Source organism: Amphritea atlantica (assembly GCA_024397875.1).
GTDB classification, from domain to species: domain Bacteria; phylum Pseudomonadota; class Gammaproteobacteria; order Pseudomonadales; family Balneatricaceae; genus Amphritea; species Amphritea atlantica_B.
In genome coordinates this window covers 2,443,506-2,501,176 of sequence record CP073344.1, presented here as the reverse complement: position 1 = coordinate 2,501,176, position 57,671 = coordinate 2,443,506, and the positions used below count along the sequence as shown (strand labels likewise).

47 protein-coding genes (1 of these 47 only partly in view) are annotated in these 57,671 nt (G+C 50.8%); 32 read left to right on the top strand and 15 right to left on the bottom strand.

The genetic code is table 11. From position 1 onward, the window contains the following. Together KDX31_11560 and KDX31_11555 are read right to left on the bottom strand one after the other, a co-directional pair. On the bottom strand, positions 1-20 hold the 5' portion of the coding sequence (locus tag KDX31_11560; protein ID UTW01997.1) for an NYN domain-containing protein. 454 nt of this gene lie to the left of the window's left edge; 20 of the gene's 474 nt are visible here — the first part of the coding sequence; the start codon lies at positions 18-20; its stop codon lies off the left edge, out of view. A gap of 84 nt (positions 21-104) precedes the next feature. Continuing rightward, the gene (locus tag KDX31_11555; GenBank protein UTW01996.1) at positions 105-1,022 is read right to left on the bottom strand and encodes a LysR family transcriptional regulator; all 918 of its coding nucleotides are present in this window, start codon (positions 1,020-1,022) and stop codon (positions 105-107) included. Between the two features lie 104 nt (positions 1,023-1,126). Here KDX31_11555 and KDX31_11550 point away from each other — a divergent pair, with 104 nt between their 5' ends. The 5 genes from KDX31_11550 to KDX31_11530 all read left to right on the top strand — a co-directional run bounded on the left by KDX31_11550 (position 1,127) and on the right by KDX31_11530 (position 6,748). Then, complete coding sequence (locus KDX31_11550) at positions 1,127-2,464, top strand: aspartate aminotransferase family protein (protein UTW01995.1); 1,338 nt, start codon at positions 1,127-1,129, stop codon at positions 2,462-2,464. An 86-nt stretch (positions 2,465-2,550) separates the two neighbouring features. Beyond that, positions 2,551-4,041, top strand: coding sequence for a CoA-acylating methylmalonate-semialdehyde dehydrogenase (locus KDX31_11545; protein ID UTW01994.1), 1,491 nt, complete (start codon positions 2,551-2,553; stop codon positions 4,039-4,041). Between the two features lie 667 nt (positions 4,042-4,708). After that, the gene (locus KDX31_11540) at positions 4,709-5,575 is read left to right on the top strand and encodes a DNA ligase (protein ID UTW01993.1); all 867 of its coding nucleotides are present in this window, start codon (positions 4,709-4,711) and stop codon (positions 5,573-5,575) included. Between the two features lie 43 nt (positions 5,576-5,618). Continuing rightward, on the top strand, positions 5,619-5,978 hold the full coding sequence (locus tag KDX31_11535; protein ID UTW01992.1) for a hypothetical protein: 360 nt from the start codon (positions 5,619-5,621) through the stop codon (positions 5,976-5,978). 287 nt (positions 5,979-6,265) lie between these two features. Then, entirely contained in the window at positions 6,266-6,748 is a 483-nt protein-coding gene (locus KDX31_11530) for a cyclic nucleotide-binding domain-containing protein (protein ID UTW01991.1), read from the top strand. Positions 6,749-6,762: 14 nt separating this feature from the next. Here KDX31_11530 and KDX31_11525 read toward each other — a convergent pair whose 3' ends face one another. The 4 genes from KDX31_11525 to KDX31_11510 all read right to left on the bottom strand — a co-directional run bounded on the left by KDX31_11525 (position 6,763) and on the right by KDX31_11510 (position 11,899). Next, positions 6,763-7,722, bottom strand: a complete 960-nt coding sequence (locus KDX31_11525; GenBank protein UTW01990.1) for a DMT family transporter — start codon at positions 7,720-7,722, stop codon at positions 6,763-6,765. Between the two features lie 89 nt (positions 7,723-7,811). After that, positions 7,812-9,320, bottom strand: a complete 1,509-nt coding sequence (locus KDX31_11520) for a sodium:proton antiporter (GenBank protein ID UTW01989.1) — start codon at positions 9,318-9,320, stop codon at positions 7,812-7,814. A gap of 159 nt (positions 9,321-9,479) precedes the next feature. Then, positions 9,480-10,763 carry an FAD-binding oxidoreductase gene (locus KDX31_11515; protein UTW01988.1) on the bottom strand — a complete coding sequence of 428 codons (1,284 nt, stop codon included), beginning with the start codon at positions 10,761-10,763 and terminating at the stop codon, positions 9,480-9,482. Between the two features lie 197 nt (positions 10,764-10,960). Then, positions 10,961-11,899, bottom strand: a complete 939-nt coding sequence (locus tag KDX31_11510) for a LysR family transcriptional regulator (GenBank protein ID UTW01987.1) — start codon at positions 11,897-11,899, stop codon at positions 10,961-10,963. A 201-nt stretch (positions 11,900-12,100) separates the two neighbouring features. On the opposite strand from KDX31_11510, the gene dctP reads away from it, so the two are divergent. The 4 genes from dctP to KDX31_11490 are packed head-to-tail and all read left to right on the top strand — an operon-like array spanning position 12,101 to position 15,480. Further along, positions 12,101-13,117 (top strand): TRAP transporter substrate-binding protein DctP, encoded by a 1,017-nt coding sequence (gene dctP / locus KDX31_11505; protein ID UTW01986.1) that lies wholly within the window; start codon positions 12,101-12,103, stop codon positions 13,115-13,117. Between the two features lie 60 nt (positions 13,118-13,177). Further along, positions 13,178-13,717 carry a TRAP transporter small permease gene (locus KDX31_11500; protein UTW01985.1) on the top strand — a complete coding sequence of 180 codons (540 nt, stop codon included), beginning with the start codon at positions 13,178-13,180 and terminating at the stop codon, positions 13,715-13,717. Next, positions 13,707-15,029 (top strand): TRAP transporter large permease subunit, encoded by a 1,323-nt coding sequence (locus KDX31_11495; protein UTW01984.1) that lies wholly within the window; start codon positions 13,707-13,709, stop codon positions 15,027-15,029. Before KDX31_11500 ends, KDX31_11495 begins: the two co-directional genes overlap by 11 nt. Positions 15,030-15,039: 10 nt before the next feature. Continuing rightward, positions 15,040-15,480 carry a universal stress protein gene (locus KDX31_11490; GenBank protein ID UTW01983.1) on the top strand — a complete coding sequence of 147 codons (441 nt, stop codon included), beginning with the start codon at positions 15,040-15,042 and terminating at the stop codon, positions 15,478-15,480. Here the strand turns inward: KDX31_11490 and KDX31_11485 are convergent. Beyond that, on the bottom strand, positions 15,469-16,389 hold the full coding sequence (locus KDX31_11485; GenBank protein ID UTW01982.1) for a LysR family transcriptional regulator: 921 nt from the start codon (positions 16,387-16,389) through the stop codon (positions 15,469-15,471). The genes KDX31_11490 and KDX31_11485 overlap by 12 nt on opposite strands. Positions 16,390-16,560: 171 nt before the next feature. Here KDX31_11485 and KDX31_11480 point away from each other — a divergent pair, with 171 nt between their 5' ends. The 4 genes from KDX31_11480 to KDX31_11465 all read left to right on the top strand — a co-directional run bounded on the left by KDX31_11480 (position 16,561) and on the right by KDX31_11465 (position 23,079). Next, positions 16,561-18,027, top strand: a complete 1,467-nt coding sequence (locus tag KDX31_11480) for an NAD-dependent succinate-semialdehyde dehydrogenase (GenBank protein UTW01981.1) — start codon at positions 16,561-16,563, stop codon at positions 18,025-18,027. A gap of 23 nt (positions 18,028-18,050) precedes the next feature. Next, positions 18,051-19,403: an aminotransferase class III-fold pyridoxal phosphate-dependent enzyme gene (locus KDX31_11475; GenBank protein ID UTW01980.1), complete on the top strand. Its 1,353-nt coding sequence runs from the start codon at positions 18,051-18,053 to the stop codon at positions 19,401-19,403. An 883-nt stretch (positions 19,404-20,286) separates the two neighbouring features. After that, complete coding sequence (locus KDX31_11470) at positions 20,287-21,012, top strand: DUF3422 domain-containing protein (GenBank protein UTW01979.1); 726 nt, start codon at positions 20,287-20,289, stop codon at positions 21,010-21,012. Positions 21,013-21,150: 138 nt separating this feature from the next. Beyond that, a complete protein-coding gene (locus KDX31_11465; GenBank protein UTW01978.1) occupies positions 21,151-23,079 on the top strand; it encodes a RecQ family ATP-dependent DNA helicase in 1,929 nt (642 codons plus the stop codon). On the opposite strand, the gene KDX31_11460 is transcribed toward KDX31_11465, so the two are convergent. From KDX31_11460 to KDX31_11450, 3 genes are all read right to left on the bottom strand, one after another. Next, complete coding sequence (locus KDX31_11460; GenBank protein ID UTW05379.1) at positions 23,076-23,291, bottom strand: DUF1289 domain-containing protein; 216 nt, start codon at positions 23,289-23,291, stop codon at positions 23,076-23,078. The genes KDX31_11465 and KDX31_11460 overlap by 4 nt on opposite strands. A gap of 101 nt (positions 23,292-23,392) precedes the next feature. Beyond that, positions 23,393-24,154 (bottom strand): 3',5'-cyclic-nucleotide phosphodiesterase, encoded by a 762-nt coding sequence (locus tag KDX31_11455; protein ID UTW01977.1) that lies wholly within the window; start codon positions 24,152-24,154, stop codon positions 23,393-23,395. Between the two features lie 258 nt (positions 24,155-24,412). Continuing rightward, a complete protein-coding gene (locus KDX31_11450) occupies positions 24,413-26,005 on the bottom strand; it encodes an HD domain-containing protein (protein ID UTW01976.1) in 1,593 nt (530 codons plus the stop codon). Between the two features lie 210 nt (positions 26,006-26,215). Between KDX31_11450 and KDX31_11445 the strand changes: the two genes are divergently transcribed. The 3 genes from KDX31_11445 (at position 26,216) to KDX31_11435 (ending at position 28,305) form a co-directional block, all read left to right on the top strand. Further along, a complete protein-coding gene (locus KDX31_11445; protein ID UTW01975.1) occupies positions 26,216-26,722 on the top strand; it encodes a YbaK/EbsC family protein in 507 nt (168 codons plus the stop codon). A gap of 91 nt (positions 26,723-26,813) precedes the next feature. Next, entirely contained in the window at positions 26,814-27,458 is a 645-nt protein-coding gene (locus tag KDX31_11440; protein UTW01974.1) for a cupin domain-containing protein, read from the top strand. Position 27,459: 1 nt separating this feature from the next. Next, positions 27,460-28,305 carry a hypothetical protein gene (locus KDX31_11435; GenBank protein ID UTW01973.1) on the top strand — a complete coding sequence of 282 codons (846 nt, stop codon included), beginning with the start codon at positions 27,460-27,462 and terminating at the stop codon, positions 28,303-28,305. Between the two features lie 18 nt (positions 28,306-28,323). On the opposite strand, the gene KDX31_11430 is transcribed toward KDX31_11435, so the two are convergent. Continuing rightward, entirely contained in the window at positions 28,324-29,127 is an 804-nt protein-coding gene (locus tag KDX31_11430; GenBank protein UTW01972.1) for a helix-turn-helix domain-containing protein, read from the bottom strand. Positions 29,128-29,253: 126 nt separating this feature from the next. Between KDX31_11430 and KDX31_11425 the strand changes: the two genes are divergently transcribed. The 7 genes from KDX31_11425 to KDX31_11395 all read left to right on the top strand — a co-directional run bounded on the left by KDX31_11425 (position 29,254) and on the right by KDX31_11395 (position 39,441). Further along, positions 29,254-30,216 carry an ornithine cyclodeaminase family protein gene (locus tag KDX31_11425; protein ID UTW01971.1) on the top strand — a complete coding sequence of 321 codons (963 nt, stop codon included), beginning with the start codon at positions 29,254-29,256 and terminating at the stop codon, positions 30,214-30,216. Positions 30,217-30,258: 42 nt separating this feature from the next. After that, positions 30,259-31,536, top strand: coding sequence for an FAD-binding oxidoreductase (locus KDX31_11420; GenBank protein UTW01970.1), 1,278 nt, complete (start codon positions 30,259-30,261; stop codon positions 31,534-31,536). Between the two features lie 341 nt (positions 31,537-31,877). Further along, the gene (locus KDX31_11415) at positions 31,878-34,067 is read left to right on the top strand and encodes an EAL domain-containing protein (protein UTW01969.1); all 2,190 of its coding nucleotides are present in this window, start codon (positions 31,878-31,880) and stop codon (positions 34,065-34,067) included. 210 nt (positions 34,068-34,277) lie between these two features. Beyond that, positions 34,278-35,021 (top strand): TetR/AcrR family transcriptional regulator, encoded by a 744-nt coding sequence (locus KDX31_11410; protein UTW01968.1) that lies wholly within the window; start codon positions 34,278-34,280, stop codon positions 35,019-35,021. 94 nt (positions 35,022-35,115) lie between these two features. Continuing rightward, entirely contained in the window at positions 35,116-37,437 is a 2,322-nt protein-coding gene (locus tag KDX31_11405) for an MMPL family transporter (GenBank protein ID UTW01967.1), read from the top strand. Further along, positions 37,434-38,222, top strand: coding sequence for an outer membrane lipoprotein-sorting protein (locus KDX31_11400; GenBank protein ID UTW01966.1), 789 nt, complete (start codon positions 37,434-37,436; stop codon positions 38,220-38,222). Before KDX31_11405 ends, KDX31_11400 begins: the two co-directional genes overlap by 4 nt. A 1-nt stretch (position 38,223) precedes the next feature. Continuing rightward, entirely contained in the window at positions 38,224-39,441 is a 1,218-nt protein-coding gene (locus tag KDX31_11395; protein ID UTW01965.1) for a hypothetical protein, read from the top strand. Here the strand turns inward: KDX31_11395 and KDX31_11390 are convergent. Then, positions 39,438-40,379, bottom strand: coding sequence for a hypothetical protein (locus tag KDX31_11390; GenBank protein ID UTW01964.1), 942 nt, complete (start codon positions 40,377-40,379; stop codon positions 39,438-39,440). The two genes, KDX31_11395 and KDX31_11390, sit on opposite strands and share 4 nt — an antisense overlap. Before the next feature lie 90 nt (positions 40,380-40,469). On the opposite strand from KDX31_11390, the gene KDX31_11385 reads away from it, so the two are divergent. Together KDX31_11385 and KDX31_11380 are read left to right on the top strand one after the other, a co-directional pair. Beyond that, complete coding sequence (locus KDX31_11385; GenBank protein ID UTW01963.1) at positions 40,470-40,931, top strand: flavodoxin family protein; 462 nt, start codon at positions 40,470-40,472, stop codon at positions 40,929-40,931. Positions 40,932-41,036: 105 nt separating this feature from the next. Further along, on the top strand, positions 41,037-41,273 hold the full coding sequence (locus tag KDX31_11380; GenBank protein ID UTW01962.1) for a hypothetical protein: 237 nt from the start codon (positions 41,037-41,039) through the stop codon (positions 41,271-41,273). Positions 41,274-41,376: 103 nt separating this feature from the next. On the opposite strand, the gene KDX31_11375 is transcribed toward KDX31_11380, so the two are convergent. Both KDX31_11375 and KDX31_11370 read right to left on the bottom strand, forming a co-directional pair. Beyond that, positions 41,377-42,258: a DMT family transporter gene (locus tag KDX31_11375; protein UTW01961.1), complete on the bottom strand. Its 882-nt coding sequence runs from the start codon at positions 42,256-42,258 to the stop codon at positions 41,377-41,379. Between the two features lie 19 nt (positions 42,259-42,277). Beyond that, positions 42,278-42,739 (bottom strand): Lrp/AsnC ligand binding domain-containing protein, encoded by a 462-nt coding sequence (locus tag KDX31_11370; protein UTW05378.1) that lies wholly within the window; start codon positions 42,737-42,739, stop codon positions 42,278-42,280. 296 nt (positions 42,740-43,035) lie between these two features. Here KDX31_11370 and KDX31_11365 point away from each other — a divergent pair, with 296 nt between their 5' ends. From KDX31_11365 to putA, 3 genes are all read left to right on the top strand, one after another. Then, on the top strand, positions 43,036-47,832 hold the full coding sequence (locus KDX31_11365) for an NAD-glutamate dehydrogenase (protein ID UTW01960.1): 4,797 nt from the start codon (positions 43,036-43,038) through the stop codon (positions 47,830-47,832). 434 nt (positions 47,833-48,266) lie between these two features. Further along, the gene (putP, locus tag KDX31_11360) at positions 48,267-49,736 is read left to right on the top strand and encodes a sodium/proline symporter PutP (protein ID UTW01959.1); all 1,470 of its coding nucleotides are present in this window, start codon (positions 48,267-48,269) and stop codon (positions 49,734-49,736) included. Positions 49,737-50,049: 313 nt separating this feature from the next. Then, positions 50,050-53,673 (top strand): bifunctional proline dehydrogenase/L-glutamate gamma-semialdehyde dehydrogenase PutA, encoded by a 3,624-nt coding sequence (putA, locus tag KDX31_11355; protein UTW01958.1) that lies wholly within the window; start codon positions 50,050-50,052, stop codon positions 53,671-53,673. 419 nt (positions 53,674-54,092) lie between these two features. Here the strand turns inward: putA and KDX31_11350 are convergent, their stop codons facing one another. After that, positions 54,093-54,791 (bottom strand): TatD family nuclease-associated radical SAM protein, encoded by a 699-nt coding sequence (locus tag KDX31_11350; protein ID UTW05377.1) that lies wholly within the window; start codon positions 54,789-54,791, stop codon positions 54,093-54,095. Between the two features lie 169 nt (positions 54,792-54,960). On the opposite strand from KDX31_11350, the gene KDX31_11345 reads away from it, so the two are divergent. The 4 genes from KDX31_11345 (at position 54,961) to KDX31_11330 (ending at position 57,667) form a co-directional block, all read left to right on the top strand. Next, positions 54,961-55,305 (top strand): metalloregulator ArsR/SmtB family transcription factor, encoded by a 345-nt coding sequence (locus KDX31_11345; GenBank protein UTW01957.1) that lies wholly within the window; start codon positions 54,961-54,963, stop codon positions 55,303-55,305. A 21-nt stretch (positions 55,306-55,326) separates the two neighbouring features. Continuing rightward, positions 55,327-56,316, top strand: coding sequence for a permease (locus KDX31_11340; GenBank protein UTW01956.1), 990 nt, complete (start codon positions 55,327-55,329; stop codon positions 56,314-56,316). A 36-nt stretch (positions 56,317-56,352) separates the two neighbouring features. Next, positions 56,353-56,589, top strand: a complete 237-nt coding sequence (locus tag KDX31_11335) for a thioredoxin family protein (protein ID UTW01955.1) — start codon at positions 56,353-56,355, stop codon at positions 56,587-56,589. A 73-nt stretch (positions 56,590-56,662) separates the two neighbouring features. After that, a complete protein-coding gene (locus KDX31_11330; GenBank protein ID UTW01954.1) occupies positions 56,663-57,667 on the top strand; it encodes an ArsJ-associated glyceraldehyde-3-phosphate dehydrogenase in 1,005 nt (334 codons plus the stop codon). Positions 57,668-57,671: the final 4 nt, after the last annotated feature.

Genomic DNA, 57,671 nt, shown 5'->3' with positions numbered 1-57,671 from the left:
AAAACAGCGATTCGGTTCACGGGTGTTCCTTAAGTTTTTAAATCTTTTTTCAGCAAGCGGCGCTGCCGTATCTGGCCATTAGCAAGTGACGCAGTCACGTCGAGCTACTGCTTTTCTAACTCTTCCATAAATGCATCGCGGATCAGGTTGTTGCGCGCGCCTTTGCGGGTGATGGCTGTGAAGTGGGTGGTGAAACTGCGTTTCTCGGGTTGAATCGCCCTGATTCGTCCCTCGCGAATCCACTGTTTGGCATAGTGAGTGGGCAGAAAACCGATATAGCTGCCACTGAGAATCAGGAAGGCGATCCCTTCACGATCGGTGGAGCTGGCACTGGCTTTGAGCAGCGCCTGTTGCTGTTTGATCTCTGCCGACTGAGGGTAGGCGGGCAGCACAGCATCGTATCCCGATAGCTCGTCATCGCTCAACAGGCTGTTATCTTTTTCAAATAGTGGATGCTCGTTGCTGCAATAGAGAAGGGATTGCTCGTCATAGAGAGGGAAATAGTTCAGGCCCGGCAGGCTGCGTTGTTCTGACACGACGCCAACCAGAAGCTGGCCATCCAGCACACCGGATTCAATATCTTTAGGCGGTATCATACGGATATTGATAGTGACTTCCGGGCCTCTTGCTTTCAGTGCTGCCAGTGCGCGGGTGATGCGCATCTGGGGAACGGTCACCATATTATCGGTGATCCCTATGTTGAGTTCGCCCTTCAGTTCGGTATTGATGGCGTTGATCCGGGCGCGAAAATTCTCCAGTCCTCCCAGCAGTTGCAGGGTTGCGTCATATACCTCTTCGCCCTGTTCCGTCAGTGCAAAACCGGCCCGGCCCCGGTTGCACAGGCGCATGTTTAACAGGCTTTCCAGTTCTGATATGGCTAGACTGATAGCAGGGCGACTGATATTCAGCTCCACTTCGGCGGCAGAGAATCCGCCGCTTTCAACAACGGCTTTGTAGATCCGCAACAGACGGATGTGGGCGTCACCCAGCTGGCGGGGCAGAAGGTTTTCAGATCGGCTCATTATTGAGTAACCTTATGGTTAACTTTAAATTAATATTTGTGAATTTAATAAACTTAGTCGTTGGCGATAATAGAGTCAACAAGATAATAAACTGAGGCTGAATTATGACTGATGATCCGAACCGCTGTGGCCTTACTCAGGAACAGCTTGATGCCCACTGGATGCCGTTTACCGCTAACCGAAGCTTTAAGCAGGACCCGCGGCTGATTGTTGCTGCGGAGGGTAACTACTATACCGCTGCGGATGGCCGGAAAATATTTGACGGTCTGTCCGGTCTGTGGACCTGCGGTGCCGGTCACAGTCGTCCTGAGATCACCGAAGCGGTCAGCAAACAGGTGAAAGAGCTGGATTACTCGCCGGCATTTCAGTTTGGTCATCCGAAATCATTTGAGCTGGCGCACCGTATCACCGAGTTTATGCCAGCAGGACTTAACCGGGTGTTTTTTACCGGTTCCGGTTCTGAATCAGTTGAAACGGCCTTGAAGATTGCCCGCGCTTACTGGCGTAAAAAAGGTCAGGGCGGTAAAACCCGTCTGGTGGGGCGTGCCAAGGGCTATCACGGCGTGAACTTTGGTGGTATCAGCGTAGGTGGGATCAGTCCTAACCGGGCGATCTACGGTCAGGGGATTGATGCGATTCACCTGCCTCACACCATGCTTGAAGAGAATCTGTTCACCCAGGGGATGCCTGAAACCGGCGCCCATCTGGCAAACGATCTGGAGCAGCAGATCATGGTGCACGATGCATCCAATATCGCTGCCGTTATTGTTGAACCGATGGCGGGTTCTACCGGTGTTATTCCGCCACCGATTGGCTATCTGAAACGGCTGCGGGAGATCTGTGATAAACACAATATCCTGCTGATATTTGATGAGGTGATCACCGCCTTTGGTCGTGTTGGATCGAATACCGGTGCAGAGGAGTTCGGTGTCACGCCGGATCTGATGACAGTGGCCAAGCAACTGACCAACGGCGTGATTCCGATGGGTGCTGTGATCGCAAAGCAGGAGATCTACGATACCTTTATGGCCGAGGGTGGCCCGGAATATATGCTGGAACTGCCTCACGGTTATACCTATTCTGCCCATCCGGTTGCCTGTGCTGCGGGTCTGGCATCACTGGATATTCTGACCAATGACAAACTGGTTGAGCGTTCCAAATCGATTGCGCCTCAGTTTCAGGAGATGGTTCATAGTCTCAAGGGTACTCAGTATGTGTCTGATATCCGTAACTACGGTCTGGCCGCCGGTTTCACTATTGAGTCGGCTCCGGGCGAACCTGCACTGCGGCCTTATCAGATCGCGATGAAGTGCTGGGAAAAAGGCTTCTATGTCCGTTACGGCGGCGACACGATTCAGCTGGGTTTGCCGTTTACCACTGAAATATCTGAAATTGACAGCCTGATTAATGCGCTGGGCGATTCGATCAACGAACTGGACTGATCCGTCCGGTTATAACGAATATATAGTCATGGTTTGGCTGTAACAGATTATTGAATTTGACAGAAATTGAATTTAAGAGAAAAGATATGACAACTATTGGTCACCTGATTAATGGCGAGATGAGCTTTGAAGCCGCTCGTACCCAAGATGTATATAACCCGTCTACCGGTGAAGTTTCAAAGCAGGTAGCGCTGGCGAGTGTGACTACGGTTGAGCAGGCGATTAGCGCCGCTGAACAGGCGTTTCCTGCGTGGCGTAATACGCCACCGGCTAAACGTGCACAGGTGATGTACCGGTTTAAAGCGTTGTTGGAAGAGAATGCCGAAAAGATCTGCGCGATGATCGGTGAAGAGCACGGTAAGATCTCTCATGATGCGGCGGGTGAACTGCAACGAGGTATTGAGAATGTTGAGTACGCTTGTGGTGCGCCAGAACTGCTAAAAGGCGAACACAGCCGTAATGTTGGTCCGGGTATCGATTCCTGGAGCGAGTTCCAGCCTCTGGGTGTGGTAGCCGGTATTACCCCATTCAACTTCCCGGCGATGGTGCCACTGTGGATGTACCCGATGGCGATTGTGTGTGGTAACACTTTTGTGCTTAAGCCTTCGGAGCGTGATCCGTCTTCGACGCTCTATATTGCTCAGTTGTTGGAGGAAGCCGGTCTGCCTAAAGGTGTCATCAATGTTGTAAACGGTGATAAAGAAGCGGTTGATACTCTGCTGTCCGATGAGCGTATTAAAGCGGTAAGCTTTGTCGGTTCTACGCCGATTGCGGAATATATCTACAGCACTGCGAATGCCAATGGTAAGCGCTGTCAGGCACTGGGTGGTGCTAAGAACCACGCGATTGTGATGCCGGATGCGGATATGGATAACGCGGTTAATCAGCTGCTGGGGGCTGCCTTTGGTTCTTCCGGTGAGCGTTGCATGGCGTTGTCTGTAGCGGTAGCGGTAGGCGATGAAGCGGCGGATACGCTGGTGGCTAAGATGCGTCATGCGATGGAACCTCTGAAAGTGGGTGCCTTCAGCAATAGCGATAATGATTTCGGTCCGGTAATTACCCGTGCGCACCAGCAGAAGGTAAACGGCTTTATCGATAGTGCCGAAGCCGATGGTGCTGCCGTTGTTGTTGATGGCCGTAATCCGCAGGTTGAAGGCTTTGATGGTGGTTTCTTTGTCGGTGCTACGCTGATCGACAGGGTTACACCGGAGATGGAAAGCTATAAAGAGGAGATCTTTGGCCCGGTATTGCAGGTTGTTCGTGCGAACTCGATGGAAGAGGCGATGCAGCTGATCAATGATCATGAATACGGTAATGGTACCTGTATCTTTACCCGTGACGGTGAAGCGGCACGCTACTTTTCTGACAATATTCAGGTGGGTATGGTGGGTATCAACGTACCACTGCCAGTACCGGTCGCCTATCATAGCTTCGGTGGCTGGAAACGCTCCCTGTTTGGGGATCTGCATGCCTATGGTCCGGATGCTGTGCGCTTCTACACCAAGCGTAAAACAATCACACAACGCTGGCCTTCCAGCGGTGTACGCGAAGGGGTTTCGTTCGCATTCCCTAGTTAAAAATGAAAGAGAGACCAGACCGTCGAACAGGTTTGGCTTGTTAGAACGTCGCTGCGCGAATTGTTCTGGCAGCCAGGCAAAGCGGTCTGACCTCTTGCTCTATATTCATTTATTGCACTCCTTTTGTTTTAAGTGATTAGAGAAACAAGCTTTACTCCTGAGTTTCTTTTATTTGCACTATTTTGCCGGTACCTGTACATACAGGTGCCGGCTTTTTTGGTTCTTCGCGGGTTATGGGGAAGGATATAGGAAATGTTGATCTCTTCATGGTTAGCCCGGTAGGTCTGTCCTCCAGGCAAGAAAAATCTTTGTAAAGCGATCTTTTGTAGGGGATACCCTATCGTTGCAGGACGCAGCGCCAAAAGTAGCTGACGGAACTCTGAATGCCTGACGCTAAAAAGGCAGTAGGAAACGTTTTACCACAGAGTGCACAGAGGACACGGAGAAGCGGTATTTATTAGCTTTTATCTGTGCTCTCCGTGTCCTCTGTGGTGAGTCTGTTTTAGATTTTGAGGGGCAATAGCTCCACTAAAATCTATAACGATGAAATCCTTTCCCGGTACAGCGAGATGAACCTTTTTTTGTCTAAATCAGTCTTTCTGCTAGGGTTAACTCTCAATCTGCTCATAAAATGAAGCAGTAATTATTTTCTCAAGGAGGAGAAATTATGTCTCACCGCTATAGTCTGATCTCATTCAATAGCTTGCTTATACTGATCTGTTTTCTAGCTGCGTCACAAAGCTTTGCTGATCAGCCAAAACTGCAACTGGCAACTATCTATCATTCGGGGTCTGATATCTCAGGCTACTGGGTTAGCGAGAAACTTGATGGCGTACGGGGTTACTGGGATGGCAAGCAGTTGCTCAGCCGTCAGGGTTATCGTATTGATGCGCCTGCATGGTTTGTTGAACCCTTACCTGAACAATCACTGGATGGAGAGTTATGGATAGGCCGCGGGCAGTTTGATACAGTCTCAGCGCTTATCAGAAGCGGTGCTGCTGGTGAAAACAAGGGCCGCGATAGCGATTGGCGTCAGGTGAAGTTTATGCTGTTTGACTTGCCGCAGTTCCCCGGTACATTTAGCCATAGGCTGAAGCGATTGCGACGCATTGCTGATGATATCGATCGGGATTGGGTTCAGGTGGTGCATCAAAGGCGGGTGGTCAGTGAAACCGGGTTAATGGCCTGGTTAGATCAGGTCGTTTCTGGTGGCGGTGAAGGATTGATGTTGCATCATGAAGATGCAATTTATAAGCAGGGGCGTAGTACTGACTTGCTGAAATTAAAAAAGTGGCAGGATGCAGAAGCAACGGTCATCGGGTATCAACCGGGCAGGGGTAAATATGCCGGTATGCTGGGATCATTGCTGGTGGAAACGACTGATGGTATACGCTTCAAATTAGGGAGTGGCTTAAGCGATGCTCAGCGGAAGAATCCGCCTGCAATTGGCAGTCAGGTAACCTATAAATATACCGGAGTCAGTGCCAGAGGCGTGCCTCGGTTTGCCAGCTTTATGCGAGAGCGGAGGCCATGAACGCAGCGCTTTTAAATCTTTATAGCAGAGTTGTGCATGACCTATGAATAGAGTTGAATCATTAAGCGAGATTATCAGTTTTGGCGAATGCAGAGAGCAAGCTTATTCCTGCTTAATGGAGGGTTCTCCTGAACATGCGTATGAGAAGGTCATCGTGACTAAACAGCAGCTTATTGAGGTGTTAAACAGATATGTCGTTGGCGATATCTGTATTGATGACCTTGAAGAGTGGGCAATGTTTGTTGAGTGCCGTGATGATATTGATCACTCTGCGATTGAAGATTATATCTATGCACTCTCTAACCCATCTCTGATGGGAGAGATTGATAAAGATAAGATAGTTCAGATGGCGCAACTACTGATCACTACAGAAAAAGGCGTATCCTTGGCGTTCCCAGGCTGAGTCAGAAGTGTTTAAAGGGATCGGCCTGATGGCCGGATAATTTACCAGTTAATGACACGACTGGCAGGAGAAATATCAAAGGCTGATGTGCACTGCATCAGCCTTTTTTATACCTGTGCAAATGTCACTGCCATAGGCTTATGTGGCAGCGCTAAAGTCCTGATCTTAGGGTCCATGGGATGATCCCGATACATGAGAGTTTTTCACTACTCACTCTTAGGTATCTTATATTTGCATTTTCCATTCTATAATAGCGTTGTCTTATATTGCATCGCGGAATACTAACCATGAACGTTGTATCGTTCGATGAGCTTCAGCAGCAGTTTCCGGAAGGATTCTGCCAGCACCTTTCAATGTTCGGAGCCTTGTCGGAAGAGAGTCTTAACTTTTTACTGCAGCAGGGCGATCTGCTATCGGTTCAGGCGGGTGATCAGCTGTTCCGCACAGGCGATGACTCGGATAAATTTTATGTGATTATTAACGGCTCTGTGCGCTTTCATCAGCTGCGTGAGAACGATGGCGAGAGGGTTCCGTTGCGTCTATATGTGGCGGGAGAGCAGATCGGCTTTGTCGGCATGATCGGGCTGCACGAGCGTCGTGGTGATGCCATCATTGAAACCGCGGGGTATCTGCTGGAGATCAGTTCTGCACTGTTTCATCAGCTGTGTGAACAGTATCCCGAGATGTTTATGATTTTTCTCATCAATATTACCCGGGAGATGAGTCGTGAGATAACGCATCTGGACCAGATGTATGTAGCGAAAAACTGATCTCGCCTTCCTGATCAGTCTGTGACTGAGGTGGTCTGATCCAGTGGTTCAAGCTTGACCTTATTCCTTCGATCTCCCAGTTCCGAGATTAGCATCGCAGTGATAATCAGGCCCGCGCCGATCAGTCCCACTGTGCCCAGTTTTTCGTTCAGAAACAGCCAGGCAGCCAGACAGGCAAACACCGGCTCAGTGGCAAATATCAGTGCTACTTTGTGAGATTCCAGTATCTGTTGGCAAGCGGATTGTGCCCAGTAGGCATAACCGGTCCCCAGAATCCCGGTTATCAGCGCGGCGCTGACGACGATTGGATCAGAGGCCAGCGCTTGCCAGTTTAGCGGTGTAGAACCCGGATGATAGAGGGCCGGATCTGGACTGGTCACTGCGCCAATGGTGCTATACAGCGCAACGGCCAGCAGCTGCAGAATGCTCAGAGGTACCACCGGCAGTGAATTCACAAACCGCCCGGTCAGTAATATATGCACGGCGAAGCCGAATGCACATACCAGTACCAGAGAGTCGCCCCGGTTAAACGCCAGCTTATCACCCACGGTTAGCAGATAAAGACCTGTGGTCGCAATAATGACCCCGGCCCAGACCGCTATTGATGCCCGGGTTCGGAACAGCAGAAAGCCCAGCAGGGGAACCAGAGGAACATTCAGCCCGGTGATAAACCCCGCATTCGAGACCGAGGTGTAATGCATCCCCTCGGTCTGCGTGTAAAAACCGATAAACAACAAGAAACCCAGCAACGCACTGGCGCCCAGCAGAGATCGCCAGCGAACTCCGTGTAGCTGGCTGCGGTTGAGCCAGAGTAGTGGCGTCAAAGATAACGCAGCCAGCAGGAAGCGGACCGCATTAAACGTATGGGTCGGTATCAGCTCTATTGCCAGATCGATCAGAACAAACTCGGATCCCCAAATAAAACTCACCAATAGCAAGAGAATGACAGCAGTCCGTGGAGAGTTAATAGGCATCGACAGTACTTTACCGAAATTTTTGGGAAGAGATGAAAATGGAGGTCAGGCCTCCATTTTCGTTGTGTATGGTTAAGCTGTTGAGTGCATCAGCCGGCCATGAAGCCCAGGACTAACAGCGAGACAAATGCGATTACGGCACCTATCAGAGCATAGGGGATCTGAGTCAGGGCGTGTTGCATCGGCGTGCAGCCGGAGCCTTGTGATGACAATACCGTGGAGTCACTGAAGAAACAGGCGTGGCTACCAAATGCTGAGGCGGACAACAGGGCTCCGACTGTCAGAGGCATCGACATATCCAGGCTGATCGCCATAGGAATAACGATTGGCAGGGAAACCACAAAGACCCCCCAGCTGGAGCCGGTGGCAAATACCACGGCAGCCATTGATGCAAAAACCAGCGCCGGCAACATCTCTTTTGACAGGAACGGGGTCATTGAGTCGATGATATAGGGGGTCATACCCAACTGGTCATTGATCTCTTTAACCATAAAGCCGGCACAGACTACCGCGATAGGGTGCAGCATCACCTTGAAACCGTCCAGCATCGAATCGACCAGTTGACTGAATGACAGCAGGCGCTGCATAAAGTACAGCACCATGGTGAACATTGATGCGACCAATGCCCCCAGCAACAGGTCTATCTCGTAATAAACGCTGGCAGCGACCAGTACCATCATAGGCAGTAAGAAGTTCAACAGGCCGACAATCGGTGGGGTTCTTTTCATTAATGATGTATCGAAGCCGTCCTGCTGGATTCCCTCAGGGATCGGTTGTCCGGCTTGAGCACGCTGCTCAGCTTTCTTCATTTCGCCGAAATCCCCCAGAATTCCGGCGGCAACCAGGAATACAACCAGTAAAGCGACCCAGCCATACACCATATAAGGAATCGATTCGATATACAGCGCCATCCCTTTGCCTTCAGCCGTTGCGCCGTTCTCTTCCAGCAGGGCGGCAAAATACACCGCCCAGGTAGATACCGGCACCAGAATGCAGACCGGGGCAGCCGTAGAGTCCACCAGAAATGCCAGCTTTTCACGGGAGATCTTATAGCGATCAGTGAGGTTTTTCATCGATGCAGAAACAGCCAGAGAGTTCAGGTAGTCATCAATGAACACCATGATGCCCAGCAGGCAGGTGGTGAGCATGGTGCCGCGCTTGGTTTTAATGCGTTTAGCCAGCATTTCGCCAAAGCTCAGGACGCTGCCACCCCGTTCCAGCATATTGATCAGTCCCCCCATCATGCCACATACCAGCACAATCCAGGCGATCGTTTCATCCATGACCACAGACATTGACAGGTCACCCAGGCCGCGGACAACATTGCTGGGATCCAGCAGTAGCAGGCCGGCGATAATACCGGCAAAAATGGATTCCAGAGGTTTCTTGGTGATGACCGCAACGAATAGAATAAGCAGGGCAGGCAGAAGGCTGTAAAAACCATAGGGTTCACCGTCGATGTGCTGTGTCGACAGATAGGTAAAAAATGCCATGATGGAAGCGAAAAAGATCAGCCATTTTTGCGGGCTATGGGTGGTTTTGCTGCGAAGCCTTGCGCTGTTGTTAAGGCCTGCAGTCTGTGCAATATCAGTACTCATTTAGCACCTTTTTTATCGTTATAAATTAAACTATTCAGTCTGCTTAGCCACTTTCGCGATTAACGGGCAGTAAGATAAACTGAATATTGGTTCGTTTAGTGAGCCGTAAGAAGGGCGGCACCACCTCTGGTAGCGCCGTTTAAAAGACCAGACTTATCGTCAGATACCCAGTTTGTCGCGCAGGGTGTAGTACCAGGCACCCATCGCCGTGTAGGGTATTCGGAATGTCCGGCCGCCCGGGAATGGGTATTGTGGCAGTCCGGCGAATACATCAAAACGTTCGGCCTGGCCCTGTATCGCGTCACACAGCACTTTGCCCGCCAGGTGTGAGCTGGTGACACCGTGACCGCTATAGCCTTGTGCGTAGTAGATATTTTTACCTATCCGGCCAAACTGGGGCAGACGCATCAGTGTCAGCAGGAAGTTACCGGTCCAGGCGTAATCGACCTTAACGCCTTTCAGCTGGGGGAATGTTTTTAGCATATTTGGCACGATCAGGGCTTCGATCTTGTCCGGCTCCCGGGCACCATAGGTTACCCCTCCGCCATAGATAAGCCGGCCATCGCCCGAGAGGCGGAAATAGTCCAGCAGGTAGTTACAATCTTCGACACAGTTATCCTGAGGTAACAGTTCTTTCTGTTGCGCCTCGCTCAGGGGCGCCGTGGTGATCACCTGAGTGCCGCAGGGCATTGCTTTCTGTTCCAGTTTAGGAATCAGTCCACCCAGATATGCGTTGCCGGCCACAATAACAAAATCGGCGGTGACCGAGCCTTGTTCGGTATGGATAACGGCTTTGTCACCCTCCTGAACACGGGTGACTGCGGAGTCTTCATAAATAACCCCACCGAGGCTTTCCAGTGCGGCCGCCTCGCCCAGAACCAGGTTCAGTGGGTGAAAATGCCCGCCGCTTTTGTCCAGCAGGCCTCCTGCATATCGATTCGAGCCTACATGGTTTTTAATACTATCGGCAGAGAGCATCTCCAGCTGGGTATGCCCGTGGGCTTCCCACAGTGCTTTTTTGTGTTCCATCTCATGCAGCTGTTTATCGTTACATGCTGCGAAGATGCCGCCATCCTTGAGATCGCATTGAATCTGGTACTGATCAACCAGGCGGCGAATGATTTTGCCTCCTTCAAAGGCCATCTTACCCATCTCAGTGCCAGTGTTGTGACCGTAATGTTTTTCAATAAAGTCGATATCCCGGCTGTAGCTATGGACAATCTGTCCGCCATTACGGCCGGAGGCGCCAAAACCGATTCGGCTGGCTTCTAAAACGACAACCTTGAAACCCTGCTCAGCCAGATGTAGAGCGGATGACATGCCGGTATAGCCTGCGCCGATCACGCAGATATCGGCAGTGATATGCCCCTTCAGTGGTGCGCGAAGCGTTTTATCATTAGCTGACGCAGCATAGTATGACGTGGTGTGCGATGGAACTGCCATAGAAAGACCCTGTATTACGACCCGGCGAGGGTATTGATCATATTGGCCGGGACATACAAAGAGGTCCGCAGCTTTGATTGTCTGGTTACAATAATGGTTTGCAGAGAAGTGGGATATACCTATGAGGATATAGATGGCGGGTATGATTGGACATCTGACAGCGACTGGCGGCCTGCCCGTTAAAAATGCTCCCCCCGTTAGTAGGGCGCTGCTGTTTCGGCGTCTTTATGGATCATCCGGATTGAATGCAGGAACATATCTCTCGCCCGGTTCGGCTGAGCTGATTTTTTTGAGATTACCGCGACCCCCAGACGGAAATGCTTAAGCTTTTGTGCCACCGCCTTTAACAGCCCCTGCTCAACATAGGGGCGGGCCACCTCGGCGGGCAAAAAGCTTATATAACAGCCGGACAGCAGCATCGCAATCCGTGACTCGTAGTGGTATGAAGTGGCTGACAGGTTCATTTGTGCCAGCTGGTGATAGATCTCCTCATGGGGTTTGAGGCCCGCATGAACCAGTTTGTAGCTATTGATGACCTTCTCAGTGATCTGTTCCGCCGGGAGATTAAACAGCGGGTGCTCTTTGCCGCAGTAGACATAGTTTTCGTCTGTAAACAGGTGGATATAGTTGAGCCCTTCAAATTTTCGGTGGTAGGGGATCATGGCGATATCAAGCTGGTTGTTCAGCACCATCTTTTCCATCACTCGCATATGATTAACTTCTACCTGAAGCTCTACATCGGGGGCCTGCTGATAAAAATGATGAAAAATCTCCGGCAGACGGAATCTCGGGTCGGTGCTGAAGGTGTCACTTAGGGCAATTCTCAGTTTGCCGGCAGGGCTGTCCCCCAGATTATTGATGGTACTGCGGAACTGTTCCAGGCGGTTGAGCAGCTGGGTGGTCTGATCAAGGACCACTTTGCCCTCAGGGGTCAGGGAGAATCCTCCCCGTCCCCGTTTGCAGAGCGTTATATTCAGGCGATCCTCGAGTGCGGAAATATGATTGCTGATGGTGGGGCGACTGATATTAAGCTCGGTTTCAGCGGCTGAAAATCCGCCGCATTCTGCAACAGCCTTAAATATTTTCAGCTGTTTTATCTCAATATCGCCCAGCTGGCCAAGTGCAAACTTCGTCATTCCCGCTATCCTTATATGGTTAATTCTGCAGGGGGAGGGGTTTAATAGTTTGTTTTCTTGTGCCTAATGATAGTCTTTACGTAAAGAAAGTTAAACGTTTGAGTGGATTCTTCGGGATTTATAGTTTTCCCGTAATTTGTAAGGATAAAGCTACAGAGAGTTTAATTCGCTATATAAATATTAAAAATACAGGGTAGAGCAATGATCAAAAACCTTAAGAAGAAACTATCCACATCTGCACTGGCGGTGACGCTGGGGCTGAGTACTCTGGCTGCTGATGTTTCCGCAGCAGAGCATAACTGGCGTTTCAGCAACCTCTACGGTCGTGGTACTGCGTTTGGTGAGGTTTACGAGAGTCTGGCGAAGAATATTGAAACCGGCTCAGAAGGTCGTATCAAGGTTCAGGTTCTGTATTCCGGTGAAGGTGTTGGTACCAGCGGTCTGCTGGGCGCGGTTAAATCCGGTCTGGTAACGATGGGGGCTCCTTTCCAGTCAATGCACGCAGGCGAACTGCCCGCTGGTGTGGTTGAGATCGGTCTGCCAGGTGGTACTGATGATCCGGCTGAACTGAACGCATTGTTCCATGAAAAAGGCTGGGACAAAGTACTGACTAAAGCATACGGTTCACAGGGCCTGGTTTGGCTTGAGCCTTACATCCAGCCACCGGTTTACATTCTGACCAAGAAAGAGATCAAGTCTGTTGAAGATTTCAAAGGTCTGAAGATCCGTGCGCCAGGTGCTTACGGTAAGTTCCTGCGTAACCTGGGTGCTTCTCCTGTTTCCCTGTCCTGGAGCGAAATCTACACCTCTCTGGCGACTGGTGTAATTGATGGTTCTATCGGTAGTAACATGATCGACCACCGCGACGGTAACCATGTTGAAGTCGCTAAGTACATGTACAAACTGCCACTGGCCGGTGCTCAGGTTCTGCCAATCGTTGTTAACCGCAATGCGTGGAAGAAACTGCCGGAAGATCTGCAGGCGGTCGTTCGTAAAGCCACTGAACAGCACGCTGCTGATCAGCTGCGTCTGTCTAAAAAGTGGGAATCTGAAGCGGTTGCCGAGATGGAAGCAAAAGGTCTGAAATGGAGCCCGGAGCCGAGCGACGCTGACCGTAAAGCATGGGCTGAAGCCGGTGCGGGTCTGTGGGACGAATATGCTGAATCGGATAAGTACAGCAAAGAGCTGATCGATATCCTGCGCGCAAACAGCAAGTAAGCATTTTGAATAAGCTAAAAGGGGTGCTGTCGTGCCCCTTTTTTTGTTGCAGGTACTTCTATGCTTAAAACAATACTGACAAATATCTGTGTTTCAGTTGATTGGGTGGTGCGTCAGGCAGGCCTGGCCGCAGCGCTGATTATGCCGGTTTTGGCTTTGGTGGTCGCATTTGAGGTGTTCTCACGTTATGTGTTGGGCAAGCCGACCGTCTGGGCGTTTGATCTGTCTCTGTTTATGTTTGGCTATCTTGCCGCTTTGGGTGGCGCCTATGCGCAGCAAAAGCGGGCACATATCAATGTAGACATACTTTATCTCAAGGTCTCTCACCGGACCCGTTGTGTATTCAATCTAATCTCTTTCTCATTGGGTATTTTCTTTTTGGTCATCATTGTGATGATGAGCATCGGGAAATATGAAGAAGCGATTGAGTTTGATTATCGTCGCCAGAGTGAGTGGGCACCACCCATGTTTCACTTCTGGATCATGATGATTATCGCCAGTGGTCTGTTTATTGCCCAGTTGGCCAGAGACATGCTGGCAGAGCTGTACTTTCTACTGACCGGGCATGCACTTATTGAGGAGAACAGTGATGGGAATTGAGCTGTTAACCGTAGTTCTTCTACTCTGTATTTTGGTGTTTTTTGCCCTTGGGGCGCAGGTTGGACTGGCACTGGGCGGTATCGCTATGGTGGTCGGCTACATGACCTGGGGCGATGGAATATTTAATGTTATTCCTACAACGCTGGAATCAACCTACTTCAGTTTTATCCTGTTAGCGATCCCTTTGTATATCTATATGGGGCAGTTGCTGACTAAATCTGGCATCGGTGATGCGATGTTTAATTTCAGTCAGATGCTGATTGGCCGGGTGCGTGGTTCGCTGGCGATCAGTGTGATCGGCGTCTGCTCAATGATCGGTGCCATGGTCGGCATTATCGGCGCGGGCATTATGACCTCTGGTAGTATTGCGCTGCGGCCGATGCTGGAACGGGGTTATAACAAACGCCTGGCACTGGGCGTAATCATGGCAGGTGGTGGACTGGGTATCCTGATTCCGCCGAGTATCCCCATGATCATGTTTGCTGCCTCTACCCAAAACTCCGTAGGCCGGATGTTTCTGGGGGCGATGATGCCGGCACTGCTGACAGTTGTGATGATGATTCTTTACGTAGCCATCAGTTGTTGGTTGTTCCCGGAACGTGCTCCGCGGGATATGGACAACAAAGATATCGTTAAGCTGGAAGGCAAGGAAAAATTCCGTATTGCACGGGATGGTTTGTTCTCCATGCTGCTTATTGTCGCGGTACTGGGCAGTATTATTACCGGTATAGCAACCCCGACTGAATCCGGTGCGATCGGTGTTGTCGGTGCCATTGTCCTGGCGATTATGTTTAAACGTTTCAAGGTGGACATGTTCCTGCAGTCAGGCTTCCAGACCGGTGCTCTGGTGAGTGTGGCGATGTGGATTATCTTTGGTGCATCGGTATTCAGTAACTTCCATCTGCTGATGGGTGTGCAGAGTATGGTCGCTGACTTTACTGGTAAGCTGGATCTGCCACCGATTATGATCATCATCATGTTCCAACTGATCATGCTGCTGCTGGGATTCATTATCGATGAGTTCATTATCGTTTTGATGTGTGCCCCGTTGTTTACGCCTATCGCAGTCTCGCTGGGCTATGATCCGATCTGGTTCGGTGTGTTGATGATTCTGAATATTCTCATCGCAGTTCAGACGCCGCCCTATGGCTTTGCCCTCTTCTATCTGAAAGGGATAGCCCCTGCGGGTATCGGTATGTCCGAGATCTATAAGTCAGTTACCCCATTTATCTTACTTAACCTGACGGTACTGATTCTCTGCATGGTGTTTCCTGAGATTGTGCTCTGGTTGCCGAATTTAGTGATGGGTTAAGGAGTTATCTATGTACAGCAATATTCTTATTCCTCTGGATCTGTCTCATAAGGAACAGGTGGTTGAGCTGGTGCAGATTGCAACAACGTTGGCGGCCGGAACCCCGGCCCGGATCAACCTGTTGTATGTCGACCAGAGTTTTGTACACAGAGCGGGTCATCCGCAGTTTGACAGCACGCTTCATGAAGGGCACCGCAAGGAGGCCCTGAAGGAGATGCAAGGTCTGTTAGTGAATCTGCCTGAAAATACTGTGGTGAATACTGTCTACCGTGATGGGACGGCCCATGATCAGATTCTCGAAACCGCCGAGCAACTGGGGGTGGATGTGATTGTGATGATGGCCCGTAAGCCGGGTATCAGCAGCTATTTTATCGGCTCAAACGCTGAGCGGGTGGTGCGTCACGCCCCCTGTTCAGTGTTTATTGTACGCTGCGATGAGTCAGACAGCTGACTCAGTCAGACACTCGGTAAATAGCTGAATGATGAGTCTTTTTTGCTGCCGGTTACGCCAGAGTGCCTTGAAGGTGTTGGTATAGCCATACTGGTCAGCCAGCAAGGGGCGAAGGTCTTTTTCCAGCCTCCAGTTGCTGACCAGATGACGCGGCAGGAATCCCAGATAGTGGCCACTCAGTATCAGAGTGGCCCGGGCTTCCTGATGATGGGCGATGGCCTGTTTATTCCAGAGCATCATATCAGGGTGAATCTCCCGGCCTGGCATCAGTCTGGGGGACTCGACAAAGCGATACTGGCGTAGCTCAGCCGCGGTTATCTCATCTTTATTAAAGAGTGGGTGGTTCTGGGCGCAATACAGCAGCATCTCTTCTTCGAACAGTTTTATATCGGTGAGTTCCGGGTAGGGCTGACTGGTAACGGTTATACCGATATCGACCTGATTGTTGAGCAGTGCGGTTATGACATCGTCAGAGCTCATGGTGCTGATCTGGATTCTGACCTCCGGGGCTTTCACTGAGAAGCGACTGAGTGCCTGCAGAATCGATGAGTTGTGAGCGCCGAGCATATGCTCGGCAAAACCCAGATGCAGGCTGCCCAGAATACGATTATGGCTTTGGTTGATAGTGTTTTTGAACTGATCGAGTGCGCTGAGCAGCTCCAGGGTGGCGTTATAGACCGTCTGCCCTTGTTCAGTGAGGGAGAATCCAGCCCGGCCGCGCTCGCACAAGCGCATATCCAGCCGCTTTTCCAAGTCTGAGATGTAATTGGAAATGGTCGAGTTGGCAAGGTTGAGGTGGATTTCCGCCGGGGTGAATCCGCCACACTCGACAACCGCTTTAAAAACTTTCAGCAGGCGAAGATCCATATCGGCCAGCTGACCGGAGATAGCAGATTTTCTGCGTCCCATAGAATGTACCTAATTGTATGTATTTATAGGGTGTATTTATAAAAAAGCATTTTTATATTTGTATATGTAAAAGTATATATTTATAAATAATTATATAAGCAAAAGATTTGGCGATCTATAAATAACTCTATAGTGCGGTTGAATCTCACGACTGCAGGCTGGAGATCAAGAATGACAATACAACTTAAAGATTCATCGTTATTTAAAACTCAGGCTTATATTGATGGCCTTTGGGTTGATGGTGATAACGGTGAAACGTTTGCTGTGACTGACCCTGCTACCGGTCAGCATCTGGCAGATGTTGCCAGTGTCGGCGCGGCCGAAACCCGCCGGGCTATCGAAGCGGCTGAACGGGCCATGGCTGAGTGGAAAGCACTGCCGGCGAAGAGTCGCAGTGAGATACTGGAAAAATGGTATCAGCTGATCATTGATAATACCGAAGATCTGGCTGTCATCATGACTGCGGAGCAGGGCAAGCCCCTGGCCGAGTCACGTGGTGAAGTGGCTTACGGTGCATCCTTTATCAAATGGTTTGCCGAAGAAGGCAAGCGGGTGTATGGCGATATTATTCCTACCCCACAAACGGACCGTCGCGGTGTGGTGGTTAAACAGCCGGTGGGTGTGGTCGCGGCAATCACTCCGTGGAACTTTCCCAATGCGATGATTACCCGTAAGGCCGGTCCTGCGTTAGCCGTGGGTTGCGCCATTGTCCTGAAGCCTGCGGCTGAAACCCCGCTGTCTGCTCTGGCGCTGGTGGAACTGGCTAACCGTGCCGGTTTACCTGCCGGGCTATTCAGTGTGGTTCCGGGGCTTGATGCACCGGCTATCGGCGGCGAGATGACCTCTAACCCGACGGTAAAGAAGGTTACTTTCACCGGATCTACCCCGGTCGGAAAACTGCTGATGAAGCAGTGTGCGGATACCGTTAAGCGTACCTCCATGGAACTGGGCGGCAATGCGCCGGTGATTATTTTTGATGATGCGGATCTGGATCTGGCGATTGCCGGTGCTTTGACAGCCAAATACCGCAACTCAGGGCAGACCTGTATCTGCGCGAACCGTCTGCTGGTTCAGGAAGGGATCTACGATGCCTTTGTGGAAAAATTTGCGGCCGCGGTCAGTGAGTTCCGTATCGGCAACGGTTTTGATGCCGACACCACCCATGGTCCCGTGATTACCGAAAAAGCGGCTAAAGAGATCGATGCCAAGGTACAGAATGCTGTCGCCGAGGGTGCCACCGTTGTCATCGGCGGTAAGCCGGGTGAGCAGGGCGGATGTTTTTACCAGCCGACGGTTCTCACCAATGTAAACGCTTCAATGCGGGTGTTCCGCGAAGAGATCTTTGGTCCCGTTGCGCCGGTGTTTAAGTTCAGCACTGAAGCAGAAGCGGTACAGATGGCTAATGATACCGAGTTCGGTCTGGCCGCCTATGTTTATACCGAGAATATGGGCCGCAGCTGGCGGGTATCGGAAGCGATTGATTACGGTATGGTCGGTGTTAATGAAACGGCGATCAGCTCAGAAGTGATTCCGTTTGGTGGTGTAAAAGAGTCGGGTCAGGGTCGCGAAGGCTCTAAATATGGTTTGGATGACTACCTGGAAACAAAGTATATCTGTTTTGGTGCATTGCAGCGTTGAGCTGTGAGCCCTGGAGAAGCGTTATGAGTAATATTATCTACCCAACAACTAACCTTAAAGCGACAGAAACCCTGACGATTGAGCGGGGCGATGGAGCCTATGTTTACGATAATGAGGGTAACCAGTACCTGGAAGGCCTCGCCGGACTGTGGTGTACTTCGCTGGGTTATAACAATCGTGAGCTGATCGATACGGCTGCAGAGCAGATGGGTAAGCTGTCTTACTCCCACATGTTTGGCGGTAAGACTCACCAGGTGGGTATGGATCTGGCCGATAAACTGACCGCGATGGTGCCGGTTGAGAATGCCAAAGTGTTCTTCGGCAATTCCGGTAGTGATGCAAACGACAGCCATGTGAAGATGTTGCGTTATTACTTTAATGCGATAGGTAAGCCGGAAAAATTCAAGATTATCGCCCGTGAACGTTCTTACCACGGGGTGACAGTTGCGTCTGCCTGTCTGACCGGTCTGCCACCTAATCATACCAATTTCGATCTGCCGTTCGATGCCCTGGGTATCTTGCGTACCGATGCGCCGCATTATTTCCGTGGTGCACTGCCGGGTGAATCTGAGGCACAGTTTGTTGACCGTATCGTCAACAATCTGGAACAACTGATACTGAAAGAGGGTGCCGATACCATCGCAGCCTTTATCGCGGAACCGATTACCGGTGCCAGCGGTGTCATCGTGCCGCCAGCGGGTTACTACGAGAAAGTTCAGGCGGTACTGAATAAGTATGACATCCTGTTCTGGGCGGATGAAGTGATCACCGGCTTTGGCCGTACCGGTAATGATTTCGGTTGCACCACTATGGGTATCGAGAAGCCGGCGATGATGACGCTGGCGAAGCAGTTGTCATCCGCCTATATGCCGATCAGTGCTGCAGTTATCCGTGGTGATATGTACGAAGCGATGATTGAGCCAAGTACAAAGGTCGGCGTATTTGGACATGGTTATACCTATTCGGGTCATCCGGTTGCTGCTGCAGTGTCGCTGAAGACGCTGGAAATTTATGAGCGGGATAACATCTTTGGCCATGCGGCTAAGGTGGGTGAGTATATGCAGAAGCGTCTCGGTGAATTCCGGGATCATCCGCTGGTGGGCGAGGTGCGTGGTGCCGGTATGATCGGTGCAGTTGAGATGGTGTCCGATAAAAACACCGGTGCCGGTTTTGATGGCGGTGCTGTTGGTACCTTTGCCATGCAGGCTTGCCAGAACCACGGCATGATCACCCGGGCTGTGGCCGGTAACTCACTGGCGTTCTGTCCGCCACTGATTGTGACCGAAGCACAGATCGACGAGATGGTTGAAAAACTGGCTAAAGCGCTGGATGACACGCTGGACTTTGTAACCCGTGAAGGCCTGATAGCCGCCTGAGCTCTGTAGAATCATGATTCTGTAAATCAGAGTTCTGTAGAAATTTAGTACTGTAAAAATTCTTCTTGCACGATCGGGCTGGTTTGGAACTGGCTGGCCCGGTGACCCTCCACAGTTCCATTGCAGCCGGTATGCCTTGTTGGCTTGTCGTGTTGCTTCTTGGGTAAGCACTGGTCCTTTTGGATCTTTTTTTGGGGGGACTTATGTCCCCCTTTTTTTATCTATGATGGACGGTAATAATCAATTAAGGAGCTGATATGGCTTTCGATACCTCTTTTGAAAGAGCGCATCACCCGTCTGAACGGGTTACCGGACACTACACTCAGTTGAGCAAGCACCGCTTGTTTCATGAAAACTACAATGACCTTCATACCCGGCCTTTTCCGGTAGCAGATACCCCCTTGCGGGTGTCGCATCTGTCTATATTGCACGGAGATTTCGGTTCATACGAAATGGAATATCGGCACCTGTCGGCCTTGTGTCAGCGTTACACTATTAATCCGCCGCAACCGGAGGATACCTGCTTCTATCAGAGTTTTGGTGAATTTGAGGTGCGTTGGGAGCGGCATACGGAGTTCAGTACTTACAGCTTTACCATTTACGGTGAGGACAGCCAGCCCTTTGAGCATCCACCTATCTCACTGATTCCTCTGGACTGGTTACAGGGGCTTCCCGGTGAGCTGATCTCAGCTCTGCATATTGAGGTTCTGGATAATCAGGACGGTGCACAAATACCGGACCGGGAGCAGTTGCGGCAATACTTTGAAGGGCAGCGACTGATCGGTTCGGAGCTGCGTGAAGGCGCGGCGACTATCTGGAGTTCACTGCGGCTGCACAATGACAGCTTCAACCGCATTCTTTTGTTGAATAACGGCCTCAATAAGTGTCAGACCGGCCGGGTGTTACGGGCGCTGCTGGAACTCGAAGCATACCGCAATATGATGCTGCTGGCTTTCCCCGAGGCGCAGCAGGTGAGTGCTCAGGTCAGTCGGATGGAAGCACAACTGGCACGTCTGGTTCGGCAGATCAGTGGTCGCGGATTCCTGAAGAGGAGCAGCGACAGCTCACCGAACTGTCTGACCTGGCTGCAGCGATTGCCGAGCTGATTACTCATTCCCGCTATCGTTTCGATGCCGGTACGGCCTATTATCAGATGGTGCAGAGTCGTCTGGATGAGCTGGAAGAGCAGGAAATTGATGGTTTGCAAACCCTGTCGGCTTTTGTTGATCGCCGCTTATCACCGGCGCTACGTACTGTTGAAGCGGCTAAGCGGCGACTGGATGATCTTGCCAGCCGGGTCGATCGTGCCAGTGATTTTCTGCGAACCCGGATCGATATGTCTATTGAAGCCCAGAATCAGGCGCTGCTGAAATCTATGGACCGGCGGGCGCAGATGCAATTCAGCCTGCAGCAGACCGTTGAAGGATTGTCTGTCGTGGTCATTACCTACTATGTATTGTCTTTGCTGCATTTTCTGCTGGATGCTGCGGATACCTTTAATCTGGGACTCAGCACAGAAAGAACGATTGCGCTGATGTTGCCGCTGGTGCTGTTTTCAGTCTGGATACTGAGTCGCAGACTACACCGGCGGATAGGGCGACTGAAGTAGCGCAATGCAGTTTGCAGTGGGTTATCGTGTCACGGGTGGCGACGCAGCAGGGGCGTCACCGGTATACTGCACTTATCTGAACGATAAGTGCGTATTCTCGTAAGCACTGGACCTACGCACTTGAAATAAGGACTGGAAATGGTAACCGACCTGCAGACCCCGCTTAAACACTTTTTTGGCTTTGATCAGTTCCGGCCTGGTCAGGAGCAGACAGTCGGTCAGTTATTGCAAGGCCACTCCTCTTTAGCGATCTTTCCCACCGGCTCGGGTAAATCACTTTGTTATCAGTTAAGCGCAACCCAGCTTCCTCATCTGACTCTGGTGGTCTCACCCCTGTTGGCGTTGATGAAAGATCAGCTGGAGTTCCTGGCCAGTAAGGGGATTGCTGCTGCCAGTATTGATTCAACCCTGACCCCGGAACAGAATCGTCAGGTGATGAGTGATGTGCGTAACGGCACGACAAAAATTCTGATGGTTTCGGTGGAGCGTTTTAAGAATGAACGTTTCCGGCAGTTTATCCAGTCGGTACCGGTGTCGATGCTGGTCGTGGATGAGGCTCACTGTATCTCTGAATGGGGGCATAACTTCCGCCCTGATTATCTCAAACTTCCGGCTTATCGGGCATCGCTGAATATCCCGCTGGTGTTGCTGTTAACCGCCACGGCGACCAGAAAGGTCAAGCTGGATATGGCACAGAAATTTGGTATTGATGAGCAGCATATAGTCCAGACCGGCTTTTACCGTGCTAATCTGGATCTTACTGTGCTACCGGTAAGCACTGCTGAAAAGCGCCATCGACTGGCGCAGCTGATTGCTGAGCAGAAGGGGCCTGGGATCGTCTACGTTACTCTGCAGCACAGTGCCGAGGAGGTTGCCGGTTTTCTGCTGCAACAGGGGGTGAATGCATCGGCGTATCATGCTGGTTTTGAGGACCAGAAGCGGCAACAGATTCAGACCGGTTTTATGGCGGGTCGGATCGATGTGGTGGTCGCGACCATCGCCTTTGGCATGGGGATCGATAAGAGTAATATCCGCTTTGTTATCCACTATGATCTGCCCAAGTCAATTGAAAACTACAGTCAGGAGATTGGCCGGGCCGGACGTGACGGACAACCATCGAACTGTATCACTCTGGCTAACCTGGATGGCCTGAATACCGTTGAGAATTTTGTCTATGGGGATACCCCTGAACTTAGCGGCATAGCGTTTGTCCTCGATAATATCCGTAATGAGTGTCAGAACGGCCAGTGGGAATTACAGCTGAATGCTTTATCCACCGCCAGTAATATTCGCCAGCTGCCGATGAAAACCCTGCTGGTTCAGCTGGAGTTGTTGGGGGTGATACAGCCTCTCTATGCTTACTTTGCCGACTTTAAGTTTAAGTTGTTACAACCGGAAAAGGAGATTCTGGATCGTTTTGCCGGAGAGCGAAGAGATTTTCTTGCGGCGGTACTTGCCAACACGCAGTTTAAGCGGATCTGGGGGACTCTGGCGTTCGAGAGTCTTTATTCGAGCTACAATTGTGACCGCAAGCGAGTGGTTTCTGCACTGGACTATCTGTCGGAGCAACGGCTGATTGAGCTGGAAACCAAAAAAGTAACGGACGTATTTCAGGTCGATCAGGCGATGCTGGCGGACTCAGCCCTGAGCCAGAAGCTGTATGATTATTTTATCGATAAAGAGCACAAAGAGATTGCCCGGATCGCCGCGTTGGTGAGTTTCTTTGAACTGGACAGCTGTCTCAGCCGCAATCTGGCGCTCTATTTTGATGATCACCAAAGTGCAGAAAATTGCGGTCACTGTTCGGTCTGTCGGGGGCAGCCGGCGGTGCTTGAATATTCAGAATCGCCCCGCTGGCCGTCTGATGAGCAACTTATCAGCGATCTGACAGGGTTGCGTCAGCATCTGTCGGTTCCGGTCACCCCAGACACTCAGTGCCGCTTCCTGGCGGGTATAAGTGTGCCGTTATTCAGTCGAAATAAAGTGCGTCAGTTGAGTGGCTTCGGCAGTTGTGAAAATCTGAGATATGCCGAGTTACGCCAGAAGGTCGAAGCGTTATCGGCTTAGTGTCCCTTGGCCTGTTGCGCTTGTTTTCTGGCCTGACACACGACTAATACGGCGTCTCTTTCGCTCTCGGTTAAGGCGTGCCAGGCCAGGATTTCTTCAAGGCTCCTGTGGCACCCCATACAGATATCCTCGTTGTCCAGGCAGCAGTTGCGCACACAAGGTGAGTTTGTGTCGCGGGGACGTGCTGAGAGAGTACGCTTGTTTGTGTTCAGCTCAGGGCTCCTGATACCGGTTTACACGGTGTGGTTAAGTAAGCGGCAGAATGAATATAAAGATAGCATAGACAGTGTTATAGCCTTTGCGGATCCCGGCTTTAACTGAGTGTGATGACTTCACCCTGCTGAAGGCGATCAATCTGCCGGTGGGGCAATAACCGCAAGCACTGTTGCATGATGGCATCTTCAACTCCCGGTTTAAGATGAGTAATGGCTATACGCGGATTTGCTTCCAGCTGAGTCAGTTGCTGAGTTAACAGTGAAGGGGTGAGGTGGCCACTTACCCGGGCTAATGCGTCGGACTCATCGGTAAAAGAGACATCGATAATCAGCAGGTCAGGTTTTCTCTGATTCAGCAGTGGCCAGAGTTGATCATTGGTGCCTGTGTCCCCGGTAAAGACAAAAATGTTGAGCCCATCACTGATCAGATAACCTACGGTTGGCGTAGGATGTTCAGCCGGCATGACTTCAATTGTTTTGTTCTGGAGCTTCAGAATGTCTCCGACATCAACCGGGTGCAGGTTGATAATGGGTTTAGCTTCAGGAAGTCGGGTGTAGTCAGGCCAGATGGTCCAGTTGAAAATATGCTGCTCAAGCGCGGTAATCACCGCCGGGTGAGCGTAAATATTGATGGGATCCCGGTGCTGATCGAAGATGGTTGCCAGCATCAGCGGCAAGCCGATAATGTGATCCAGATGGCCGTGGGTAATCACTACATCACGAATGTTCAGTAATCGCTCGATAGTCAGCAGTTCAACACCCGTCCCGGCATCCAGCAGAAGGCTATCATCTATCAGAAACGTCGTCGTCTTCAGGCCCGGACCGATACCGCCGCTACATCCCAGAATCTCAATTTTCACTTCTATCTCCGATGGCGCTGACGTAAATGACTAATACCGGTGCACTTAAGCGTACTTTTATAACACAGTGGTTTGTTGACATATAGTCGGGCCTAACGCTTTACCCAGATAAGCGCTTTACTCACATTCGACAGAAGTCTTTGATTGAGCAGCATCCGTATCGGCAGCAGATCTTGGCGTTTCAACAGAGCGCTCCCGGAAAACCAGTAGGGCTCAGTGGTCAGTCATCCTCATAAATAGGCATCGTCTGGAGCTGTTCTAAACAAGCCCCGGAAGGGTTTCCAGATCAACATCATCAATCTGGCGGGGCGTCATATGTTGTCTGGCGTATTGAAGATAGGCGCCGCTTTCGACAAACACTGTAAACAGGTTTGCGTCGAGATGGTTGTCTTCAACCTTACGTCCGATAATGTTCATCGCCTGGGATAACAGCATCCCTTTTTTATAGGGCCGGTCCGCCGAGGTGAGTGCTTCGAAGATATCAGCAATGCACATGATTCTGGCGCGTAGCGATATCTTATCGCCAGTCAGGCTTCTGGGATAACCACTTCCGTCAAGGTGCTCATGATGATTACAGGCAATCTCAGGTACCTGAGCTAATGGTTTGGGGTAGGGAAGTGATTCCAGCATATCGATAGTCACTTTGATATGGTCACGCATGACCTGAATCTCACTGGGTAGCAACGTGCCTTTGCGGATACAGAGGTTTTCTGTGTCGTCTTCGGTGAGTAGTTGTCGCAGGTTGCCATCGCAGTCTGTCCAGCTTATTTCAGCGATCTGTCTGATCCGCTCAACATCCTCATCAGCCATAAATTCTGAACCGGTGTTACTCTGTTTCAGGAAGGCGATATCGTCATCGAGTGTGCGGCACTGCGATACCATCTGTAACTCAGCCTGTTTTGCCTCGTCTGCTGACAGCCCCGGTAGCGAACGATAGTGATTGAGCTGCAGTTGCAGTTTATATTCACGGGTGCGGGATTCCAGCAGTTCAATACGATCAAACATCGAATGAAGCTTAGTGGCTTTGTCGATAATGTGTTCGGGCGTGGTTATTTTGCCGCAATCGTGAAGCCAGGCGGCAATGCGCAGTTCATACATCTCCTGTTCGTTAAACTGAGTATCTGCATATTTGTGGTTGCCACTTTGGTTGACCGCTTCAGCCAGTAACATTGCGATTTCAGGGACCTGTTCACAATGTTTACCGGTCACCGGCGATTTATGGTCAATTGCGCGCCCCATCATTTTAATAAAGGATTCAAAAAGCTCCCGCTGGGCATCGATCAGGCGTCGTTTTGTCAATACAGTCGCGGCAAGAGACGCCAGTGACTCAACCAGATGTTGCTGGTATTCAGGAAAGGTAATGACCTGATTATTTTTGTCTAACGCGTTAATTAACTGAAGAACACCGATAACTTCGCCTTCGTGGTCCTGCAGTGGCACACAGAGAAATGATTTGGAGTAATAGCCTAGTTGCTTATCAAATTTTCGGGTACCCGAAAAATCATACTGATCTGAGCAATAGGCATCTGGAATATTGATTGTTTTCTGTTGCACAAAAGCCTGAGCTGCGACGAGTTTCGATGCCTGTTTCTGGGCGTTATAGATCTTTACAGCGGGCATATTCCGTGGTTTTTGGTGGATATCCAGAGAACGGTTATGGAGAATGCTGAAGTGCAGCTCGTTAGCGTTTTCCCCGTCGACGGTGTAGAGGGTTCCACCATCGGCATTGGTCAGGTTCATACAGCCAATAATGATGCGATCCAGCAACTTGACGTGATCTTTCTCAGTGGTCAGCGCACTTGTCAGGTCTGCAAGTTGACTGATGATTTCGTGCGTTTCGGAATGCAGCATATGTTTAACCAGCAATGGCCGTTGAATTGAGTTAAATGTGACCCTGCCCGAAGTCACTGTCAAGACGCATAAGCTCGAAAGGTTACCAATGGGGGCAGATAGTCTTTTTGGTGTAAATACGGTTTTTATCCACTCTTAAGGTGAGGTTATCTGCGTCATCCACACCTATACTGAGTTAAGACAACGACAGCAATAAGAGGAGGTAAGGTTATGGCTGTGGCAATGACGCTTGACTCGTATCTCAGTAATAAAGCGTGTCATTACGATGTGGTAGAGCATCCTTTTTCGGCATCTGCGGTACAATCCGGGATGAGTGCTTCGCTGCCGCTTGCGCAAGTTGCTAAGGCGGTGGTGGTTAACCATCATAATCATTATCTGCTGGTCGCAATCCCGGCGATGAACCGGCTGATGTTACCTCAGGTTGAAAGTATGGTGGGCAGCCATCTGAGTCTGACGCATGAAAAGGAGCTTGATGCGCTGTTCGGGGACTGTGATAAAGGGGCTATCCCTGCGATCGGGCAGGCTTATGGTCTGGATGTTATCTGGGATGATGCACTGCAAGAGGAGGATGATATCTATCTGGAGGGGGGAGATCACCGCCATCTGATCCACCTGAAGCGCGAGCAGTTTCTACAACTGATGCAGAATAATCCTCACGGAGAGATCAGCTGTGCACCGGATGAGTTGTACGATATGAGCCATATCCGGCAGATCTGATCAGTCAGAGACCGGCCGGAAAACTGATTCTGTTAGAGTGAATCCCATCGTCCGGGTATACTGATCTGCTTTGCAGATTGCCGGAGTCGCTATGCTGAATATGGATTTTACTCAGCCCGTGAGTATTGATAGCCAAACACTAAGCTGGGTTGCCAGTCCGATGCCGGGTGTCTGGCGCAAACCCCTGGCCCGGGAGGATGCGGAACAGGGGCATGCGACCAGTATCGTTCGTTATGATCCGGGCGCGTCCTTCTCATCCCATGGCCACCCTGCAGGTGAAGAAATTCTGGTGCTTGACGGCGTGTTTTCCGACCAGAGTGGCGACTATTCTGCCGGCACCTATTTTCGCAACCCGGAAGGCTTCAGCCACGCACCTTTTAGTCATGAAGGCTGCACAATTCTGGTGAAACTGCATCAGTTTCAGCCGGATGACCAGGCGCATCTGACACTTCAGACCGAAGCAGCATCATGGTCAGGGCCGGACAGTTCACTGCAGCGGCTGGATCTGCATCAGCATAACGATGAGCAGGTATTTATGCTGCGCAGTGAAACCGGAGCAGAACTGGATCTGAGCCACGCCAGAAAGGGACTGGAGTTGTTTGTCATTGCCGGACAGCTGTTTGAAAATCATCATGCCTTTCAGCAGGGTTGCTGGATCCGTCGACCCCACGCCGACGGCTGCTATCGTTTAGGCGCTGATACGCGGGTGTGGATCAAGATTAATCATTTGCTCTGAGATGCGTATTATTTTCAGCCGTAAAGGCTTCGATTCCTCTTCGGGGGGCTGTCCCAGTCCGGTGTTGCCGGATGGCCGTTTACTTTCGCTGCCCATTCCCGATGTCAGATCAAAGATCCGTTACCGGGATCTGCAGATTGAGGGCATCAATCCCGGCCGTCTGGTGTCGCAGCTGACCCGGTCTAAAGTTAACAGCAGTAGCGGTGCCCATCTTGATCCTGATCTTCTGAACGGCCATTTGCCAAGGCTTGCCGGCTGGCGTCCGTTGTTGGGACAAACCGGATCGGCTCAGGGGCATCTGAGTAAGCAGGGTATTCAGCCCGGAGACCTGTTTCTCTTTTTTGGTCTGTTCCGCGAGGCAGAAATTTATCAACGTCGCTGGCGCTTTATTCCGGGAACCGCTGCCCGTCATCTGCTGTGGGGGTGGCTACAGATCGACGAGATTGTGCATGTTGATAGTCTGACTCCGGGAGAGCAGCCCTGGCTGAACTATCATCCCCATCTGCACGGCGAACCCGATAGCAATAATACTCTCTATCTGGCACGTCAGTCGCTGTCTCTGCCGGGACTGAATCATATCGCCGGAAGTGGAGTATTTGAGCAGTTTGATCCACGCTTGCAACTGACGCAGCCGGGTTCAGATAAACCCAGTGTGTGGCAGTTGCCGAGCTGGTTTTATCCGGCTGATCGTCAACCGCTGAGTTATCATCACAGAGCCGAACGCTGGCAAATCAATCCGTCTCACTGTCTGTTACAGGCGGTTGCCCGGGGGCAGGAATTTGTATTGCAGGCCGATCACTATCCGCAATCCGCAGAATGGGTTGCTCAGTTATTGATGCCATCCTGACGTTTACCCGCCGCATTATCAGCGCTTCATTTTGCGGGCGTTGCCGGGGGTGATACTGAAATAGCGTTTGAACGCCCGGGAGAAACTTGAGACATCAGAAAAACCCAGTTCATCTGCCAGGACTCCCTGTGGTATATCGCTGTTTTGCAGCAGAAAGCGGGCCCGCTGCATACGTCGGGACATGATGTATTGTTGGGGTGTCTGGCAAAATTCTTTCTGGCAGAGGTAATAAAAATGGCTCTCGCTCAGGTTCAGGATGTTAGCCAGTTCCAGATTGCCCGGTGGACAGGATAAGCGCTGATCAATATAGCTGTTCAGTGTGCTGCGGTTGAGCCGGCAAGATCTGCTGTCGATCTCCGGCGTCGCTGAGTATTGCTGGCATAGCTGGGTGATAAACAGCGTAATAAGCTGGCAGTTGATCTGATAGCGGCTTTGCTGACTGATCTGCTGATCACTCAAGGCCAACTGGCTGGCAGCAAAGTCCAGCATCGGTAACATCTGTGGGGAAAGGGTGATGAATTCCGGTTGTTGCAGTATGGTTTCTTTAAAGGAGATATTACAGCTTTGCTCCAGCGCCTGGATAAAAGGATCAAAGGGGGCCAGGTCAATTACCAGCAGCTCACTTGCTTCACTCAGACCGCTGAACAGGTGGGTCTCACCATCGGGTGCAATCGCCAGTGTGCCAGAGGAGATCTCTCCGCTTTCCCGCGAGAACTCGCACTCCATCCTGCCATTCAGTCCAATCAGAATCTGAGCGAAGTCATGCAGGTGCTCACCGCTTTGACGGGCGATCAGATTGCGACGGGCCTGGCTCTGTTTCATAGATGGGTTTTCCGGGTTAAATAGACATGCTCCAGAGTCTGAGTCAAAAACTCAGTAGCCTGAGTTAACTTCTGGGCCTTACTTCCGACTAAGATTACTTAAAACCGGAAAATAAGAGAAGCCGTTATGCAACTGAACGCTAATCAGGTCCGTGAAGCACTGCCATGGGACCGACTGATCGAAGCACTTAATACGATTTTTACTAAAGATGTTTGCGCGCCTGTTCGTCATCATCATAGCATTAATGTGCCCAATGAACCTCAGGCGACCCTGCTGCTGATGCCCGCGTGGCTGGAAGGCGAGTATCTGGGGGTTAAGCTGGTGAATGTCTTCCCGGGTAATAATCGCCATGGATTGCCGGGCCTTAACAGCAACTATATCCTTTCCTCCGGTCAAACCGGGGAACCGCTGGCTCAGCTGGATGCTAACGAGCTGACTGCGCGGCGGACTGCGGCGGCATCGGCGATGGCGTCCGGTTTTCTCTCCCGTGCAGATGCCTCAGATCTGCTGATGGTCGGTGCCGGACGCATGGCAAGATACCTGATACCGGCGCATATGAGCGTCAGACCGATCCGTAAAGTCACTGTATGGAATCGTAATGAAGCTGAAGCAATCGCGCTGGCAGATGAACTGAAAGCTCAGGGTGTTGATGCTCAAGCGTGTCCTCCCGATCAGCTGGAGTCCGCCGCGAATAGGGCCGATATCATCAGCTGTGCAACCCTCTCCACCACGCCGCTGATTAAGGGCGAGTGGATGAAGCACGGAGCACATCTTGATCTGGTCGGCAGTTTTACCCCCACTATGCGTGAAACGGATAACGACGCCATGCAGAACTGCTCAGTGTTTGTGGATGTGCGTGCCGGAGCCCTGAGTGAAACCGGAGACCTGATCATCCCGATCAGCGAGGGCGCGATCACCGAGGAAAGTATTATCGCCGAGTTTACTGAGCTGTGTAGTGGTCGTCATAAAGGTCGTGCCGGGTTGGAAGATCCACAACAGGCTATCACGCTGTTTAAATCGGTAGGTGATGCACGCGAAGACCTGGCTGCCGCGATACTGGCGTATCAGCTGAGCGTTCAGAATCAATAAGTGATTTCGGTTTAATACCCACCGGGTGTAAGGGGGAAGCGGATGGCGGTTTCAGAGGTGGTCCGGGAGGTTGAATCCAGCAAGGTAACGGTTGCCGTGATCGGCGCAGGTGTCGTCGGGCTGTGCTGTGCCCTGGAAGCTCAGCGGAAGGGGCACCGGGTGGTCCTGTTTGATCGTGATGAAGCGGGACTGGGGGCCTCATTTGGTAATGCTGGCTATCTGGCAACTGAACTGATCGAGCCGCTTTCAAATCCGAAAACCCTGCGCTCGGCACTGTCACTGTGGCTGAATCCGAAAGGTCCGCTATTTCTGCCGCGGCAATATTTTTCACGCATAGCCCCCTGGCTGCTTAGGTTTGTTTGTTCATCGGCTCCTGAAAAACTGCGGCGCAGTCGCACCGGACTGCTTCAGTTAAACCGGGAATCGATTGCGGCATGGCGCCGCTGTCTGGAGGATATTGGCGCCTCTGAGCAGATTATAAAGTCCGGTTATCTGCTGGTATGGGAATCGGCTGATAAAATCGATGCGGCCCGTCAGCATCAGGTCTGGTTGCGTGAAAACAGTATTGAAACTGAGCTGGTTCAGGGAGCGCGACTGGCGGAACTGGAGCCTGAACTGGCTAATACTGTGAATCATGCGCTGTTTTTCCCGGATGCCTGTCGTGTCAGGGAGCCTTACCTGCTGTGCAAACGGCTGTTTGCGACATTCACCGATCGCGGGGGAGAATTTATTCGGCAGAGGGTTACGCAGACCCGACCGTCAGGTCACAGGGTTACTGTCTCAACCGAGTTGCAGGATTACAGCTATGACACTGCGATGATCTGTGCTGGGGCCTGGAGTAAAGCGCTGCTGAGTGATATGGGGATTAACGTGCCGCTGGAAGCTGAGCGGGGCTATCATCTGACCATCCCTGAAGCGGGTTCGATGCTCAGGCATCCGATAGGGTCCGCTGAACGACGTTTCGTTATGGGACCTCTGGACAGTGGTTTACGGGTGGTGGGTATGACCGAACTGGGCGGTCTGACGCTTGCACCCATTAAAGGTCGTTTCGATGTGCTCAGCTATCATAGCAGCCAGCTTCTGCCAGGCCTCAAAGATCAGGCACTGGAGGTCAGCGAGTGGATGGGACACCGGCCAACGCTACCGGACTCTCTGCCGGTGATTGATCAGCATCCGCAACATCCTCAGGTGGTGTTTGCCTTTGGTAATCAGCATCTGGGTTTAACCCAGGCTGCGGTTACCGCTGAACTGGCATTAAAGCTGATGCAGAAAGAGGTCAGTGCTATCGATATGGACTTGTTTAAGGTGAGCCGGTTTTGAGTGCTTGAGGCGGACCTAAACCCCCATTTCTCTATATGTGTCAGAGGTCGAGACGACAAGGCTTCGGTATAAACTATCTGAGCAGGGCTCGTATCTGATGCTTTAACAGGTCCATTGAGAGTGTCTGATTGATCAAACCGTTTCTGTTGATGTTTAAGTCTCTGCGGATGAGCTAAGGCCGTCAGGCCGAGAGTACTGTTGGGTTAAGGATGATATTTCATTTCATTCTGGTGACTGAATGCTGAGGTTTACCTCAAAATCCCCCGGTTTTATTGCTATTCTAGGCAGCTTTATTATGCGTTAAGTATAAAGCCGCGCACCGCCGATCTGGACTAAAAGTAATGGGTTTAATTTTCGACGAAAGAGTCGATGAAGTATTAAAACAATTTGATAACTGTAATGGTCAGGATTACTTTAATTTATTGGCAGCCAGACTCGCCGATCTGACGCAAGCCGACCATGTCATGGTTTGTGAACTTCATCTGGCAGCGCATACTGCCGAGAGTGTTGTGCTTTGGAGTGATGGCAACCTAAGCCCTAATATCTGCTATAGCCTGTCTGGAACGCCTTGTGACCAGGTGAACAGTGGTGGCACCTGTATCTACCCCCGGGATATTTCTGAGCTGTTTCCGGAAGATAGAATACTCGTTGATTTAGGGCTGCAGGGATATGTTGGCCGTAGCCTGAAAGACCGCAGTGGCAAACCTATTGGCCTGATGGTCGCGTTGTTTAAACAACAGGATTATGCGACAGAAGATATTCTGAGTGTTTTTGATCTGTTTGCTGTTCGTGCCCAGGCGGAACTGGAGCGAATCCAGTGGGAAGGATCGCTGCATGCAAAGATCGAATTGCTGGAGGAGAAAAACCGTCAGTTGGATCTTTCCCGTCGGGTGTTTGAACACACTAACGAAGGCATGATAGTGACCGATAGCCAGAATATAATTCTGGATGTAAATGACGCCTTTTTGAGAATGAGTGGTTACCGCAAGGATGAGTTGGTCGGTAAAAATCCAAGCATTATCAATTCAGGGCTTCAGCCAGAAACATTTTATCAGCAGATGTGGCAGGTTCTGAGCAGCAAAGATGTCTGGCAGGGAGAGCTTTGGAACCGACGAAAAGATGGTTCTATATACCCAATAATGAGTTCTATCAGCACGGTCAAGGATGCTGACGGTCATATCACCAATTATATCGCCAGCTGCAAAGATACCAGTTCAGAAAAGGAACTTAAGGAACAGCTATACCGGCAGGCCACTCACGACTATCTGACCGGCCTGAGTAATAGTTTTGAGTTTAGTGATCATGCAGAAAAAACGATTGCACTTGCCCATCTGGGCCGACAACAAATTGCCCTGTTACGGATGAATATTGATAACCTGCGACTGGTTAATTCATCCTATGGCTACATGGCCGGTGATATTGTCGTTAAAACCATCGGCCAGCGACTAAAAAACAAAGCTTCCGGCAGCGATATTTTAGCCCGGCTGGGAGGCGATGATTTTGCTTTGCTGATCGGTTATGAACAACTCAGTAATTTAGAACAACAGTTAAGATTAATTCTGGATCAGTGTGGTGATGATATTGATGCCGGAGGGGAGGTAGTGCATCCCTCATGTTCTGTTGGTATTAGTATACTGGGCGAAGATGCCAGTGATCTTGAGTCGATGATGAGCCATTCATTTCATGCGCTTCAGCATGCTAAGGAGAACTGTCGTGGTAGTTACAGCTTTTACAATCAGGGACTGGAGCAGCAGACACGGCGGCATGAAATTATACAGAAACGGCTGTTTACAGCCCTGACAGAAGGTAAAGTCGAACCCTACTATCAGCCGATAGTCAGTCTTCATGACATGAAGGTGCATCACTGTGAAGCTCTGGCCCGCTGGCATGATGATGTATTGGGGTTTGTCTCTCCCGCCGAGTTTATACCGGTAGCGGAGTCTACCGGTCTGATTAAGTTACTGGGTCAGCAGATCATGAGCCGATCGGTTCGGGACTTTTCCGAGCTGAATAGGTTGTTGTCACAGCCGATCGGCGTAGCGGTCAACCGTTCGCCGGTTGAGTTTAACTTTAATAATGATGCCGATGAGGTGATTCGCTTCGCTGAGTCCTGCGGACTCAATCCGGAACTGGTGTGTATTGAAATTACTGAAAGTCTGATGATCGAAGCGCCTGATGAGGCACTTAAACAGTTACAGTTATTAAAGTCACGGGGCTTCAAGCTCGCTTTAGATGATTTCGGTACCGGGTTTTCTTCACTGAGTTATATTAAACATTATCCGTTTGATTACCTGAAGATTGATCAGTCCTTTGTCACAGATCTGGCCAGACAGACAGACGATTATATTCTGGTTAAAACGATTATTCAGATGGCCCGCAATCTGGGGCTGAAGACAATCGCAGAGGGGATTGAGACCGAACAGCAGTGTGCGTTGCTGCAAGAGTTGGGGTGTGACTTCGGTCAGGGCTACCTCTTCAGCCGACCATTGCAACAACAAAAGCTTATTCAGTTTATGGAGCAGAGGGTCTGAAACAATTTTCCACTCCTGTACCTATATCAGTTAGGGGGCTGCAGCCGGGTTAGCCCTCAGGTCTCATGGGTGAGACAGGACTTGATATCATCTTACTTCGTTAATAATAAGATTTAAGGGATTAAGGGATTAAGAGATTAAGGGATTAAGGGTTGCACATTAAAGCATCCACTTTATAATTGACGAATCGTCGTTTATTTAAGGTTGTGTATGAGTCCGCGTCAGATCGATAACCAAACCCGTCAGGACAGAGAGCAGGAGCTGCTGGATGCTGCGATGAAACTGATCAGCGAGAAGGGGGTTGAGGGACTAACTATGGATAAGCTGGTGAGTGCAGTACCCTATTCAAAAGGTACCGTATATGGCCATTTCAGCGGTAAAGAGGATCTGTTGCTGGCGCTGTGTAACCGCGGTATGGCGCTTTTAGTCAGTATGTTCAAAAGGGCCGGGTCATTTGAAGGTGTCACCCGGGAACGGTTGTTGGCCTGGATCTACGGTTATCAGCTTTACGCCCGTCTGTATCCTATGTTTTTTATGCTGGTTATCACCGCTAAATCACCCGGTGTGGCTGAAAAGGCTTCGGAGCGGCAGCTTGAAAAACATATTCAGCTTCAGGCTTTACTGAGCGGCGGGCTGCTTGGGCTGATTCAGCAGGCACTGGAAACGACTGAATGTGGTAACCCTTTGAACATGACTGCTGAGCAGATCGCTTTTGCTAACTGGTCTGCATCGTTTGGCTCAATCTCTTTACTCAGTAAAGGGGCTGACAGGTGTAATATCCGTGCAGGTCTGGAGTTAGAAGAATCTCTGTTGGCCAATGTGTGTCTTGTTCTGGATGGGTTGAACTGGCGTCCCTTGTCTTCACAGTTTGATTACAACACGACCCTTGAACGTATTCGTCATGAGATTTTTGCTGATGAAGTGGCAATGTTAAGGGCTGGAGAAATTAACTAAGGGCGTTCAGCAGTTACAGAGGCTCTGATTTAGCAGACGGCGTAGCCGTATTTTTTTAATATAACACTGACGAATCGTCACTAAAGGCATCACGATGAAGGATAAATTGTTTGCTGTAGTTTTACGTCACCCGGTTTTGATTCTACTGGCCTGTCTTATATTGACGGCTGTAGCCACGATCGGTGCTAAGAATCTGGTTTTTAAAAGTGATTACCGGGTGTTTTTCAGTGAAGATAACCCACAGTTAGTGGCTTATGAGTCGATTCAGAACATTTTCAATAAGAGTGACAATGTCGCTTTTATCGTGATTCCGGCCGACGGCGACATCTATACGCCTGAACATCTGCAACTGCTTAACCAGATTACCACCGATGCCTGGCAGATCCCCTATTCAACACGGGTCGATTCGGTGACTAACTATCAGCACACCTGGGCAGATGCCGACGATATGATCGTCGAGGACCTGGTGATGGAGGAGCAGACGCTAGATGTTTCTGCACTCGACCGGATACGGGAGATTGTTAATACCGAGCCGATACTGCTGAACAAGATCGCATCGGCGAAAGGGCAGGTATCACTGGTGAATGTCACCGTGCAGTTGCCGATGATTGATCCGGTGGCCGAGGTCCCGGAGGTTGTTACCAAGGTGCGTGAAATTCAGCAGAAGTATATGGCTGAAAATCCGGGCCTTGAGGTCAAACTGTCCGGCATTGTGATGATGAACAACAGCTTTGCCGAGTCTGCACTGAAAGATAATGCCACGCTGATCCCCATCATGTTTGGCGTGGTTGTTCTGACCATGCTGTTTCTGCTGCGCACTTTCAGCGGCACGCTGTCGACGGTCATCATTATTGCTGCCAGTATTATGGCGGCGATGGGGGCGGCCGGGTGGAGCGGAATGTTTCTCACCGGGCCATCAGCCAGCGCGCCAACCATGATTCTGACTCTGGCAGTCGCAGACTGTATCCATATTCTCAGCACCATGTTTTATGAGATGCGCCGGGGTATCGCTAAACGTGATGCACTGCTGGATAGTCTGCGGATTAACTTTCAGCCGGTGATGCTGACCAGTGTGACCACGGCGATCGGATTTCTCAGCATGAACTTCTCCGATTCTCCGCCATTCCGTGATCTGGGTAACATTGTTGCGGTGGGTGTGATGCTGGCGTTTGTGTTCTCAATCACACTGTTTCCGGCGCTGTTGATGGTACTGCCGGTGCGGGTGAAGGAGGTTAAAGAGGAAGATCGTGACTGGACCCGTTCGCTGGCGGCATTTGTGACGGCAAAGCGTCGCATTCTGCTACCCGGTATGAGTGTCATTATGCTGCTGTTGATTGCGTTGTTGCCAATGAACCAGCTGAACGATGATTTTGTAAAGTATTTTGATACCTCTGTGCCGTTCCGTCAGGCCACTGATTATATGCAGGATAACCTGTCGGGGATGACCCTGATGGAGATCTCTGTTGACTCCGGTGAGTCAAGCGGTATCAATGATCCGGCTTTTCTGAAGACCCTGGGTGAGTTTAGTGACTGGCTGCGGGCTCAGCCGGAGACCGATCATGTCAGCACCCTGACAGATACCCTGAAACGGCTGAATAAAAATATGCACGGGGATGATCAGAGCTACTATCGTCTGCCCGACGATCGTGAACTGTCGGCCCAGTATCTGCTGCTTTATGAGATGTCTTTGCCTTATGGTCTGGATCTGAATAATCAGCTTAACGTGGATAAATCCTCGGTGCGGGTGGTGGGTACGTTTAAAAATCTCAGCAGTAATGAACTGGTATCACTGGAAGAGCGGGTGCAGGACTGGTTTGCCAGCCATGCCAGTGAATACCAGGTGATGACCACCGGCCCTAATCTGATGTTTGCTCATATCAGTCAGCGTAATATTAAAAGTATGTTATCGGGTATCGCAGTGGCTCTGGTGCTGATCTCGCTGTTGCTGGGCCTGGCACTGCGTTCACTCCGCTTTGGCCTGATCTCTCTGTTGCCGAATCTGGCGCCCGCCGCAATGGGGTTCGGTTTGTGGTATCTGATCGATGGTCAGGTCGGGCTCGGGCTCTCGGTTGTTGCGGGAATGACGCTGGGTATTGTGGTGGATGATACGGTCCATTTTCTGAGTAAATATCTCTATGCCCGCCGCCATCGTGGTGCCGATTCTGTCGCGGCAGTTCAGTATGCCTTTGGCAGTGTCGGCCGGGCGCTCTGGGTCACGACATTCGTCCTGGTGTGCGGTTTTATGGTGCTGGCGCAATCCAGCTTTAAACTGAATGCCGATATGGGCTTCCTGACGGCGCTGACGATCCTGATCGCGCTGATCGTCGATTTCCTCTTTTTGCCGCCGTTGTTGATGCTGTTCGATAAAACGAAGCTTGATGTGCCTGTTAAAACCGTTCAAGGAGTTGAAAAATGAACCTGATTAAACCACTTTACCTGCTGATGACCCTGACTTGTTTAAGTGCGTCAGTGTTGGCTCAGACCCCTGAAGAACGTGGCCTGGAGATCGCCAGAGAAGCTAAACAGCGGGATTTTGGCTGGGCCGATATGCAGGCAGAGATGCTGATGGTGCTGCGTAATAAACAGGGCGAAGAGAGTATCAGAGAGATCCGTATCCAGTCGCTGGAACAGGAAGGCGATGGCGATAAGAGCCTAACGATCTTTGATAAACCCCGGGATGTGAAGGGTACGGCGTTTCTGAGTTTTTCCCACCCGCTTGAAGCGGATGATCAGTGGCTTTATCTGCCGGCGCTTAAACGGGTGAAGCGAATCTCATCGCGTAATAAATCCGGCCCGTTTATGGGGTCGGAGTTTGCTTATGAGGATCTCTCCTCATTCGAGATTGAGAAATACAGCTACAAATATATCAAGGATGAATCGTGTGAGGGAGGCACCTGTTTTATCGTGGAGCAGTACCCGGTGGATAAAGATTCAGGTTATACGCGACGGGTAGCCTGGATTGATCAGGACCATTACCGGGTATGGAAAGTCGATTTTTATGACCGTAAAAACAGTCTGTTAAAAACCCTTACCTTTAACGGCTATCAGCAATACCTGGACCATTACTGGCGGGCGGATCTGCAGCAGATGCAGAATCATCAGAACGGTAAAAGCACAGAGCTGAAATGGTCCGGTTATCAGTTCAGGGTTGGACTGAGTGACTCTGATTTCAACAAAAATACGCTGAAGCGGGCCCGTTAATATGAACACAGCTTTTTTGACAGCGGGGCTGACAACACTTCTGTTCAGTGGTGTAACGCTGAGTGATGCGGTAAAAGCAGATGAGCTTGTGTTTGAGTTCAGTGGCCGGTTGTCAGGTGAGCTTCAGGGCTATTTTGACGCGGGACGCTTTGCCGGGCAGAACTATCAGAGCAACGCTTCGCTGGCTCTGGAGCCTGAACTGTACTGGGGGTTTAACGACGGAAATGATGCCGTTGTTTTTACCCCGTTTTACCGGCTGGATCAGCGGGATGCAGAGCGTAGCCATGGTGATATCCGTGAACTGAGTTGGATCCATGTAGGGGATGACTGGGAGCTGCGAACCGGCCTGCGTAAAGTCTTCTGGGGGGTGACCGAATTTAACCATCTGATCGATGTGATAAACCAGACTGATGGTGTTGAAGACAGTGATGGTGAGGAGAAACTGGGTCAGCCGATGGTCAATCTCTCGCTGGTGCGGGACTGGGGCATCCTCGATCTGTTTGTGCTGCCGGGATTCCGGGAGCGCACCTTTGCCGGAACTGATGGCCGACTACGCAGTGGTCTGGTTGTTGATACCGATAGCGCCCGTTATCAGTCTGATGGTGGCGATCAGCATATCGATACCGCGATTCGCTGGAGTCAGAGTTTTGATCTATATGATATCGGACTCTACTGGTTCAGGGGGACCAACCGTGATCCCCGTTTTGAAACCCGCGTGAAAAATGCTACGCCGGTGCTGATACCTGTCTATGAACAGATGGATCAGATCGGTTTTGATGGTCAGGCAACCATCGACAGCTGGCTCTGGAAACTTGAGCTGTTATGGCGGGATCTGCCAGACAGTCAATATACCGCTCTGCAGGCGGGGCTTGAATACACCTTTTACGGTATCAGCGACAGTAATACCGATCTGGGTGTGCTGGCCGAATTTGGCTGGGATGAGCGGGGCAGGAAAGCGGATACTATTTTCCAGAATGACCTGTTTATCGGTAGCCGGATCACTCTGAATGATGCCGCCAGCACCGAGTTTCTCGCCGGAGTGGGTTACGATATCGACTACAGCAGTCGCAGTCTGTTTGTGGAAGCCAGCAGTCGCTTTGGTGAAAGCCTCAAGCTGAGCCTGGATGCCCGGTTATTTTATTCCGGCAGCAACCGGGATCTGATGATGAATATTGATCAGGATGATCTTATCCAGCTAACAGCGGACTACTATTTTTAAGCAGAATCTGATGTCTTTGAAACCGCCTTCAGGCGGTTTTTATTCTTCTTATTACTATTCCAGGATTTCGATTCAGGCTTCTGATTCAGGGGTTCAGTCACACTCAGCAGTGCATTGGCGATTCCCGCTGATTTAAGCGTGTCAGACTGAAGCCGGGTTATTACCAGCAGACAGCCGCAGAAAGCCAGAGCGTTGAATGACACTGAGGCGAACGATTCAGCATGGCGCGGCACCAGCATCAGCCATTCCCGGCACAACAGCAGATTGTACGCCATTGTTGTTTGCTTCGTCGTATAGCTGAGATGCAGATGATTCAGCAAAGCCAGGTAATGGTTGTGCAGCCACAGTGCCCCGGCATCCGCATCCCGATGAAGATTGAGCGGTAGTTGCACTCCGGCCTGATGGAAGGGGAGAGCAGGGTTACTGTCAGGCCTGTCGGAGAAACCGCTGAGTTGCACCGCAAGCGGCAGCTCGGCCGGCCCAATTGGAATCAGCTGCAGATGTTTATGGGGCTGACTGGCCCCGGCTTCCCGTCCGCCATTGTAGAACACCAGACCATCAATCTCTTTCAGACCCATCAGTGCGGCTTTGAAGTCTGAGGGGTTAAGCAGGTTGGTTTGCGGCTCGAATTCACGGGTGACCAGCAGCAGATGGTTTTCGATGACATTAAATTTGTTTATCAGACAGATATGGTCGGGCCCTATATCACAGACATACAGTTGCGGATCATAGGGTTTAAAAGGGTTAGTGCTGTGGTCTTCCGCCTGTTTGATACGTCGGTGATTTTCTTTTTCTTTCAGGCTGCTGAGGATTCTTAGCTGAAATTGAAAAGGGGCCTCACAGACTGTTTCAATAACCGTGCTGAGTGGTTGCAGCGCTCCTTTTCTGAGGGCTGTCTGGCTGACATGCTGAGTGCGCTGTAAAAGTAAATCTGTCATCAGTTGGTGCCGGAGATTGAACTACCTGTCAGATTACGTTGGCCGGCGGCTGTTGTATAGTGAATAGAGATTGTCTGCGAGAGAAAGCCGATGAAAGCATTACTACTGGTCGCCCATGCACCTTCCGACAACACCCGGCTACTGGCGAAAGCGGTATTGCGGGGGGCGGGTCACCCGGATATTGATGCAGTGCAATGTCGCTGGGTTGAGCCCCTTCACGCAATACCGGAAGATGTGCTGGAGTGTGATGGAATTATTTTGGGGACCACTGAAAACCTCGGTTATATGAGCGGAGCACTGAAAGATTTTTTTGATCGCTGTTATTACCCCTGCCTGGAGAAAAAACAGGGACTTCCCTGTGCCCTCTATGTCCGGGCAGGCCATGATGGCACTGGCACCTGTCGTGCGGTGGAAACGATTTGTACCGGTCTGCGCTGGCACTGGATCCAGCCCCCACTGGTCTGCCGTGGGAAGTGGAACGATGATTTTTTGCAGCAGTGTGAAACCCTGGGCACAACCATGGCTGCGGGTTTAGAAATGGGGATTTATTGATCTGTATCGCGGTTTGCTGGGCTGCAGGTCGGTACCTGTATTGTGCAGTGCAGAAAGCGGCATTATACTTACGTCTGAATTTTGATCAGATCAGGAGATCCGCCCATGAAGCAATCGGTGTTTACCGGAATAGAGTGTGATGATCGCCGTATAGCCAGTGAGCTTCAGGCGATGGGTTACTATGATGAGTGTCGATCAGAGTCCCGCTCTGCGATCAGCAGACTGTTTGAGGCCGTGGGAAACTTTATCACCTGGATGCGCTGGAAAGGTGAGGTGGGTGTTTATGGTTGCCGTGTCGGTGCAGATTATGCACGCTATATGGAAGCCAAGGTTAGCGCCTGATTTTCATTTGCGTTTTTTTAAAGCCGCTCATCTGAGCGGTTTTTTCGTTTCACTTACTCTTATCTCTCCTCATCTCAGCAAGTCAGCAGGGTAAAGTGTCCGGTCAGCGGTAACTTTTCCTTTTAAGTTGCTGGAACAGAACACCGCCAATAATCAGGATCAGCCCGATAATAGTGGACACCATCACCGGTTCTTCCGCGATGGTTGCCAGCAATATCAGTGACAAAGGTGGCGCCAGGTAGACCAGGTTGCTCAACTGGGCAGTGTTATCGGTCATCCGCATCGCCTGCATCCACAAAAGGAATGCAAATCCCATCTCGAAGGTGCCGATATAGATGCCGCCAGCGACCGCCTGCCAGGGCATAACCGTCATTTCACCCTGCACCAGCATCAGTACACTGAGAATCGGCAGGCTCAGGCCAAAACAGAGTAGCAGAGAGACAACCGCGTCCCGCGGTTTGCGGGTATTGAGAATCCAGTAACCGGCAAAAAACACAGAACTGCCAAGCCCCAGCATAACTCCCAGCGGGTTTTTGAAGTCCAGTGCCAGAAGATTGCCCTGAGTCGCGATAACCAGCACACCGCCGTAAGCCAGCAGAATGCTGATAACGTTTTTCAGGGTGAATTTTTGTCCCAGAAACGGTACTGCCAGAATGCTCAGCACGACCGCCCAGGTGTAATTCAGTGCCTGTGCCTGCTGTGCCGGCAACATATCATAGGCGGCAAACAGAATCAGGTAATAGAGGGTCGGATTGAGTAGTGCCAGCAGCAGAAAGTAACCGGGAGACTCTTTCATGTATTGGCGCGCCAGAGAGAGTTTGCGCTGCGCAACGGTGGCGACAGAGAGGATGGCAAAGGTCGTGGCCACGGCAACCCAGAGCATCTGTAATGGGCTGATCAGTGACAGCGTTAGTTTGAATGCTGTGGCAACAGTAGACCACATCAGCACTACGAACAGTGCCAGGATCAGAGATGAGCGGTTCAAAGTATCGTCTCAGAAGGGGTCAAAGTAGTTTGGATTCAATATCTTTAACATCTTCCATCACCACAAAGGTGCTGGTTTGGGTGACATGGGGCAGAGAGGATATTTTCTCTCCCAGCACTTCGCGATAGGACTCCATTCCGGTGGTCCGGACTTTCAGCAGATAGTCGAAATTAGCCGCGATCATATGACACTGCTCAATCTCAGGGATCTCGCGGACGGCATCATTAAACGCTCGTAATGCCTTGGTTTTAGTGTCATTGAGGGTAACCTGAACAAACGCGACATGCTTGGTGCCGAGTTTTTTCTGATCGACCAGAGCGATGTAACCGAGAATATAGCCCTGTTCTTCCAGACGCTTCATACGGATCTGGCAGGGGGTTTTTGACAGACCGACCCGTGAGGCCAGCTCCGTTACTGTAATACGGGCATTTTTCTGCAGTTCACGCAGAATCGCCATATCAAGTTTGTCCAGTTTATCCAAATTATCCATAGAATTTCACAGTTGTGGTTGTTCGTTTGTTTATTTGAGCGTTATGAGAAGGATAGGGCTATAAATAATAAAAATACAGTGAAAAAGACTTCTATTCTTTTCCTATACTTTGATATTAACTAATACGTTCTGGTTTTTATGCCTATCCTAATGACTAATTGTGGGAAAAAAACCGGGGTGTCAGCGCCAATACCTCTGTTTCTTGGGCGTTGTATGAGTCGGTACAGGGAATAATAATAATCCGGTATCTGCCGGGTGTCGCGAGTGCAATCTGGAGTCTATACAAAATGCATGATTTATTGGGACTGAACAAATCACAGATTATTGATCTGATCAGCGAAAAGCTCTCTGCTCAGGTGAGCAAGGGACTGCAAGCATCGATGCAACTGTTCACACAAAAGTTTTTCAGTGTAGCTGCACCGGAAGAGTTACAAAACCGTTCACTTGAGTATCTCTGCGCAACAGTCCTGTCATACTGGCAACTGCTGCAGGATTACAAAGCGCCGGCACCGGTTATCAGGGTGTTTAACCCTGATTATGAGCAGCACGGCTGGCATTCGAATCATACGGTAATACAGGTTCACAATATTGACGTACCGTTTCTGGTTGATTCCGTCAGAATGGAACTCAATCGTCGTGAACTGGCGATTCTGAGCATTAATAACTGTGTGCTGGCCTGCGAACGCACCGCCCGAACCCACAAACTGAAAAATCTTAAACCTGCCCGTGAGAAGGATGAGAATACTCAGGTTGAGTCACTGATCTATCTGGAGATTGAACGCCATTCCGATCAGACGACCCTCGATGAGATACGCGACAGCCTGTTAAAGGTGGTCGCTGATGTTAAAGCGGTAGTCGATGATTTTCTGCCAATTAAACAGCGGGCACAGGAGCTTAAAGAGGAGTTGCGGCTGCGCGACGCCAACAGCCCTGAGATCAAAGAGACCCGCAAACTGATTGACTGGCTGATGGATGAGCACTTTATCTTTCAGGGGTATGAAGAAGTTGTTGTTCGCCAGGAAGAGGGAAAGGTTTTTGCCGATACGGTTAAAGACTCTGGACTTGGTACTCAGCGTCAGACACCCGGGAGTAAAGAACTGAGCCACCTGGAACAGCAGTTTGTGCTGGCTGAAAAAGTGTTAATGTTCAGCAAGGATGTGGTTCGTTCTACGGTACACCGGCCGGTATACCGGGATCTGATTATCATTAAACGGTTTGATGAACAGGGGCGGGTGTGCGGTGAGTGTCGCTTTTACGGCCTGTATACCTCTTCAGTATTCCTGACCAATCCGTTGCGGATTCCGGTGGTGCGGCTGAAGCTGATCAGTATTCTGTCCGAGTGCGGCTTTGAACCGGGTGGTCACAGCCACAAAGCGCTGGTTCAGATTCTCACGGATATGCCGCGTGAAGAGCTGATTCTGGCACAAACCAGTGATCTGAAGCGGACCAGCTTTGGTATTTTCAATATGCAGGAGCGTCGCCGGGCCTGCCTGTTTGTGCGTCAGGATGCCAGTAAACGGTTTTACTCCTGCCTCTATTATATTCCCCGTGATCTGTACACCACCAAGCTGCGAAATTCAGTGCTGAATCTGTTGTATAAAGGCTTACACGCGCGGGACTATGAAGCGAACTCGCAGATCTCTGAATCGGTGCTGTCGCGTACACATTATGTAATTTATGCTGATCCTGATCAGCAGGTGGCAGTGGATCTTCCCGCCATCGAAGCACGGATTCTGGAGATCTCCCGCTCCTGGGATGACGATCTGAATACCAATCTGATCGAAACCTATGGTGAAGAGAAGGGCAGCCGTTTTGTAAACCGTTTCAGTGGCGGATTCAGTTCTGCCTATAAAGAGAACTTTTCTACCGGAAACGGGGTTTATGATCTGCAGCATATCTCCTACCTGAAGACTCCCGATGCTATCGCAATGAGCTTCTATCGTTCCTTTGAGGAAGCGGAGGGTATTCTCAAGTTCAAGCTCTTCAGTGCTGACCGTCCGCTGGTCTTGTCGGAAGTGATCCCGCTGCTGGAAAACCTTGGGCTTAAAGTGCTCAGTGAGCACCCGTATGTGGTGACAGACCGGGACAGTAAACAGTACTGGATCAGCGATTTCCGCGTCAGCTACGGTCAGCAGACCGTGGTTGAGCTGGACAAGGTAAAAGTTATTCTGCAGGAAGCCTTTTCCCGGGTCTGGGATGGTCAGGCCGACAGCGACGAGTTTAACCGACTGGTTATTTCTGGCGGGATTAACTGGCGTGAAGTCGCCATGCTGCGTGCATACGGGCGCTATATTAAACAACTGCGTTTCGGTTTTTCACAGCCGTTTCTGGCGGAAGTTCTGGTACGTAACGTTGATATCAGCCGTCAACTGGTCGAGCTGTTCCGCAGCCGCTTCCAGCCCGGTCAGCAGGAGCCCGGACAGGAAGACGCTATCGAGCAGAACATCCTGAGCGCGATGGACGGTGTTAAGAGTCTCGATGATGACAAGATACTGCGACGCTTTATGGTGGTGATTAAGTCCACCCTGCGGACTAACTTCTATCAGCAGGATGACGGTGTCGATAAGCCGTACTTCTCATTTAAAATTGACTCTCAGTCGATTCCGGATATTCCGCAACCGAAACCTAAGTTCGAAGTTTTTATCTATTCACCCCGGATCGAGGGTGTGCATCTGCGGGTGGGTAAGGTTGCCCGGGGTGGTCTGCGCTGGTCCGACCGGATGGAGGATTACCGCACTGAGGTGCTGGGTCTGGTAAAAGCGCAGCAGGTGAAAAATTCAGTCATTGTGCCGATGGGCGCGAAGGGCTGTTTCATCTGTAAGCGGATGCCGGATACCACTGACCGGGAGACGATTCAGGCCGAGGGTATCGAATGTTATAAAACCTATATCCGCGGACTGCTGGATATCACCGATAACCTGATTGCCGGTGAAGTGGTTCACCCTGAATCGGTGGTGCGTCACGATGAGGATGACACATATCTGGTGGTTGCCGCCGATAAGGGCACCGCAACTTTCTCCGATATCGCCAACTCAATATCTGAAGAATATGGTTTCTGGCTGGGTGATGCATTCGCTTCCGGCGGAAGTCAGGGTTACGACCACAAGGGGATGGGAATTACCGCCCGGGGGGCCTGGGAGTCCGTTAAGCTTCACTTCCGTGAGAAGGGCATTAATACCCAGGCGGAGCCGTTTACTGTTATTGGTATCGGCGACATGGCGGGGGATGTCTTCGGTAACGGTATGCTGCTGTCTGAAACGATCAGCCTGGTGGCGGCATTTAACCACCTGCATATTTTTATCGACCCTGACCCCGATGTTGCCAGCTCATATGTTGAACGTAAGCGAATGTTTGAGCTGCCACGCTCCAGCTGGAGCGATTACAACAGTAAACTGATCAGTAAAGGGGGAGGCATATTCGCCCGTTCGGCTAAATGGATCGACATTTCACCGCAGATGAAAAAGCGGTTTGCGATCACTGCAGACCGTCTGGCACCCAATGATCTGATCAATGCGCTGCTAAAAGCACCGGTTGATATGTTGTGGAACGGCGGTATCGGTACCTATGTTAAAGCGACCCAGGAAAGTCATGCCGATGTCGGTGATAAAGCCAATGACAGTCTGCGGGTTAATGGTTTTGAGCTGAGATGTAAAGTCCTGGGTGAGGGCGGTAACCTTGGCTTCACGCAGCTGGGACGGATTGAGTTTGCCCTTAACGGGGGCTCGTCAAATACCGACTTTATTGATAATGCCGGTGGCGTGGATTGTTCCGACCACGAGGTCAATATCAAAATTCTGCTGAATGAACTGGTCAGTCAGGGTGATATGACCATGAAACAGCGTAATCAGTTGTTACGTGATATGACCGATGATGTGGCTGAGCTGGTACTGAAGAACAACTACCGTCAGGCTCAGGCACTGAATATCGCTGAAGCCTTTTCTCAGGAGTCCCTTGATGACTACATTCGCCTGATTAAGAGTCTGGAGCGTGAAGGAAAACTCAATCCCGAGCTGGAATTTTTACCAACCGAAAAACAGCTTTTACAACGCCGTGAGCAGGGTCAGGGGTTAACCCGGCCCGAGCTTTCAGTATTGATCTGTTATGCACGTATTGAATTGAAACAGGCGCTGATTAACACCTGGATTACGAAGGATAAAGGCTTTTCCAAAGAGATGGAAACCGCGTTCCCGGCGCGTCTGCTGAAGGAATTTCCTGAGGCATTGCATAATCACCGTCTGCAGCGGGAGATTACCGCGACTCAGATCGCCAATGATCTGATAAACCGGATGGGTATCACCTTTGTGAATAACCTCAGTACCGCAGTCGGTGTCAGTTATGCGCAGATCGCAGCGGCCTATATGGCGGCGCGTGAAATCTTTAATATTGAATTTCAGTGGCGACAGATTGAAGCGCTGGATAATCAGGTGCCAGCCGAGTTGCAGGTAGCCATGATGAAGGATCTGGTTCAGTTAGTGGGACGGGGCACTCAGTGGCTGTTAAGACATCACCGTGAAGGTCTCAATCTTGAGGGATGTCTTAATGTGTATAAGCCGGCCATTGACCAGGTGGTGGTGTCTGATGAACAGATCCATAGAGTGATTCCGGCTGATCGTCTGAAGGAAAAATATGAACGCTATACCGGTGCAGGAGTACCGGGACAACTGTCAGCGTTCTGTGCGGCCAGTGAAAATATCTACTGGTTACTGGATGTGATCGATGTCGCCCGCGAAACCAATGAAGATGTCGAACAGGTAGCGATGACCTACTTTGGTGTGGGTACTAGTCTTAACCTGATCTGGCTGGATAAGCAGATCCGGCAGTTTATTGCCGTTAACCATTGGCAGGCGCTGGCGAAAAACAGTTATCGGATAGAGCTGGATAACCAGCACCGGGCACTGACGCTGAAGGTTCTGCAGTCCGGAGAACCGGGCAGCAGTGTTGAGCAGCGGCTGGAACACTGGCAGCAGGAGCGGGCAGTACATCTGGAGCGCTGGCATTACACCCTCAGGGATATCCAGAATACCAAGCTGATCGATTGCTCAATTTTTGCTGTCGCTCTCAGTGTTTTGCTCGAATTGAGCTAACACAGGGGTGCCATAAAAAGCGGGCCCGGCATCTGTCGGGCCCGCTTTTTTTATGTCAAACCAATTGACTATCTGAACCCGAGTGAATATCAAATAAAGGCCTATAAAAAAACCTTCATATGAGAGGATGCTCTTTTTTCTGCTTTTAAATAGGAAAAAAGGCTTCTTATTGTTCTGTAAGCTATGCCGCTTCACTGTCTGTGTCTGGGTACTGGAGTGTACCGCAGAGCAGACTCGTTGTTTCAACGTGTCGCGCACTGAAGAAGCCGGCACGGGTAAGCAGATCGTTGGTATCTGTACCAGGAACATAAAAAAATGCCGGTTGCGACACCGGTTATAACAATAATTGAATCTGCAGTCTGTGCAGTGTTTGTGTCTAAGCGGTTTCGGACTCGGGCATTGTTAGCAGATTCTAAAATCGATGAGGCTTTTGCATGATAATAACACTGACCTTTATTATCTATCTGGTTCTGATGCTGGCGATTGGGGTTGTTGCGTATCGCCGCACTAAGGATCTTTCTGATTATGTCCTGGGAGGGCGTAACCTCGGTGCGTTTCCAAGTGCACTGAGTGCCGGAGCATCCGATATGAGTGGCTGGCTGCTGATGGGATTACCCGGTTATGCAATGTCTGCAGGCTATGGGTCGTTCTGGCTGGCCGGTGGTCTGCTGGTGGGGACATGGCTGAACTGGCTGGTGGTTGCTCAGCGGCTACGGGTCTATTCTGCACAGGCTGAAGATTCTCTGACGCTGCCTGCATTTTTCGAAAAACGCTTTAATGACCATAGCCGCAGCCTGCGTGTTGTGTCAGCCTTTTTCGTACTGGTTTTTTTCCTGTTTTACACCAGCTCTGGTCTGGTTGCCGGTGGCAAGCTGTTTGAAACCGTATTCGGATTTGATTACACCCTGGCGGTGTTGCTGGGTGCTGTGGCGGTTATCTCCTATACGTTGTTTGGTGGTTATCTGGCGGTCTGCTGGACCGATGTTGTACAAGGGTTGCTGATGGTTGGCGCGCTGCTAATGGTGCCATTGTTTGCCATCGGTGAGCTGGGTGGTATGAGCCAGACTCTGGCAGCGGTGAACGCGAAGAACCCCGAATTACTGAATATGTTTACCGAGGCCGATGGCAGTTCTATCACTCTGATCGGCACGTTATCGCTGCTGGGCTGGGGGCTGGGTTATTTTGGCCAGCCTCATATTCTGGCACGATTTAAGGGCATCTCCAGTAAAGATGCTGTTCCTTCTGCGCGCCGTATTGCTGTTATCTGGTCGGCTTTTTCTATGGCGGGCGCCTGCTTTATTGGTCTGGCTGCAATCGGTTATCTGCCAGATGGTCTGGGGGATAATGAAACCGTCTTCATGGTGATGGTTGATGCTTTGTTCCATCCGCTTATTGCCGGTATTCTGCTGGCAGCAATCCTTGCAGCCGTCATGAGTACCGCGGATTCCCAGTTGCTGGTATCGTCCTCTGCTCTGGCTGAAGATTTTTATAAAGCGCTGTTTAACCAGGAGGCGTCACAGGAAAAGCTGGTGCAGGTAGGACGTTTTGCGGTTGTTGCTATTGCACTTATTGCGACGTTCTTTGCGCTGGATAAGGACTCCAAGGTTCTCAGTCTGGTGTCCTACGCCTGGGCGGGTTTTGGTGCCGCCTTTGGTCCGGCTCTGATTATGTCTCTGTACTGGAAGCGGATGAACACCGCCGGTGCTCTGGCAGGTATCATTATTGGTGGTGTAACCGTTGTTATCTGGAAGCAGTTAAGCGGTGGATGGTTTGATCTGTATGAGATCATTCCGGGGGTTATGTTCGCATTTATCGCAATTGTTGTTGCGACGCTGGCGACCGCTGCTCCGGTCCGGTCCGTTACTGAACGCTTTGAAAGTGTCGAAGCTGAAATAAAAGGCTAAACTTATCATTGCTACATAAAAGCCCCATTAGGGGCTTTTTTTATGTCTGTCATGTTCTTATTTTGGCGGCTGAATTTTTGTAAATCGTCTAAATTTTTTAACTAAATATTAGCTTGGTTTTAAATATCTGTTAAAAATAATACTAATTGTTCAAATATTATAAATTTATAGTGAAAACGACTTTATGGGACTGTTTAGAATGGGGTACATGAATCGTTATTGCAATCAAAACGGGTAAATAAGCAAACAGCAGAACCAGAACTACAATCAGAGCCGGGCTGTTTTCAAGCGGATTTTTTAAGAAGGTGAAACTATGACAAAAACAACTGACCAGTGCCGTACAGAAATACGACAGCACTACCTTGCGAACGAGACCCAGGTTATTCGTGGTCTTATGGCAAATGCACGTATGACAGCAGAAGATCGTAAACAGATCTCTGCCAATGCAGCGCAACTGGTAACCACCGTTCGTAATGAAAGTTCGCCTTCAATGATGGAAAAATTTCTGGGTGAGTACGGTCTGACCACCAAAGAGGGTGTTGCTCTGATGTGTCTGGCTGAAGCACTGCTGCGGGTGCCGGATTCAATGACAATTGATGCCCTGATCGAAGATAAAGTGGCCTCAGGTAACTGGGGAGAGCATCTGGGTAAATCTAAATCCTCATTGGTTAACTCTTCTACCTGGGCGTTATTGCTCACCGGTAAACTGATCGCTCCAACCGAAGATAAGGGTGTAACGCAGACTCTGCGCGGCATGGTTAAGCGTCTGGGTGAGCCGGTGGTGCGTACTGCCGTGGGTCAGGCAATGAAAGAGCTGGGACGTCAGTTCGTGTTGGGCCGTACCATCGAAGAGGCGACCAAAAATGCCCGTAAACTGGAAAAACAGGGCTACTCTTATTCCTACGATATGCTCGGTGAAGCGGCGCGTACTGATGCTGATGCACTGCGGTATCACCAGGCATACAGTGTCGCTATCGGTAAGCTGACACCTGCGTGCATCCACTCTGATATCCGCATGAATCCGGGGATTTCGGTAAAGCTGTCGGCGTTGCATGCCCGTTATGAATTTGGTCAGAAAGAGCGTGTTATGACCGAACTGGTTGAGCGGACCAAAACGCTGGCGCTGCAGGCTAAAGAAGCCAACATGGGCTTTAATATCGATGCTGAAGAGCAGGACCGGCTGGATCTGTCGCTGGATATTATTGAGGCAGTTCTGTCTGATGATGCGCTGGCAGGCTGGGATGGCTTTGGTATTGTGGTACAGGCATTTGGCCCCCGAGCCTCTTTTGTACTCGACTGGCTCTATGCCCTGGCAACCCGTCTGGATCGGAAAATCATGGTCCGTCTGGTGAAAGGTGCTTATTGGGATGCTGAGATCAAACGTTCTCAGGAAATGGGTCTGGATGGTTTTCCGGTATTCACCCGTAAGGTGAACTCCGATGTGTCCTATCTGTGCTGTGCTGAAAAACTATTGGCGATGACCGATCGCATCTATCCTCAGTTTGCCACCCACAATGCTCACTCAGTTTCCGGTATTCTGCATCTGGCCCGTAACCTGGATAACAAACAGTTTGAGTTTCAGCGTCTTCACGGTATGGGTGAGTCTCTGCACGACACGGTACTGAAAGGTGAAGGTACCCGTTGCCGTATCTATGCACCTGTGGGTGCCCACCGTGATCTGCTGGCTTATCTGGTACGTCGCCTGCTGGAAAACGGTGCTAACAGTTCCTTCGTCAACCAGATTGTAGATACCCGTATTAAACCGGAAGATATTGCCCGTGATCCTTTCGCTGTTGTTGATGCGATGGGTGATAATATCAGCAGCACGGCGATATCACGTCCGGCTGAGCTGTTTGGTGAAAAGCGTAAAAATGCCAAGGGCTGGGATATTACCGATCCGGTAGAGGTGGCTGAGCTTGAAGCGCAGCAGGCTGAATTTAAAACTGCACAGTGGAACGCTGCGCCGATGATTTCTGGCGCAGCCCAGGGCGGTGATACCAGTTCAATCAATAACCCTGCGATACCTGAAGATTGTGTCGGTCAGGTCGTGACTGCATCCGCGGATGATATTGAAACTGCAATTGTAGCGGCTCAGCAGGGATATAAAAGCTGGTCTCAGAAAAGTGCTGCAGAGCGTGCGGCTTGTCTGCGCAACGTCGCCGATCTGTTTGAACAGAATGCTCCTGAGTTGTTTACCCTGGCGACCCGTGAAGCGGGAAAGACCCTGCTTGACGCGGTGGGTGAAGTGCGTGAAGCGGTTGATTTTGCAAGATTTTACGCCAATGAAGCTGAGCGTAATGCAGCGGCGGGCGAAGCCCGCGGTGTGATTACCTGTATCTCGCCCTGGAACTTCCCTCTGGCGATCTTCTCCGGTCAGGTGCTGGCCGCTATTGCTGCAGGTAATGCTGTGCTGGCTAAGCCCGCGGACCAGACGCCTCTGATCGCTGCCCGGGCCGTCGAACTGATGCATGAAGCTGGGATTCCGGCGGATGTAATCCAGTTATTGCCGGGTAGTGGTGTTGCTGTCGGTGCGCCGCTGACCTCTGACAGTCGTATTGCCGGTGTTTGCTTTACCGGATCGACAGTGACGGCTCAGCGTATCAACCGGGTGATGGCTGAGAATATGGCGCCTGAGGCACCCCTGGTGGCTGAAACCGGTGGAATGAATGCGATGATTGTCGACTCCACGGCACTGCCCGAGCAGGTGGTACGTGATGTTCTGGCTTCCTCTTTCCAGAGTGCGGGGCAGCGTTGTTCTGCCCTGCGGGTTCTCTATCTGCAGAAAGATATTGCGGAGAATCTGCTGGAGATGCTGTTTGGCGCGATGGACGAGCTGCGTCTGGATAATCCGGCCCTGCTGAGCACAGACGTTGGTCCGGTGATTGATGCAACCGCAAAAGCTAAGATCGAAGCGCATTGTGCCAAATATGCAGCTAAAGGACGGGTCCTGAAATCCCTGGCAACTCCGGAAAAGGGGCTGTTTGTAGCGCCAACCGTGATTAAGCTGGACAGCATTTCTGAACTGGAAGAGGAGATCTTCGGGCCGGTTCTGCATGTTGTCACCTTTGAGGCGGGCAATATCAATAAAGTTGTCGATACGATTAATGCCACCGGTTATGGACTGACCTTTGGTCTGCACACACGGGTTGATAATCGTGTTGCTCAGATCTGCAATCGTATCAAGGTGGGTAACATCTATGTTAACCGCAACCAGATCGGTGCGATTGTCGGTTCCCAGCCATTTGGTGGCGAAGGCTTGTCTGGCACCGGACCCAAAGCGGGCGGTCCAGAATATGTGAAACGCTTTATGCAGACCGAATCTGCGGCGCCGGTTTCGTCTGATCTGGTTCCGGCTGTCGCAGCGGGGACATTGCAGTCAGCCATTGATAGTCTGGATAACAGTAAGTGGGGACTGGACTCAGGCCGGCTTGGCAAGCTTAAGGAGCTGTTTTCCGGGATGGACATTCTGTTCTCTTCCTTAGAGCATGCTGCCCAGCCTATGCCCGGACCGACCGGTGAGCTGAATGTGCTTTCCACGCATGCCAGAGGTACCGTACTCTGCCTGGGCCCCGATCTGAAAAGCGCTATGCACCATGCAGTATTGGCTCTGTCACAGGGTAATGCGGTTGTTGTTATCGCTCCGGGCGCTGAAGCTGAGTGTCAGGCTGCTATTGCCAGCGGTTTGCCGGTGCGTGCCATCAGTGGGTTGCTGCAGCCACAGGCACTGGCCTCGGTGACCGGTTTTGCTGCGGTTGCCAGTTGCGCAGAGCCAGCGGTTCTGAAGGCTTATCGTATCGCGTTGGCCTCCCGTGACGGGGTGCTGTTGCCGCTGATTACTGAGCGCAACGCTGCTGAGCGCTTCACCCTGGAACGTCATCTCTGTATCGATACCACCGCCGCCGGGGGTAACGCAAGCCTGATCGCCGCGTCTGAGTAATTCTCAGCCCGGACAATCGATCTCTCAGTGAAGTAATCCGGCTGTATTGCCGGGTTACTTCACCTCTGCAATCCTCTCTCCGCGGGATTGTCATCTGTCGGCATAGTGTGTTTCTATCACCGGCTTCTTTCAGCCCCTCTCTGTGAGGGGCTTTTTTTATTTTTCATAATGCCGTGCTGCTGTGTCGTCCCTCAATATCATCAGCTGAGTGAAAGGGCGTTATTGTTTTTCAGCGATGTTCTAAGGGAAAGTTCTAAGGGGGGTGCTAAGGGGGGCTAAGGGAATGATGCAGCAAGGCCAGTCCGGGTGCGAGCTGGCACAGGCTACTTGGCGGGGAAGGCCTATAGCGCCAGGAATGTTGTCTCAGTAGCGTTTGTTCAGCGGTATAGCAAGAAAGGTTTAGCAGAGGTGGTTAACACCTAACCCACCACATCCAGCTCCCGTTGTTTGAATTTTACGCCGCGCTGTTCCGCAAGCGCTCTGCAGGCATCAATATCTACGCCCTCCAGTCCGTTGATTGCACTGGCACTGACATCACTGATGTATTCGGGGGCCAGCGCAACAAACTCAAGCATCGCTTCATAAGAGCCGTTCAGAGCCGGCTGGCAGTGGCGGATATAAACCGCTTCGTTGTGGGCGTTAAGCGAAACAGACAGGGCGTCGATACACTCGCTGAGTTCGGGCAAAATATTACGTTTATTCACCAGATTACCTAAGCCATCGGTATTCAAACGGGTGTTTCCGCCATTTGCCTTAATCCAGTGGGCAATCTCCAGTAACGGTTTGAGACGCAGCGTCGGTTCGCCATAGCCGCAGAATACCACGCAGTCATACTGTTTCGGATCACCGATCAGATCGATGATCTGCTGTGCCGGAGGTCTGACCTCCAGCGTCAGATCATAACCTTTTACCTCGGTGCAGCCATTGTGTTTGGGGCAAAACTGGCACGCCAGGGTGCAGCGGTCTGTCAGATTGATATAGAGGTTATTATCGATCTGATAGACCAGTGTTTCATCCGTTGACGTCGCCTTCAGCTGGCCCGGTGGGTTTGGTTTGATCTGCTCTGTAACGGCACTTGCAGATGCGCGCAGCACCGGTGGCTGTTTCTGGGAATGCATGAATTGATCCGACATAAAGTGAGCTGCTGAGAATAACACAACGAATGCTCTGCAAAATGATTGGGGTCAAGATGTAGTTATTCAGAGGTGAATTCATCAACTATTCACTTTCATATCGGTTGTGTCGTATATATGATTAACCATATATACGGTTTTGGTTATATTTATTATGAATCCTGTCGATCTGTTTAAATGCCTTGCTGATGAAACACGGCTTAAGTCTGTTCTGCTGATTAAGCAGAAAAAAGAGTTGTGTGTTTGTGAGCTGATGGCCGCCCTTGAGCTGAGTCAGCCAAAGGTCTCCCGTCACCTTGCCCAGTTAAAAAAGGCCGGTTTACTGTCTGATCATCGCCATGGGCAATGGGTTTTCTACCGGCTCAATCCTGATCTTCCTGGTTGGTGTCGCAATGTGCTCTGGGAAACCCTGGTGACTAACAAAGATTATCTGACAGTGGAAAAAATGCGCTTAGATCAGATGGATGACCGTCCGGACCGAAGCAAAAAATCCTGCTGAGTAACAGGAAGAGGGAGCATTATGTTTGAGATATTTACCCAGTTAGCGAACTGGCTGATCTACGATCTTGCTGGCCTGTCAGCAGAAAAGAAAATGGGACAGGCGCTGCATTTTTTTGTCGAAGATACATCTAAAATCTTCGTGCTTCTGGTGGTGATGATCTATTTTATCGCCCTGTTACGGGCTTCACTGAATGTCGAACGGGTCCGGGACTTCCTGGCAGGAAAGCATCGCGGTGCAGGTTATCTGATGGGGGCCGGGTTTGGCGCGGTCACACCATTCTGCTCCTGTTCCAGTATCCCGGTGTTTCTGGGATTTACCTCTGCCGGTATTCCGGTGGGGATCACAATGGCGTTTTTGCTGACCTCGCCACTGATTAATGAGGTCGCGGTACTGCTGTTGCTCAGTCTGTTGGGGTGGAAGTTTACCGTGGTCTATATTGTCGTCGGTATGGCGGTGGGGATTGCCGGTGGTTTTTTTCTCGATGCGATTCGGGCGGAGCGCTGGCTACAGTCATTCGCGGCAAAGGCGCTGGAGCAGGGGCGAAAAAACAGCCCCACGGGCACTGCTGCTGTCGAAGCACTGTCGCTGACAGAACGACATCAGTTCGCCCGGGATGAAACCCTGGAGATCTTTGGCCGGGTGTGGAAATGGGTGATTATCGGTGTGGGCCTGGGGGCCGCGCTGCATGGCTTTGTTCCGGACGGCTGGATAGAAACCCATCTGGGAGATGGTCAGTGGTGGACAGTGCCTGCGGCTGTGGGGTTGGGCATCCCTCTGTACTCAAATGCGACCGGGGTCATTCCGGTGATGGAAAGTCTGATTACCAATGGCTTGCCGATAGGAACGACTCTGGCATTCTGTATGAGTACCGTGGCGGCCAGTTTTCCTGAATTTATTTTGCTGAAGCAGGTGATGCAGTGGCGGTTACTGGCGATTCTGTTTGCCATGTTGCTGTTTGCATTCACCCTGATCGGCTGGATCTTTAATTTTCTTTTTCCGGTGTTATGACCTTCAGATGGCGTGATGAAATCCAAGGAGTGCGTTATGAAAAATATCAAAGTGTTGGGCAGTGGTTGCAGTAAATGCGTCAAAACAGCTGAGCTGATCGAGAAGCTGGCAGCTGAGCTGGGTGTGGAAGCAGCCGTTGAGAAAGAGAGCGATGTTCAGGTGATCATGGGGTATGGCGTGATGCGTACACCGGCTGTAGTGGTCGATGAACAGTTGGTACACAGCGGTAGTATTCCGACCCAGGCGGATATTACAACCTGGCTTCAGAGTTGAACCGTTGAGATATAAAGCAGAAAAACTGACAGAAAAGTAGCACTGTCGGCTAGTTGATAGGGGAGTGTAAAGGGTGGCGATTAAAGTAGGTATTAACGGCTTTGGCCGGATGGGACGGTTGGCTTTGCGGGCAGCCTGGGGCTGGCCGGAACTGGAGTTTGTGCAGATTAATGATCCGGCGGGTGATGCAACGACCCTGGCGCATTTGCTGAGCTTCGATTCCGTTCACGGTATCTGGCAGCATGAAGCAAGGGCCGAAGGCAGTATGATGCTGATCGGCGATAAGTCGTTGCAGTGTACTCAAAACAGAGCGATTGAGGACACCGACTGGTCCGGTTGCGATATCGTGATTGAAGCCTCCGGGGTAATGAAGAGCAAGGAGAAGCTACAGCCCTATCTCGATCAGGGAGTTAAACGGGTCGTGGTCACCGCTCCGGTCAAAGAGGAGGGCGTTCTTAACGTTGTGATGGGGGTGAATCACCACCTCTATGATAAATCGATCCATCCTATTGTGACCGCGGCTTCCTGCACAACTAACTGTCTGGCTCCGGCGGTGAAGGTGATCCACGAGACACTGGGCATAAAGCACGGTTCAATGACCACTATCCACGATATTACCAATACTCAGACCATTCTTGATGCGCCCCATAAAGATCTGCGCCGGGCACGGGCCTGCGGCAGCAGCCTGATCCCCACAACAACCGGTTCGGCAACCGCGATTACACATATCTTTCCAGAGCTGAAGGGCAAGCTGAATGGTCATGCGGTACGGGTACCGCTGGTGAATGCTTCTATCACCGATTGTGTCTTTGAGTTGCAGCGAGGCACCACCGTCAATGAGGTTAATCAATTACTGAAACAGGCTGCTGAAACTGAGTTGCAGGGTATTCTCGGCTATGAAGAGCGCCCGCTGGTATCGGTCGATTATAAAACCGATCCGCGTTCCTGCATTGTCGATGCTCTCTCGACCATGGTGGTGAATGATACTCAGCTGAAACTCTATCTCTGGTATGACAATGAGTGGGGCTATGCCAACCGCACCGTAGAACTGGTGCGAATGGTGGCCGGGCAGGAGTAAACGG

What these genes read in the sequence shown, in the direction of transcription:
- KDX31_11555 (UTW01996.1), bottom strand. Translation starts at nt 1,022, where the DNA reads ATGAGCCGATCTGAAAACCTTCTGCCCCGCCAGCTGGGTGACGCCCAC.
- KDX31_11550 (UTW01995.1), top strand. Translation starts at nt 1,127, where the DNA reads ATGACTGATGATCCGAACCGCTGTGGCCTTACTCAGGAACAGCTTGAT.
- KDX31_11545 (UTW01994.1), top strand. Translation starts at nt 2,551, where the DNA reads ATGACAACTATTGGTCACCTGATTAATGGCGAGATGAGCTTTGAAGCC.
- KDX31_11540 (UTW01993.1), top strand. Translation starts at nt 4,709, where the DNA reads ATGTCTCACCGCTATAGTCTGATCTCATTCAATAGCTTGCTTATACTG.
- KDX31_11535 (UTW01992.1), top strand. Translation starts at nt 5,619, where the DNA reads ATGAATAGAGTTGAATCATTAAGCGAGATTATCAGTTTTGGCGAATGC.
- KDX31_11530 (UTW01991.1), top strand. Translation starts at nt 6,266, where the DNA reads ATGAACGTTGTATCGTTCGATGAGCTTCAGCAGCAGTTTCCGGAAGGA.
- KDX31_11525 (UTW01990.1), bottom strand. Translation starts at nt 7,722, where the DNA reads ATGCCTATTAACTCTCCACGGACTGCTGTCATTCTCTTGCTATTGGTG.
- KDX31_11520 (UTW01989.1), bottom strand. Translation starts at nt 9,320, where the DNA reads ATGAGTACTGATATTGCACAGACTGCAGGCCTTAACAACAGCGCAAGG.
- KDX31_11515 (UTW01988.1), bottom strand. Translation starts at nt 10,763, where the DNA reads ATGGCAGTTCCATCGCACACCACGTCATACTATGCTGCGTCAGCTAAT.
- KDX31_11510 (UTW01987.1), bottom strand. Translation starts at nt 11,899, where the DNA reads ATGACGAAGTTTGCACTTGGCCAGCTGGGCGATATTGAGATAAAACAG.
- dctP (UTW01986.1), top strand. Translation starts at nt 12,101, where the DNA reads ATGATCAAAAACCTTAAGAAGAAACTATCCACATCTGCACTGGCGGTG.
- KDX31_11500 (UTW01985.1), top strand. Translation starts at nt 13,178, where the DNA reads ATGCTTAAAACAATACTGACAAATATCTGTGTTTCAGTTGATTGGGTG.
- KDX31_11495 (UTW01984.1), top strand. Translation starts at nt 13,707, where the DNA reads ATGGGAATTGAGCTGTTAACCGTAGTTCTTCTACTCTGTATTTTGGTG.
- KDX31_11490 (UTW01983.1), top strand. Translation starts at nt 15,040, where the DNA reads ATGTACAGCAATATTCTTATTCCTCTGGATCTGTCTCATAAGGAACAG.
- KDX31_11485 (UTW01982.1), bottom strand. Translation starts at nt 16,389, where the DNA reads ATGGGACGCAGAAAATCTGCTATCTCCGGTCAGCTGGCCGATATGGAT.
- KDX31_11480 (UTW01981.1), top strand. Translation starts at nt 16,561, where the DNA reads ATGACAATACAACTTAAAGATTCATCGTTATTTAAAACTCAGGCTTAT.
- KDX31_11475 (UTW01980.1), top strand. Translation starts at nt 18,051, where the DNA reads ATGAGTAATATTATCTACCCAACAACTAACCTTAAAGCGACAGAAACC.
- KDX31_11465 (UTW01978.1), top strand. Translation starts at nt 21,151, where the DNA reads ATGGTAACCGACCTGCAGACCCCGCTTAAACACTTTTTTGGCTTTGAT.
- KDX31_11450 (UTW01976.1), bottom strand. Translation starts at nt 26,005, where the DNA reads ATGCTGCATTCCGAAACGCACGAAATCATCAGTCAACTTGCAGACCTG.
- KDX31_11445 (UTW01975.1), top strand. Translation starts at nt 26,216, where the DNA reads ATGGCTGTGGCAATGACGCTTGACTCGTATCTCAGTAATAAAGCGTGT.
- KDX31_11440 (UTW01974.1), top strand. Translation starts at nt 26,814, where the DNA reads ATGCTGAATATGGATTTTACTCAGCCCGTGAGTATTGATAGCCAAACA.
- KDX31_11435 (UTW01973.1), top strand. Translation starts at nt 27,460, where the DNA reads ATGCGTATTATTTTCAGCCGTAAAGGCTTCGATTCCTCTTCGGGGGGC.
- KDX31_11430 (UTW01972.1), bottom strand. Translation starts at nt 29,127, where the DNA reads ATGAAACAGAGCCAGGCCCGTCGCAATCTGATCGCCCGTCAAAGCGGT.
- KDX31_11425 (UTW01971.1), top strand. Translation starts at nt 29,254, where the DNA reads ATGCAACTGAACGCTAATCAGGTCCGTGAAGCACTGCCATGGGACCGA.
- KDX31_11420 (UTW01970.1), top strand. Translation starts at nt 30,259, where the DNA reads ATGGCGGTTTCAGAGGTGGTCCGGGAGGTTGAATCCAGCAAGGTAACG.
- KDX31_11415 (UTW01969.1), top strand. Translation starts at nt 31,878, where the DNA reads ATGGGTTTAATTTTCGACGAAAGAGTCGATGAAGTATTAAAACAATTT.
- KDX31_11410 (UTW01968.1), top strand. Translation starts at nt 34,278, where the DNA reads ATGAGTCCGCGTCAGATCGATAACCAAACCCGTCAGGACAGAGAGCAG.
- KDX31_11405 (UTW01967.1), top strand. Translation starts at nt 35,116, where the DNA reads ATGAAGGATAAATTGTTTGCTGTAGTTTTACGTCACCCGGTTTTGATT.
- KDX31_11400 (UTW01966.1), top strand. Translation starts at nt 37,434, where the DNA reads ATGAACCTGATTAAACCACTTTACCTGCTGATGACCCTGACTTGTTTA.
- KDX31_11395 (UTW01965.1), top strand. Translation starts at nt 38,224, where the DNA reads ATGAACACAGCTTTTTTGACAGCGGGGCTGACAACACTTCTGTTCAGT.
- KDX31_11390 (UTW01964.1), bottom strand. Translation starts at nt 40,379, where the DNA reads ATGACAGATTTACTTTTACAGCGCACTCAGCATGTCAGCCAGACAGCC.
- KDX31_11385 (UTW01963.1), top strand. Translation starts at nt 40,470, where the DNA reads ATGAAAGCATTACTACTGGTCGCCCATGCACCTTCCGACAACACCCGG.
- KDX31_11380 (UTW01962.1), top strand. Translation starts at nt 41,037, where the DNA reads ATGAAGCAATCGGTGTTTACCGGAATAGAGTGTGATGATCGCCGTATA.
- KDX31_11365 (UTW01960.1), top strand. Translation starts at nt 43,036, where the DNA reads ATGCATGATTTATTGGGACTGAACAAATCACAGATTATTGATCTGATC.
- putP (UTW01959.1), top strand. Translation starts at nt 48,267, where the DNA reads ATGATAATAACACTGACCTTTATTATCTATCTGGTTCTGATGCTGGCG.
- putA (UTW01958.1), top strand. Translation starts at nt 50,050, where the DNA reads ATGACAAAAACAACTGACCAGTGCCGTACAGAAATACGACAGCACTAC.
- KDX31_11350 (UTW05377.1), bottom strand. Translation starts at nt 54,791, where the DNA reads ATGCATTCCCAGAAACAGCCACCGGTGCTGCGCGCATCTGCAAGTGCC.
- KDX31_11345 (UTW01957.1), top strand. Translation starts at nt 54,961, where the DNA reads ATGAATCCTGTCGATCTGTTTAAATGCCTTGCTGATGAAACACGGCTT.
- KDX31_11340 (UTW01956.1), top strand. Translation starts at nt 55,327, where the DNA reads ATGTTTGAGATATTTACCCAGTTAGCGAACTGGCTGATCTACGATCTT.
- KDX31_11335 (UTW01955.1), top strand. Translation starts at nt 56,353, where the DNA reads ATGAAAAATATCAAAGTGTTGGGCAGTGGTTGCAGTAAATGCGTCAAA.